The 56,599-nt window shown below is 65.0% G+C and carries 53 protein-coding genes, 1 tRNA gene and 1 pseudogene (2 of these 55 only partly in view); 26 read left to right on the top strand and 29 right to left on the bottom strand.

Annotated elements, in window-relative coordinates; all coding sequences use genetic code 11:
* On the top strand, window positions 1–788 hold the 3' portion of the coding sequence (locus BB934_RS11075) for a DMT family transporter (protein ID WP_099509682.1). The gene continues 145 nt to the left of window position 1, outside the view; only the last 788 of its 933 coding nucleotides appear in the window; its start codon lies off the left edge, out of view; its stop codon occupies window positions 786–788.
* Window positions 789–821: 33 nt separating this feature from the next.
* On the opposite strand, the gene BB934_RS11070 is transcribed toward BB934_RS11075, so the two are convergent.
* Entirely contained in the window at window positions 822–1,106 is a 285-nt protein-coding gene (locus BB934_RS11070; RefSeq protein ID WP_099509681.1) for a hypothetical protein, read from the bottom strand.
* Window positions 1,107–1,341: 235 nt separating this feature from the next.
* Here BB934_RS11070 and BB934_RS11065 point away from each other — a divergent pair, with 235 nt between their 5' ends.
* From BB934_RS11065 to BB934_RS11045, 5 genes are all read left to right on the top strand, one after another.
* Complete coding sequence (locus tag BB934_RS11065) at window positions 1,342–1,680, top strand: hypothetical protein (RefSeq protein WP_099509680.1); 339 nt, start codon at window positions 1,342–1,344, stop codon at window positions 1,678–1,680.
* Between the two features lie 270 nt (window positions 1,681–1,950).
* Complete coding sequence (locus BB934_RS11060; protein ID WP_099509679.1) at window positions 1,951–2,160, top strand: cold-shock protein; 210 nt, start codon at window positions 1,951–1,953, stop codon at window positions 2,158–2,160.
* A gap of 90 nt (window positions 2,161–2,250) precedes the next feature.
* Window positions 2,251–2,469 (top strand): hypothetical protein, encoded by a 219-nt coding sequence (locus BB934_RS11055; RefSeq protein WP_099509678.1) that lies wholly within the window; start codon window positions 2,251–2,253, stop codon window positions 2,467–2,469.
* Window positions 2,470–2,530: 61 nt separating this feature from the next.
* Window positions 2,531–3,445, top strand: a complete 915-nt coding sequence (locus tag BB934_RS11050; RefSeq protein ID WP_099509677.1) for a class I SAM-dependent methyltransferase — start codon at window positions 2,531–2,533, stop codon at window positions 3,443–3,445.
* Window positions 3,442–4,191: a pseudouridine synthase gene (locus tag BB934_RS11045; RefSeq protein ID WP_099509676.1), complete on the top strand. Its 750-nt coding sequence runs from the start codon at window positions 3,442–3,444 to the stop codon at window positions 4,189–4,191. Before BB934_RS11050 ends, BB934_RS11045 begins: the two co-directional genes overlap by 4 nt.
* Window positions 4,192–4,203: 12 nt before the next feature.
* Here the strand turns inward: BB934_RS11045 and BB934_RS11040 are convergent, their stop codons facing one another.
* Window positions 4,204–4,620: a nuclear transport factor 2 family protein gene (locus tag BB934_RS11040; protein WP_157934131.1), complete on the bottom strand. Its 417-nt coding sequence runs from the start codon at window positions 4,618–4,620 to the stop codon at window positions 4,204–4,206.
* A 241-nt stretch (window positions 4,621–4,861) separates the two neighbouring features.
* Here BB934_RS11040 and BB934_RS11035 point away from each other — a divergent pair, with 241 nt between their 5' ends.
* The 3 genes from BB934_RS11035 (at window position 4,862) to BB934_RS11025 (ending at window position 6,212) form a co-directional block, all read left to right on the top strand.
* Entirely contained in the window at window positions 4,862–5,212 is a 351-nt protein-coding gene (locus BB934_RS11035; RefSeq protein WP_157934130.1) for a hypothetical protein, read from the top strand.
* 144 nt (window positions 5,213–5,356) lie between these two features.
* A complete protein-coding gene (locus tag BB934_RS11030) occupies window positions 5,357–6,037 on the top strand; it encodes a TerC family protein (protein WP_099509673.1) in 681 nt (226 codons plus the stop codon).
* 98 nt (window positions 6,038–6,135) lie between these two features.
* Window positions 6,136–6,212: transfer RNA gene (locus BB934_RS11025), tRNA-Arg, on the top strand.
* 364 nt (window positions 6,213–6,576) lie between these two features.
* Here the strand turns inward: BB934_RS11025 and BB934_RS11020 are convergent.
* Window positions 6,577–7,534, bottom strand: a pseudogene (locus BB934_RS11020) (IS630 family transposase).
* 265 nt (window positions 7,535–7,799) lie between these two features.
* Window positions 7,800–8,750, bottom strand: coding sequence for a calcium-binding protein (locus tag BB934_RS11015; RefSeq protein ID WP_099509672.1), 951 nt, complete (start codon window positions 8,748–8,750; stop codon window positions 7,800–7,802).
* 790 nt (window positions 8,751–9,540) lie between these two features.
* On the opposite strand from BB934_RS11015, the gene BB934_RS11010 reads away from it, so the two are divergent.
* On the top strand, window positions 9,541–10,707 hold the full coding sequence (locus BB934_RS11010) for a GNAT family N-acetyltransferase (protein WP_099509671.1): 1,167 nt from the start codon (window positions 9,541–9,543) through the stop codon (window positions 10,705–10,707).
* A gap of 108 nt (window positions 10,708–10,815) precedes the next feature.
* Here BB934_RS11010 and BB934_RS11005 read toward each other — a convergent pair whose 3' ends face one another.
* Window positions 10,816–11,118, bottom strand: coding sequence for a plasmid stabilization protein (locus BB934_RS11005; protein ID WP_099509670.1), 303 nt, complete (start codon window positions 11,116–11,118; stop codon window positions 10,816–10,818).
* A gap of 849 nt (window positions 11,119–11,967) precedes the next feature.
* On the opposite strand from BB934_RS11005, the gene BB934_RS10995 reads away from it, so the two are divergent.
* Window positions 11,968–12,309 carry a hypothetical protein gene (locus BB934_RS10995; protein ID WP_157934129.1) on the top strand — a complete coding sequence of 114 codons (342 nt, stop codon included), beginning with the start codon at window positions 11,968–11,970 and terminating at the stop codon, window positions 12,307–12,309.
* Window positions 12,310–12,351: 42 nt separating this feature from the next.
* Here the strand turns inward: BB934_RS10995 and BB934_RS10990 are convergent, their stop codons facing one another.
* The 8 genes from BB934_RS10990 to BB934_RS10950 form a co-directional block, all read right to left on the bottom strand.
* Window positions 12,352–13,311: a DMT family transporter gene (locus BB934_RS10990; protein WP_099509667.1), complete on the bottom strand. Its 960-nt coding sequence runs from the start codon at window positions 13,309–13,311 to the stop codon at window positions 12,352–12,354.
* A gap of 429 nt (window positions 13,312–13,740) precedes the next feature.
* Window positions 13,741–15,126 carry a hypothetical protein gene (locus BB934_RS48400; RefSeq protein ID WP_162299154.1) on the bottom strand — a complete coding sequence of 462 codons (1,386 nt, stop codon included), beginning with the start codon at window positions 15,124–15,126 and terminating at the stop codon, window positions 13,741–13,743.
* 117 nt (window positions 15,127–15,243) lie between these two features.
* Window positions 15,244–15,447, bottom strand: a complete 204-nt coding sequence (locus BB934_RS10975; RefSeq protein WP_099509664.1) for a hypothetical protein — start codon at window positions 15,445–15,447, stop codon at window positions 15,244–15,246.
* Window positions 15,448–15,710: 263 nt separating this feature from the next.
* Window positions 15,711–15,908 carry a hypothetical protein gene (locus tag BB934_RS10970; protein WP_099509663.1) on the bottom strand — a complete coding sequence of 66 codons (198 nt, stop codon included), beginning with the start codon at window positions 15,906–15,908 and terminating at the stop codon, window positions 15,711–15,713.
* A 69-nt stretch (window positions 15,909–15,977) separates the two neighbouring features.
* The gene (gene iolB / locus BB934_RS10965; RefSeq protein WP_099509662.1) at window positions 15,978–16,781 is read right to left on the bottom strand and encodes a 5-deoxy-glucuronate isomerase; all 804 of its coding nucleotides are present in this window, start codon (window positions 16,779–16,781) and stop codon (window positions 15,978–15,980) included.
* An 11-nt stretch (window positions 16,782–16,792) separates the two neighbouring features.
* Window positions 16,793–17,677 (bottom strand): myo-inosose-2 dehydratase, encoded by an 885-nt coding sequence (gene iolE, locus BB934_RS10960; protein WP_099509661.1) that lies wholly within the window; start codon window positions 17,675–17,677, stop codon window positions 16,793–16,795.
* Window positions 17,678–17,829: 152 nt separating this feature from the next.
* On the bottom strand, window positions 17,830–19,677 hold the full coding sequence (iolD, locus tag BB934_RS10955) for a 3D-(3,5/4)-trihydroxycyclohexane-1,2-dione acylhydrolase (decyclizing) (protein WP_099509660.1): 1,848 nt from the start codon (window positions 19,675–19,677) through the stop codon (window positions 17,830–17,832).
* 92 nt (window positions 19,678–19,769) lie between these two features.
* Complete coding sequence (locus tag BB934_RS10950; protein WP_099509659.1) at window positions 19,770–21,683, bottom strand: bifunctional 5-dehydro-2-deoxygluconokinase/5-dehydro-2-deoxyphosphogluconate aldolase; 1,914 nt, start codon at window positions 21,681–21,683, stop codon at window positions 19,770–19,772.
* Between the two features lie 146 nt (window positions 21,684–21,829).
* Here BB934_RS10950 and iolG point away from each other — a divergent pair, with 146 nt between their 5' ends.
* A complete protein-coding gene (gene iolG / locus BB934_RS10945; protein WP_099509658.1) occupies window positions 21,830–22,819 on the top strand; it encodes an inositol 2-dehydrogenase in 990 nt (329 codons plus the stop codon).
* Window positions 22,820–23,104: 285 nt separating this feature from the next.
* Here the strand turns inward: iolG and BB934_RS10940 are convergent, their stop codons facing one another.
* Window positions 23,105–23,950, bottom strand: coding sequence for a MurR/RpiR family transcriptional regulator (locus BB934_RS10940; RefSeq protein ID WP_173909444.1), 846 nt, complete (start codon window positions 23,948–23,950; stop codon window positions 23,105–23,107).
* 279 nt (window positions 23,951–24,229) lie between these two features.
* On the opposite strand from BB934_RS10940, the gene BB934_RS10935 reads away from it, so the two are divergent.
* From BB934_RS10935 to BB934_RS10915, 5 genes are all read left to right on the top strand, one after another.
* The gene (locus BB934_RS10935; RefSeq protein WP_099509656.1) at window positions 24,230–25,168 is read left to right on the top strand and encodes a sugar ABC transporter substrate-binding protein; all 939 of its coding nucleotides are present in this window, start codon (window positions 24,230–24,232) and stop codon (window positions 25,166–25,168) included.
* 73 nt (window positions 25,169–25,241) lie between these two features.
* Window positions 25,242–26,384, top strand: a complete 1,143-nt coding sequence (locus BB934_RS10930; RefSeq protein ID WP_237050247.1) for an ABC transporter permease — start codon at window positions 25,242–25,244, stop codon at window positions 26,382–26,384.
* A complete protein-coding gene (locus tag BB934_RS10925) occupies window positions 26,384–27,169 on the top strand; it encodes an ATP-binding cassette domain-containing protein (protein ID WP_099509655.1) in 786 nt (261 codons plus the stop codon). Before BB934_RS10930 ends, BB934_RS10925 begins: the two co-directional genes overlap by 1 nt.
* Before the next feature lie 252 nt (window positions 27,170–27,421).
* A complete protein-coding gene (locus BB934_RS10920; RefSeq protein ID WP_099509654.1) occupies window positions 27,422–28,546 on the top strand; it encodes a Gfo/Idh/MocA family protein in 1,125 nt (374 codons plus the stop codon).
* Window positions 28,547–28,573: 27 nt separating this feature from the next.
* Window positions 28,574–29,014, top strand: coding sequence for an SRPBCC family protein (locus tag BB934_RS10915; RefSeq protein WP_099509653.1), 441 nt, complete (start codon window positions 28,574–28,576; stop codon window positions 29,012–29,014).
* 221 nt (window positions 29,015–29,235) lie between these two features.
* Here BB934_RS10915 and recQ read toward each other — a convergent pair whose 3' ends face one another.
* Both recQ and BB934_RS10905 read right to left on the bottom strand, forming a co-directional pair.
* On the bottom strand, window positions 29,236–31,038 hold the full coding sequence (recQ, locus tag BB934_RS10910) for a DNA helicase RecQ (protein WP_099509652.1): 1,803 nt from the start codon (window positions 31,036–31,038) through the stop codon (window positions 29,236–29,238).
* On the bottom strand, window positions 31,035–32,303 hold the full coding sequence (locus tag BB934_RS10905) for a TIGR03862 family flavoprotein (protein ID WP_099509651.1): 1,269 nt from the start codon (window positions 32,301–32,303) through the stop codon (window positions 31,035–31,037). Before BB934_RS10905 ends, recQ begins: the two co-directional genes overlap by 4 nt.
* 151 nt (window positions 32,304–32,454) lie before the next feature.
* Here BB934_RS10905 and BB934_RS10900 point away from each other — a divergent pair, with 151 nt between their 5' ends.
* Window positions 32,455–32,919, top strand: a complete 465-nt coding sequence (locus BB934_RS10900) for a CAP domain-containing protein (protein ID WP_099509650.1) — start codon at window positions 32,455–32,457, stop codon at window positions 32,917–32,919.
* A 60-nt stretch (window positions 32,920–32,979) separates the two neighbouring features.
* Window positions 32,980–34,755 (top strand): SLC13 family permease, encoded by a 1,776-nt coding sequence (locus tag BB934_RS10895; RefSeq protein WP_099509649.1) that lies wholly within the window; start codon window positions 32,980–32,982, stop codon window positions 34,753–34,755.
* A gap of 9 nt (window positions 34,756–34,764) precedes the next feature.
* On the opposite strand, the gene BB934_RS10890 is transcribed toward BB934_RS10895, so the two are convergent.
* On the bottom strand, window positions 34,765–35,028 hold the full coding sequence (locus BB934_RS10890) for a hypothetical protein (protein WP_099509648.1): 264 nt from the start codon (window positions 35,026–35,028) through the stop codon (window positions 34,765–34,767).
* Between the two features lie 192 nt (window positions 35,029–35,220).
* Between BB934_RS10890 and BB934_RS10885 the strand changes: the two genes are divergently transcribed.
* Both BB934_RS10885 and BB934_RS10880 read left to right on the top strand, forming a co-directional pair.
* Window positions 35,221–35,862: a hypothetical protein gene (locus BB934_RS10885; protein ID WP_099509647.1), complete on the top strand. Its 642-nt coding sequence runs from the start codon at window positions 35,221–35,223 to the stop codon at window positions 35,860–35,862.
* Window positions 35,863–36,093: 231 nt separating this feature from the next.
* The gene (locus BB934_RS10880; RefSeq protein ID WP_099509646.1) at window positions 36,094–37,053 is read left to right on the top strand and encodes a DMT family transporter; all 960 of its coding nucleotides are present in this window, start codon (window positions 36,094–36,096) and stop codon (window positions 37,051–37,053) included.
* Here the strand turns inward: BB934_RS10880 and BB934_RS10875 are convergent.
* Window positions 37,016–37,969 (bottom strand): hypothetical protein, encoded by a 954-nt coding sequence (locus BB934_RS10875; protein WP_099509645.1) that lies wholly within the window; start codon window positions 37,967–37,969, stop codon window positions 37,016–37,018. The genes BB934_RS10880 and BB934_RS10875 overlap by 38 nt on opposite strands.
* A 254-nt stretch (window positions 37,970–38,223) precedes the next feature.
* Between BB934_RS10875 and ribA the strand changes: the two genes are divergently transcribed.
* Complete coding sequence (gene ribA, locus BB934_RS10870) at window positions 38,224–39,336, top strand: GTP cyclohydrolase II RibA (protein ID WP_099512743.1); 1,113 nt, start codon at window positions 38,224–38,226, stop codon at window positions 39,334–39,336.
* 125 nt (window positions 39,337–39,461) lie between these two features.
* Window positions 39,462–41,150 (top strand): L-lactate permease, encoded by a 1,689-nt coding sequence (locus BB934_RS10865; RefSeq protein WP_173909510.1) that lies wholly within the window; start codon window positions 39,462–39,464, stop codon window positions 41,148–41,150.
* 64 nt (window positions 41,151–41,214) lie between these two features.
* On the opposite strand, the gene BB934_RS10860 is transcribed toward BB934_RS10865, so the two are convergent.
* The 8 genes from BB934_RS10860 to BB934_RS10825 all read right to left on the bottom strand — a co-directional run bounded on the left by BB934_RS10860 (window position 41,215) and on the right by BB934_RS10825 (window position 48,994).
* Entirely contained in the window at window positions 41,215–42,384 is a 1,170-nt protein-coding gene (locus tag BB934_RS10860; RefSeq protein WP_099509643.1) for a M20 aminoacylase family protein, read from the bottom strand.
* A 197-nt stretch (window positions 42,385–42,581) separates the two neighbouring features.
* A complete protein-coding gene (locus BB934_RS10855; protein ID WP_099509642.1) occupies window positions 42,582–43,793 on the bottom strand; it encodes a peptide ABC transporter permease in 1,212 nt (403 codons plus the stop codon).
* 293 nt (window positions 43,794–44,086) lie between these two features.
* On the bottom strand, window positions 44,087–44,977 hold the full coding sequence (gene mmsB / locus BB934_RS10850) for a 3-hydroxyisobutyrate dehydrogenase (protein WP_099509641.1): 891 nt from the start codon (window positions 44,975–44,977) through the stop codon (window positions 44,087–44,089).
* A gap of 58 nt (window positions 44,978–45,035) precedes the next feature.
* Entirely contained in the window at window positions 45,036–45,407 is a 372-nt protein-coding gene (locus BB934_RS10845) for a DUF5367 family protein (RefSeq protein WP_099509640.1), read from the bottom strand.
* The gene (locus BB934_RS10840; RefSeq protein WP_099509639.1) at window positions 45,404–46,555 is read right to left on the bottom strand and encodes an isobutyryl-CoA dehydrogenase; all 1,152 of its coding nucleotides are present in this window, start codon (window positions 46,553–46,555) and stop codon (window positions 45,404–45,406) included. The genes BB934_RS10845 and BB934_RS10840 overlap by 4 nt, the downstream gene beginning before the upstream one ends.
* A 45-nt stretch (window positions 46,556–46,600) precedes the next feature.
* The gene (locus BB934_RS10835) at window positions 46,601–47,011 is read right to left on the bottom strand and encodes a type II toxin-antitoxin system VapC family toxin (RefSeq protein ID WP_099509638.1); all 411 of its coding nucleotides are present in this window, start codon (window positions 47,009–47,011) and stop codon (window positions 46,601–46,603) included.
* Entirely contained in the window at window positions 47,012–47,419 is a 408-nt protein-coding gene (locus tag BB934_RS10830; RefSeq protein ID WP_099509637.1) for a DUF7662 domain-containing protein, read from the bottom strand.
* Window positions 47,420–47,497: 78 nt separating this feature from the next.
* The gene (locus tag BB934_RS10825) at window positions 47,498–48,994 is read right to left on the bottom strand and encodes a CoA-acylating methylmalonate-semialdehyde dehydrogenase (protein WP_099509636.1); all 1,497 of its coding nucleotides are present in this window, start codon (window positions 48,992–48,994) and stop codon (window positions 47,498–47,500) included.
* Window positions 48,995–49,102: 108 nt separating this feature from the next.
* Between BB934_RS10825 and BB934_RS10820 the strand changes: the two genes are divergently transcribed.
* Window positions 49,103–49,993 (top strand): LysR family transcriptional regulator, encoded by an 891-nt coding sequence (locus BB934_RS10820; protein ID WP_099512742.1) that lies wholly within the window; start codon window positions 49,103–49,105, stop codon window positions 49,991–49,993.
* 317 nt (window positions 49,994–50,310) lie between these two features.
* The gene (gene tal / locus BB934_RS10815; protein WP_099509635.1) at window positions 50,311–51,282 is read left to right on the top strand and encodes a transaldolase; all 972 of its coding nucleotides are present in this window, start codon (window positions 50,311–50,313) and stop codon (window positions 51,280–51,282) included.
* Between the two features lie 250 nt (window positions 51,283–51,532).
* Here tal and BB934_RS10810 read toward each other — a convergent pair whose 3' ends face one another.
* The 3 genes from BB934_RS10810 to BB934_RS10800 form a co-directional block, all read right to left on the bottom strand.
* The gene (locus BB934_RS10810) at window positions 51,533–53,212 is read right to left on the bottom strand and encodes a thiamine pyrophosphate-binding protein (protein WP_099509634.1); all 1,680 of its coding nucleotides are present in this window, start codon (window positions 53,210–53,212) and stop codon (window positions 51,533–51,535) included.
* 75 nt (window positions 53,213–53,287) lie between these two features.
* Window positions 53,288–54,838 (bottom strand): L-piperidine-6-carboxylate dehydrogenase, encoded by a 1,551-nt coding sequence (gene amaB / locus BB934_RS10805; protein WP_173909442.1) that lies wholly within the window; start codon window positions 54,836–54,838, stop codon window positions 53,288–53,290.
* 324 nt (window positions 54,839–55,162) lie between these two features.
* On the bottom strand, window positions 55,163–56,296 hold the full coding sequence (locus BB934_RS10800; RefSeq protein ID WP_099509633.1) for a saccharopine dehydrogenase family protein: 1,134 nt from the start codon (window positions 56,294–56,296) through the stop codon (window positions 55,163–55,165).
* Window positions 56,297–56,410: 114 nt separating this feature from the next.
* Between BB934_RS10800 and BB934_RS10795 the strand changes: the two genes are divergently transcribed.
* Window positions 56,411–56,599, top strand: the beginning of a protein-coding gene (locus tag BB934_RS10795; RefSeq protein ID WP_099509632.1) for an Lrp/AsnC family transcriptional regulator. 240 nt of this gene lie beyond the right edge of the window; only the first 189 of its 429 coding nucleotides appear in the window; its start codon is at window positions 56,411–56,413; its stop codon lies off the right edge, out of view.

The following is a 56,599-nucleotide window of genomic DNA, read 5'->3' as shown; positions in this document are numbered from 1 at the left end:
CCACCCTGCCGCCGCCTGAGGTGGCCTGGATGCGCTACATCACCTTCGCGGCCTTCATCGTCCCCTTCGTGCTGATCAAGGGCGGTCCTGCGCTGCTCCGCTCCCAGCGGCCCGGACTTCAGGTGGTGAGAGGGCTCGGCATGGTCGGATCGTCGATCATGTTCATCCAGAGCCTGCCCCACCTGCCGGTTGCCGATGCCACGGCGATCTTCTTCGTCTCGCCGATCCTGATCATGGCGCTCTCCGTGCTCTTTCTCGGCGAGTCGGTCGGCTGGCGGCGCTGGACCGCTGCGGCGGTCGGCCTGATCGGGGTTCTGATCGTCGTCCGGCCCGGCACGGGCGCCTTTCAGCCGGCGGCCTTCCTGCCGATCCTCAGCGCGTCGAGCTGGGCCGTCGGCGCCGTCGTCACCCGCAAGATCAGCGGCGATCAGGCGCTGACGACGCTCGCCTATTCAGCCTCGGTCGGCAGCATCGTGCTGAGCGCGCTCATGCCCTTCAACTGGGTGACGCCGAACGGAACGGAGATCGCGCTCGGGCTTTGCATGGGCGTCCTGTTCGCCATCGGGCATTGGCTCGTCGTTCTGGCCTATCGCCACGGCAATGCCTCGATGATCGCGCCGTTCTCCTACGTCCAGCTGATCTGGGCCGGCACGCTGGGCTATCTGGTGTTCGGGACGCTGCCCGATTCCTGGACGATCGCGGGAGCCGTCATCATCGCCATGAGCGGTTTCTACACCGCCTATCGCGAGCGGGTCCGCATGCTGCAGAGGAAGTTTTCCGCCGCGTAGGATTGCGGGGCCCGTCCGCCGATGCCCGATCGTTCAGGAGCCCGAATGAACCACGCGCAGGCGCGGGCGTGCGGTGCGGCTGTAGAAGTTGAGCTCGACGAACTCCCCGTCCTCCGCACCTTCGACGAGGCGATAGCCGAACTGCTCCACGAGGGCGCGCACCTGCCCGAGATTGTCGTTCGAGATCTTGCGGGTGAACTCGGTCAGATCCTGGCTCATCAGCGCCGCGACGATGCCGATCTCGACTCCCTGATCGAAATCCGCGGTCCGCGCCGGAAAACGAAGCCGCATACCCTCAGCGAGATGGATGTGGTGCATGGGATCCTGACAATTCACGCCTCAACAGGCGGCGTTTATCGGGCCTAAGTTCCTACCTGTTGCTTAAAACGGAAGGGCGGGTTCGGAGCGTGGTTAACCTTTCGTGCAGGCGCCTGCCATGGATCCCGGAAGGCAGCTTTGCATTAATCCCTTGCAGACCCTCGGCCTCCTCGCAGGAAGGGGTGGGCGGTCTCATCACTCACATGAGGGCGAGGCCATGAGGGCTAGGCGGAGCATGAGGCAGCTTTCGATCGGGACTGCACTGGCAGTCGTTTTGCTGGGTTCGGCGGCCCAGGCGGCGGATGCAACGATGGTGACCCGGGCCGGTCTGTCGCCGCTCCAGCCCGGCCGCGCCATCGCGCGGCTCGCCGACCAGGGGCTCGGCTATTCCGTGCTACACGATGCTCCGGACGCTCGGCGGGGCCTCTACCGTGTGCATGTTACCTGCGCCATCGATGAGAGCTTCATGCAGACCTTTTGCTCGACACCGGCTTATGCATCCTACTGCCCGCGGGCCCGGATCGTCTGCGCGGACGGCGGGCAAAGCGTTCAGGCGCTGCGGTTGAAGTACTGAAGCGCGCCCTCCTGCGGGCTCTGTGCCGGGTTTCCAGGCGTGGCTCCCAGGGAGGGTTGTCGCTTTTCCGCGACGTCGCCTTGTATTCGCCGTAAGTTGGCACTAAATAATGCCCTATCGACATTTGGCCGGACAATCGGGCCGTTTCGCCTTGGCCTTCCAGGCGCACGTTCAGACACTCTTCCAAACATCGACGAACCCGAGTGTGAGGTCGTGCGGGCGCACGCTCTTGGCTCACGTGCATTTCTAGCCTAACCAAGGAATACCCCAATGATTACGGGCACCGTTAAGTTCTACAACGACCAAAAGGGCTTCGGCTTCATCCAGCCTGACGATGGCAGCAAGGACGTGTTCGTCCACGCCACCGCTCTCGAGCGCGCCGGCATCCGCGGCCTGCGCGAAGGCCAGAAGGTTTCCTTCGACACGGCCGAGGATCGCCGCAGCGGCAAGGTCGCCGTCAACAACATCCAAACGGCATAAATTCCGTTTAAGCAGGCGGCTCGGCATTCCTTGCCGCCTCGCGAAGCCGCTCCCCTGGAGCGGCTTTTTGCTTTCTGAAAGGAGGTTCCTGTGAGCCACAAATTTTCCGTTGGCCAGCTTGTGCATTCCGCTGCCACGCATTTCGCAGATCGCACGAGCGGCACCTACGAGATCGTTCGCCTGATGCCGGAGAACAGCAATGGCGAGCTTGGCTACAGGATCAGGGACACGGTGAGTGGCGCCCAGCGCGCGGTCGGCGAGTCGGAAATCCGCGCCGTCGATACGAAGCAGCCCGTCCAGAGCCATTGAGACTTACCTTCCAGGCCGCAGCATATTAAGAAACCTGGCGTTCAGCGTGGACTAAGTCACTTTGCACGACACCAAACCCAGCGGCGTCTACGGGACGCCACCGGCCGAGCTGGCCGAAGCACCTGAGGGTGCGATCCAATTCTCGGCCCTGATCCCGGGCTCCGCCAGATTGGAGAAGCAGCCGGAAGGCTCCTTCGGCGAGATGGTCGTGCTGGCCCCGCCCGGCACCGTCGAGCGGCGCTACGTCACCGCCCTGGCCCTGCAGGTGCTGGCGCCCGGAGGCTCCCTGACCATCCTGGCGCCGAAGGACAAGGGCGGCGCGCGCATCGCCAAGGAGCTCAAGGGCTTCGGCTGCGAGGTCAGCGAAAGCTCCCGCCGTCACCACCGCATCTGCACCGCCGTGCGGCCCTCGGGATTGATCGCGGCTGACGAAGCCATCGCCGAGGGCGGTCCCCGGCTCGATGCCACGCTCGGCCTGTGGACCTGGCCCGGCGCCTTCAGCTGGAACCGCATCGATCCCGGCAGCGCGTTGCTCGAGCAGACCCTGCCGCCGCTGTCCGGCCGCGGAGCGGATTTCGGCTGCGGGATCGGCATCCTCGCGCGCAGCATCCTGGCATCGCCCAAGGTCGAGCGCCTGGACATGATCGATATCGACCGCCGCGCCGTGGAGATGGCGGCGCGCAACCTGGACGATCCGCGCGCGCAGGTGCGCTGGGCGGATCTGCGCGGCGGAACGGACCTCAAGGGCCTCGATTTCGTGGTGACGAACCCGCCGTTCCACGATGGCGGCGCCGAGGACCAGAGCCTGGGCCAAGCCTTCATCCGCCGGGCCGCCGAGGCGCTCAGGCCGGGCGGCATCCTGTGGCTCGTCGCCAACCGCCATCTGCCGTATGAGGCCGTGCTGACAACCTTGTTCAGGCGCGTGACCCCCAAGGTCGAGGCCTCCGGCTACAAGATCTACGAGGCGCTCAAATGAGCAAGGCTCCGACGCTCCGCCTCGACCGGCTGCTCGCCAATATGGGCTACGGCTCGCGCCGCGAAGTCCAGTCTCTCGTCGATGCCGGACTGGTGACGCTCGACGGGGATGAGGTCGAGGAGCCCGACCGGCGCATCGCCGTGACCCGCGACCTCTCGGAGCGCATGAAAATCCAGGGCAAGCCGCTCGATCCGCCGCCGGGTCTGGCGCTGATGCTGCACAAGCCCCTCGGCGTGACCTGCTCGCACAAGGAGGCCGGACCGCTGGTCTATTCCCTGCTGCCAGAGCGCTGGCGCCGGCGCGACCCGGCGATCTCCACCGTGGGAAGGCTCGACAAGGATACGTCGGGGCTCCTGCTGATGACGGATGACGGTGCCCTGCTGCACAAGATCATTTCGCCCCGCGCCAAGATTTCGAAGCGCTACCGCGTCACCCTTGATCGTCCCCTGCGTGGCGACGAGGCGGAGATCTTCGCATCCGGGACCCTGATGCTCGACAACGAGGACAAGCCGCTCCTGCCGGCGCAGCTGGAGGTGACGTCCGACACCAGCGCCTTCCTGACCCTCACGGAAGGGCGCTACCATCAGGTCAGGCGCATGTTCGCGGCGCTCGGCAACCACGTCACCGATCTGCATCGCGACCGCATCGGCGCGCTTGCCCTGCCTGACGATCTCGAACCGGGGCAGTATCGCCTGCTCGGCGAGGCCGATCTCGCGCTCGTCCTGCCGCCGGCCAGGGGGGCTTGAGTCCTGCGCCCGTTACGGCGTCGCGGCCGCGATCAGCCCGGCGGTGTCGTAGTATTCCTCGAAATCGACCACCTTGCCGTCCCTGAAGCGCCAGATATCGACCTTCCTGGTATCCGCTACCTTGCCTGTGCCTTTATGGCGCCAGATCGCCCGTCCGATCACGGCGACGCGGTCGTCCTCGGCGATGAAGTCGTTCATGGCGTGAGAGATCATCTCCCAGTCGCGCATCAGCGCGTCGAGATAGGCACGCACACCTGACTTGCTGGTCCGGCGCGCCGTGAAGGGGACTTCCGGCGAACCCTCCGCCAGCGAGCCGAGGCTGACATCGTCGGCAATGATGTTCATCCAGCATTCGCAATCGCTGCCGCGGGATTCGACCCATTGAGCATAGGCGTCTTTGAGAATCGCAACATGATCGTGGGCTGCCATGGAGCTCTCCCGTGGAAAGCAAGCTTGAGCGGATCGCCCGGGCGAAATGGTGAGGCAGGAGGGGCCGTTTGCACAATGACTATTAGGGTCTAGCGCAAGGCTGCGCGAGGCAGGGAATCTTATCTGCGGCAACATTCGGCAAGAGCATCCGACCGGCCGCGGTTGCCCTGACCCCTTCGGCCGGGTTAGGGAGAAGTGTGTCCGCTGCCGTGGAGCACGTTTCGCTCGGATGGACAGAGCCTTGGCCCGATCCTGCCTTCATCGTTTCATCGCGCAGGCATTGCTCGGGCTGCTCCTTTTCGCATGGCTGCCGGTCGCGGAGGGAGCAAGCTCCCCGTTCCTGAACGATCCCGGACAGGTTCTCTCGCTGACCGAATTGCCCGATGGAGCGGAAGCGGACGGCGAGGCTTGCCGCGACGCTTTCGAAGATGGCGACGGAGGCCTCGACGATCTCGTCCTCGTCGGGGCGCCCTGCCGTTTCAGCGATGCCTTTGTCCGGCAGCGCCTGCCGTGGAGCATCCCAGGTGCGGTTCTCATCGCCGGCCTGTCGGGCGTTCCGCACGCGACGGGTCCGCCCAAGACTTTCCCGTAAAGCAGGCCTGCGGCTCGGTCCCAGGTCGTGACACGCCGCTGCGTGCCGGCAAGGTGCGCCCATTTTCCTGCCGAAGGGCCCTCGAACCGCTGCATCCGTGCTTTTCCGGTTCATGGCCTCGGACCTCAATTCAAGTTTTTCATCATGGAAGCTCTCCTCCCTCAAGCTCTGAAACTGCTCGGCATCATCTGGATCAACGTCATCCTGTCCGGGGACAATGCCGTGGTCATTGCGCTCGCCTGCCGCGGCCTGCCGGAAGACCAGCGCCGCATCGGCATGATCCTCGGCGCCGGCGTCGCCGTCGGCCTGCGGATCGTCTTCACCGTTCTCGTTGCAGCCCTTCTCTCCACGCCCTTCCTCAAGATCATCGGCGGCCTGCTTCTCCTCTGGATCGCCGTAAAACTCCTGAGCGGCGACGACGATGAGGGGAACGTGAAGGAGACGAGCCGGCTCTGGCACGCTGTCTGGACCGTCGTGGTCGCCGATGCCGTCATGAGCCTCGACAACGTCCTGGCGATTGCCGCCGTGGCACAGGATTCCACGTTCCTGCTCGCCATCGGGCTTGCCATCTCGATCCCGCTCATCATCGCCGGCGCCGCGCTCATCATGGCACTCCTCGACCGGTTGCCCCTTCTCGTCTGGGCCGGGGCCGCGCTTCTGGGCTGGGTGGCCGGCGAGATGCTGGTGTCCGATCCGTGGCTGATTCAGCAGCTCGGCCAGGAGTTGGGCCACAAGGCGGAGATCCCGACCGCCATCGTCGGCGCTCTTCTGGTCCTCGCCATCGGCTACGTCTCGCGCCAGCGCACGGCGACCGACGAGGCTTAAGGAGATCCGGCCTCCGGCCGCCGTCGCAAACCGCGGCTGCCGGAGGTTGCCCTCAAGGCCGTAATCGGGTAGGGAAGATTTAAGGCTCACCGCCTCAAGCACCCGTAGCTCAGCTGGATAGAGCGTTGCCCTCCGAAGGCAAAGGTCACACGTTCGAATCGTGTCGGGTGCGCCAATCTTTTCAATGGCTTCCCTATAGAGGCTGAGCAGGTTTGATGGCCCTGCGTAAGCAAGGGGCGCATTTCGATGCCTTTTTCCGGTGGCATCGCCTGTTGGACCTCTCATCTTGACCGCGCGACCGAGGAAGTGGTCATTAGCTCGCTCCCCTGTCATTGATTAATTGGCGCTGATCCTTGGCCCGCCTATCTGATTTTTGCGTGTAACTGCTGTCACCGGCTTGGCCGCGTCCTTATCGCATCGTGCGGAACAGTGGATCCGGTTTTCCGCGCCGAACGATGCACCAGCCAAGGGAGGGAGCATCGGAATTGACCCCAAAAGTGGGTCCACTTTTGGGTCCGATGCTCTAGAGCATCGGACGGTTAAACGGACGCATATCCGGCAGCCTTAAGGTAGTTCCAGCACTCTTGTGGTTCGAACAGGTTGCAGATCTCACCGAGCGCTCGCCAGAGCGCGTCGAACGTTCGGGCCTCGGCCTTGCGCAAGTGCGCTTTGATCTTGGCAAAGGCCTGTTCAATTGGATTAAGATCAGGCGAATAAGCAGGTAAAAACAGGAACCAGGCTCCGCGTTGCTTCAGACACTGAGCGGCCTTCTCGCTCTTGTGGACAGCCAGGTTGTCGAGAATCACCACATCGCCTTTGCGCAGCGTCGGCGCGAGCTGCGTCTCAATGTAAGCCTCGAACGCCAACCGGGTGATCGGGCCATCGATGATCCACGGCGCGCACAACTCGTTGCACCGTAGCCCAGCCAGAAAGGTATGGGTTTTCCAGTGTCCAAAGGGAGCTTTCATGCGTAGGCGCTGGCCCCTGCGGCTCCGCCCGCGCAGGCGCGTCATCTTGGTGTTGACATACGTCTCGTCCAGGAACACCAGCCGGTGCGTCTCCTGGCGCATGCGCGGCTGGCGCTGGGCATGCCAGACCCGGCGCTCATCCCGCACATCGGCGCGTGCGCACTCCGCCGCCATCAGGCATTTTTTTATATGAGAAGCCGTGCCGGCACAGGAAGCGCGAGAGCATCGCGGGAGCCGCAACGATCCCATGCTCAGTCAGCAGCCTTGCGGCCAGCTCGGGCATGGTGATGGCCGGCTCGGCCTCGACCGTCTGGATCAAGAAGCTCTCATAGGGCACCAGCTTGCCGCGTCCGGGCGGACGGCCTTGCCGGGCCGGTGCCGGCGAGCCGAACCGCCGCTTCCGCTGCACCAGCTTGATGGCGAAACTCTCGCTGACGTCAAAGTGCTGGGCTGCCGCCCGGCAGGAATGACCTGCATCGACAAAGTCGGCGACGCGCACCCGCAGATCCAGGGAATAGCAATGACCCATAATCCACCTCCCAGTCCAGGCAGTGAATCACAGCTCGGCCTCGCACAGAAGCCAGGAGTCTCATTTCCGGTCCGAGGCTCTAGTCCAGCCATTATCCGCAAGACACCTAATTGTTGATTGGGTTGTTACTGCCTAGACACAGCCCCTTCACGCGCCTCGGCGGGCGCGTGAAGGGGCTGTGTTCCTACCACAGTGAGATCACGCTTTGGGCGTCGCGCTGCTACTGTCTCTCTCGAATTACGCAGCTTCGTGATCGATCTCAGACCTATAACAGGAAGTCGTTGCGAGAGAGCGTATCTACGTTTCGCACCAAGATTTCGAAGTCGCTCCTTCCGTCACCGTTCACATCGCCCTGAACGATAATGTGGCTGCCACTATCACGTAAGCGAAGCTCTCCAGCCGAGTGGGAGAACGCATTAAAACCGATGAAATGGAAAGCGTTGTTTCCACTCCGCTCCGTATTCGCATCGATCGTACGAAGGTCGATGTCGTCCTGCCTGCGTTGGAAATCGAGTACCTGATCTCGCGAGGAGGACGATCTGCCAGTTTCGGTCGTTGCATTGAAATCGAATAGATCTGCACCTCCGCCGCCATCGTAGAGGTCACGTCCTAAGCCTCCGCTCAGGATGTCGCGATTTCCACCCCCATGCAGAGCATCTCGTCCTGCCCCTCCATCGAGATTGTCGTTGCCCTCGCTGCCATGCAGGACGTCATCCCCGCCGCCGCCGCTCAGAGTGTCTGCGTCAAGCCCACCGAAGATGAAATCGGCATCCAATCCGCCACTGAGCGAGTCCGCGCCTGCGCCGCCATCCAGGCTGTCATTGCCAGCGCCGCCCTCTGCCGTGTCGTTGCCTAATCCGCCGAAAAGTGAGTCGTTGCCGCTCCCACCGTCTAAGGAGTCATTTCCGTTCCCGCCGTCGATGAAATCGTTCCCATCGCCGCCGAAGAGACCTCCAACAAAGGTTTGCCCGGAAAAACTGGAGATGGTTCCTGACTCGTTCCCATCCCCACCATAGATAGTGTCGTCACCGTCGGCGCCATAGCCAACATCGTCGCCCGTGCCACCTTCAAGATAATCGTTCCCTGACAGTCCAAATGTAGGATCCCCGAATGGACCAGTTCCTCCTACCGGGGGAAAAGTCAGGTACGTTGTTCCGAGGAGCACATCATTGCCTTGGCCACCGTAGATCTCATTGGCCGTAGCAACTCCGACCAAGAAGTCATCCCGTTTCCGCCATAGATGGTATCGAACGCACTTCCTAAAGTACTGTTGTCGCTGTCATTGCCGTAAAAGTTCGCCATGGCGTTCTCCTTGCCGATGCAACGTTTTTAGGCTGAAACGCAGACTGTGATAGGGGAAGCGATCGCAAACGATAAGATAATCATCTCATTTGTTTTGCAACAATTGGAAAGATGGCTTCAACCGTTGTTCATGACGACTATTATGGATGAAGTATTTACCGCCCGGATTGCCTGAGAAAATAACCGCTCCTGCGTTCTCAGAAGTTATGGCAGATCAACACCAGAGCTTGCTGCTTTCGATGCGGCCGCTCTCTGGCGCTCGAGGTTCAGGATGCGGATCCGCTCGCTCGGACGTCGAAGGTGTCGCTGTCGTTGATGCTCCGGCCGTCGACAGTTTCGGCGGCACCGGGCAGGTTTGCCATACCTAGCGGCCGGGCAACAAGCATGCGTCGGAGAAACTGCAACTTATCCCACCTCCGGCTGGTTCGACTTTTGCCCGTCGGCCACGATCTCGATCCGTCAGGAAGCGGCAACAGCGATCACCGGTCTCCGTTCCACACACCAAGAGCTGGTGGCGGATCCTCGTTCCTATCTGTGGTTCCCGGAAATTATGGGTATAAGCCGTGCAAATCGAGGGGGCCGGCAGTCATACCTAAGCGGTATCGTTATCTCCGGAAGGGGAGTAGCCCTTCGTTCCATCGAACACAAGAATAAAATTCATCTGCGCAAGTTAACCGGTCCCTCTCGCATGAGATGGACTTGCTGTGGCTGAAGAACCGGAATGGATCGCTAAGTTGAACAGGCATCTTAAGATTGAAATCTTTCGATCACACGAGCAACTGCGCAGCGTGTGGACGGCATTTCAGGATGAGGCCTGCTGCACGGCCTTCCAAACCTATAACTGGATGGGCCCGCTTCTGGACAAGGTCGGGAGCGCGTTATCCGCTGCCCCGGCAATCGTTCTGGTCAGCAGCAAAAGCGGGACGCCGCTGATGCTGGTTCCCATGGCCGAGCGTCAGCATGGAGCGATGCGGATTCTGGAATTCATCGACTTCGGCCTCTGCGATTACAACGCGCCGATCATTCGTCGGGATTTCGCGGCGGAGCTTGCTGGACAGGACTTTTCCAATGTCTGGCGACGAATTCTCGCGCGCCTCGATCGCGTCGATGTCGTGCACCTGCAGAAGATGCCATCCGTCATTGGAGAAGCACCAAATCCTTTCACGCAATTGACTTGTCAGGACGACCTGGTCGCCTTCAACTGTCCTATCGGCTCCGACTTCGCGGATTACATGAAGACGCGGAGCAGCAACATGAATCGCGAATTGCGGCGCTCTCGCCGGAAACTGGAAGCAATCGCGCCGGTCGAACTGAGGGTGGCATCCGATCCGGAGACCGCCGACGCTTTGATGAGATCCATCCTCGCGCACAAATCTGCCTGGTGTCGTGCAAGCGGTGTCCCTGATCTGCTCGGTCAGCCTGCCTACACGGACTTCTATCGCACGATCGTTCAACAGGAGGTGAACGGCGTCGCCCACACAGGTGCGCTCATGGTCGGCGATCGCATGATTGCCGGCATCTTCGGGCTTGTCTGGCGCGGCCGGTTCTATGGACTCATTCAATGCAGCGATTTCGAGAATTATCGGGCGTACTCGCCGGGTAGTCTTCTGCTCGCTGAAGTGATCCGCTGGAGCTGCGAGAACGGGGTATCCCTTTTCGATTTCTCCATCGGCTCGGAATCCTACAAGGGCCGTTGGGCCGACGAGGAGCAGCAGCTCTATCAGCACGGACAAGCCTTCAGCGTCATGGGTAAGCTGGTCGATATGCGCCGCCGTGCGCTGGCCGGTTTCAAGAGCAGAGCACATCCGCAGCTTGTGGAGGCTCTTCGAACCCTGAGGAACAAGACGGGAGCGTCAGCCCAAAGTTGGTGATGCTTTTCGGATCGCAAGTTGATCAGCGCTATCGATCTCGAATGCGAACGCATCCTGTCGGGCTAGCACTATCGCCTTGGGCAGAGCATCGGCATCTCAACAGGCCGATCAGCTCGCATTCCGCTTTCGTGTGGCTGCTGCCTTCTTCGCGGACGCCGAGCGAGCCGCGGCGGGACGCTTAGCCGAGGCCGCTCCTCCAGCGGCGCCGCCCTTTTTCGCCGACGTCTTCGTATCCTTCTTGCCCCGTCCGGAACCGCTCTTGTTGCCACCCCCGCTTTCCTTGTTGACGGTGGCCCAGGCGCGCCGCTCGGCTTCCTTCTCGGAGACGCCACGGCTCTCGTAACCTTCCTCGATATGCTCGGCCTTGCGCTTCTGCTTGTCGGTATAGGCGGACTTGTCACCGCGGGGCATAGGCTGCCTCCTTGAAATCGACGCGAAATGCATGAGCCCTCGAGCCTGCTTCCCGTCGTCCGGAGGGAGCTCTCGGCTCGAAGCTCGTTCATTTGCGAAAAACGAGGAGTCGAAGAATCGGTTCCGGCCCAACGGTCCTTCCGCGGCTCGAAGCCACGAAGGCGCCATGACGGGCTGCACAGTCCGATCAGGTTGTCGTGGCGGGGCAGATAAGGAGGGCCGAGGATCCGTGTGGCTTAAGCGATCCGGCAGTCAGAAAGCCGCTCCTTCGGGAGGCTCTCTCCGCTTAGGATCTCGTGGCCGGCGCTGGTGTCCCTGAAGGAGGTCAGGCCTCACGCGACGGGCGCCTATTGTTGGCGTTCGGCGGATTGCAGCTTCCGGAACTCATCCAATTCGCCTGAGCGATCGGCGCTCGTCTTGGCCCTGCCTGAGGTTCGCATGTAAACCAGGCTTGCGGCCAAGATTGCAAACAGGCTCCCGCAAAGCGGCATGCTGACAAGGGCGATGGTTGCTCCATAAGGCCAGAGCAATACGCAACTGACGCCGCCCCCGACCAAAGCCGCAACCAAGTAAATGATTATCATCCCGCGTCCTCTCTAGGGGACTACCTCAATCGCACCTTAACGGAGTTTGCTGGCGTTTGAAAAGCACCGGTCGAAGTGTCGCAGACTTGGACATGCCGTAGGAAAAGATATGCCGTAACGGAAAGACGCGCTGGAGGTTTCACCCTTTATAGTCCGCCGGCTACGACTGGCGGGGCCTTTCTTGGTCCCGCCATGCCATATTACATACTGCCACGATACAACAGAGTCTGTTTTTCCATCTTCTAACGGGGTCATCGTTGGCAGCATGATGATGCGACTGAAATCACTTCCTCTGGCGATGGCCGGTCTCCTTCTCGCGAACGTCGCCGGCGCTCAGGCTCCCGAGGGCCAAGCTGGCTGGCGCGAGCGGCAGGAGAAGTTCAACAAGCGGATCGAGGCCAGCAACAGGCGGGCGACCCGGAGCATTTGTGCGGATCTCTGCAAGGAGCAACGACGACCGGCGCATGTCGAGCCCGATGAGCTGCTCGAGCCGGAGTTCACCTCCGCAACTGCTTACGAGCGCGCCCGCACGCCCTATGAGATGCAGCTCGAGAGCGAAGGCCTGCAGGCTGAGGGTGGCGGCGCCAGTCCCCTCACCGTTCCCTAGAGCATTTTTCGGCGAAGTGGATCCGGTTTTCGCTGACGCCGCCTACGCGGCCTGGGCCGGGCGCGGTTTCGGCTTGATCGCGTTGGCGAGCACGATGCCGGCGACGATGAAGGCCGCTCCGGCGAGGTCGTAGCCGTGCAGGCCTTCGCCGAGGAAGAGATAAGCCAGGATGGCGACGAAGACCGTCTGCAGGTAGAGCAGCATGCTGGCGCGTCCTGCACCGAGCGTCTCGACGCTGCGGTTGTAGAGGTAATACATCAATGCGCCGCCCGGGCCGGCCACATAGGCAAGCGCCAGAAGGCCGCTCGCATGCAGCGACGAGCGTTCGCCGGACACCAGCTCCCACAGGTAGAAGGGCAGGGCGGCCAGCGCGCCGGCGCCGAGCAGGAGAACGACCATCGGCAAAAGCTCGATGCCCAGTTTGGCGCGGCGCAGGAGCACGGTGTAGAGGCCCCAGCAGATGGCGCTGCCGACGATCCACAATTCGCCGGGGCTGAACTGGAGCCGCATCAGCGCGGCGAGGTCGCCGCGCGCGACGATTACCCCCATTCCAACGAGAGCGAACGCCGCGCCGAGCGCCTTCCAGGGACCGAGCGGCTCGCCGAGCACGAAGCGGGCGAGCACCATCGTCATGATCGGCGACAGGGCCATGATGATGCCGGCGGTGGTCGCGTCGGTGTGGTTGAGGCCGGTATAGATCATACCCTGGCAGAGCGTCAGGCCGATCGTGCCGATGGTCAGCACCTCCAGTGCCCGCGATCGGAGGAGCGCGATCATCGCCGCGTGGTGACGATGCACGATCGGCAGCAGGATCGCGCAGGCGAGCGACAGCCGCCAGAAGCACAGCGCCCAGGGCGGCATCTCCGGAGCGGCCCACTTTGCGGCGATGTAGACGCCGGCCGAGAGGAGCCAGCAGAAGGTGGCCGTGAGATACGCGGACAAAGGCACGGCGCCCGCGATCGCCTTGCCGTCGCTGGGATGAGCTATCGGCAGAGATTGAATGTCCGTTCCCTCCGATTTTGCGATGACCTTAGCATGATCGCGGCCTTCCGCGGAGCGGTAGCGGCAGGCCGAGATGACGGCTCCGGACCCGGCAAAGCGCGCATACGCGAATCATCCAACTAAAGTTGTCCCGTGCAATAACGATGGAATATCCATGCTTACTGCAGATTATCGGGTTCAATATTGAAGACTATATGAGACCTAAACCGAAGGAGTAATCCTTAAGATGCATTAATTACTGACAAAAGGATGATTTCTGTTCAAGGGGTACCGATGAAGGCCGATTATCGGAACCAATTCCTTTCACTATGCTTCTCTCATCAAGATTTCTTGTCCGGGTAACTCCGGAATTTCCCCATCTTGACTCGGGAGTTAAGTATGAAGCGTACCCACAAGCTTGCCTTGGCAGGCGCCGCTACCCTTTTGTCGTCAGTCGCGGTCTTCACCGGCGTCTCGAGCTCGTATGCCGCGCCAGCGAACAAGGCTCGCCCGGCCCGCGTGGCGCAAGTCTGCGTTCCGGCCGTGCCGAACCCGTCCGATTACACCAATTGCCGTCTGGTCCGTGTCCAGGGCGATACGACCTGCCGGTGCCGGATCGTTCCGCAGGAGCAGCGCCAGGTCCAGACGCCCTTGGATCGCGGGAATCTCGTCACCGGGGCAGTCCTGGGCTTGGGCGCATTCGGTCTGATCAACACCGATCGGCCCGGCGACCATGGCGGCACACGCGAGGGCTTCGCCTCGAACAACGCGCCCGGCGGCACGAGCCCTGGAACGCCCGGCGGCGGCTCGAATGCCGGTGGCGGTTCCGGAACGGGCAATTCCGGTGGCGGCGGACACTCGGACAATGCGCCGGGGAAGGGCAATAGCGGCGGAGGCGGATCCAAGGGCGGCAGCTCGGGAAGCGGCGGCTCGGGCGGCTCGAATCCCGGTGGAGGCACCAACCCCGGCGGCACGAGCCCCGGAGGTGGGACCTCTCCCGGAGGTGGGACCTCTCCCGGAGGCGGAACCTCTCCCGGTGGCGGAACCTCTCCCGGAGGCGGGACCAACCCAGGGGGCGGGACCAATCCTGGTGACGGCGGCAACCCCGGTGGCGGCACGAACCCGGGTAATGGCGGCAATCCCGGCGGTAACAACCCGGGCGGTGGTGGTCACCACGGTGGCGGCGGACACGGTGGTGGGCATCACGGCGGTGGCCACGGCGGCGGAGGTCATGGCGGGGGTGGCCACAATGGCGGAGGTCATGGCGGTGGTGGTCATGGCGGTGGAGGTCACGGCGGTGGTGGTCACAACGGCGGAGGCCATGGCGGCGGTGGTCACAACGGCGGTGGTCATGGCGGAGACAATGGCGGCCATCACGGCGGCGGAAAGGACCATGACGGCGGTGGCAAAGGTCACGGCGGCGGGAGAGGCGATCACGGCAACGATGGTCCCGGCCGCGGCGGCCATGATCATGACGGCGGCGGCAAGGGCGGCCGCGGAGACCACGGAGGACGTGGCGATCATGACGGTGGCAAGGGCGGCGGTCACGACGACGGCGGCAAAGGCGGTCGTGGGGATCGCGGCAATGACGACTCGGGTCGTGGCGGCGGAAAAGGCTCCGGCGGCGATCACGGGGGCGGCAAGAGCGATGGCGGCCGCGGCGGAGACAACGACGGTGGCGGTAAAGGTGGCGGCCGTGGAGGCGACAGCGACGGCGGCGGCAAGGGTGGCGGCCGTGGAGGCGACAGCGACGGCGGCGGCAAGGGCGGTGGCCGTGGAGGCGACTCGAAGCGCTGACGCCTGATCGCCTGCAAAACACGAGCCCCGCCGGTCCATCGGCGGGGCTCAATCATTTTCGGAGCAGCGGATCCGATCCTGACCAAAGAAGCGGCATCGTCGGGCCTGTCATAAATCGACACGAATACCCGCCGGGACGGCTGCGCCGTCGATCGATCAACCGGCAGGATTCTCGCCGACGGTCCGGCAACCGGCGCGGTTTCGCGCAAGGCTTAGCTCGCGCCGACCTTCTTTCGTTTGCGCTACGCTCGGCAAGATGGCGTGACGGACCTCGAGGCCGCTCTCGGTGGATCGGCCGCGCGGCTTCACCGATGCGCTGATGGTGACGCGGTTTCCGGAAATGGGGTCGAGGATGGTCATCGGTCGTCTTCTTTCGGTCGGCATGCAGACGATGCCGCACATGGAAAGAAACTGTTTGGCGTGAGATCCGTTCGAGGTGCCATGCGCGCGGTGTGCGCTCGAACACCAAGAACCGGCGGGGCCTCGGTTCCGAGCAAAGGCCGAGCCCCAGAGGATGGCAGAATCAGGTGCAGGACAATGCGGCCGGCATCGCTACGCTCCTCGTCGTGCGTGTCCGAGGGCCTATGCTCCAAGCCGCGCCGAGAGCCGTCACGCGCGATGCGTCAGCGATCCCATTTGATGTTCAGTGCGCTCGTCACGAGCCGGTCGATGAGCACCGGCGCATCCGCTGCCATCCGCTCGATTCCCGTCACGGCTTGCCGCGTCATGCGGCCGTTCAGGAACGCGTAGTCCATCACGATCGCGCTGATGAGCGCTAGCGCGGTCTTGAAGGCACGCGAGGCGAGATCGGACCAGGACATGAGGCCTCTCAGGGAAACTCTGTTCGCCTCATGCCCGAAAGGCTCGGGCGGATCAAGGGACAGGCGGCCTCAGGCCTGTTTCAGCATCCATTCGTGGTCCGGGTCGTTGTGGAATTTCCAGATCCGCTTCGGGCCGGCCATCACGTTGAGATAATAGAGCTCGTAGCCATGCGGCGCGCCGACCGGATGATAGCCCTTCGGCACCAGCACCACGTCGCCATTGCTCGCGGCCAGCGTCTCGTCGAGCGAGCGGTCGTCCGTATAGACCCGCTGCAGAGCAAAGCCGGAGGGCGGGTTGAGGCGGTGGTAATAGGTCTCTTCCAGCAGCGATTCGTTGGGCAGCATGTCCCGGTCGTGCTTGTGCGGCGGATAGCTCGACCAATGGCCGGACGGCGTGATGACCTCGACCACGAGCAGGCTTTCCGCCAACTCGGTCTCCGGCAGGATGTTGCGCACGTGGCGCGTGTTCGTGCCCTTGCCGCGGGTTTCCTGCCCCACTTGATCGGGCGCGATCACGCGCGCGGGCAGCTTGCCCTCGGCCGGCGCGGTGCACACGGCGATCTCGCAATCGGTCTCGGCCTTGAGCGACCATTCGGAGCGTGCGGGCGCATAGAGCGACCACGGGTCCGGCTCGAACGGCGAGCTGCGCCCGCCGATCGTGCCGAAATCCTGGCCTGAGGCCGCCACACGCGCCTTGCCGGAGAGCAGGACGATGCAGGCCTCCCGGTCGCCCGTCGCCTGTTTCAGGCTCTGCCCGCTTTCGAGCCGGTAGACCTCGAAACCCACATAGGTCCATCCGGCGGATTCCGGCGTGATGGCATGGATGCGCCCGTGCTCATCGGGCTTCGACGGTTTGAAGAGGAGGTTCGACATCGCAATCTTCCTTATCGCAGGCCGGCGTCCTTGAGATACCGGGTGAGATTGGCATAACCCATCTTGGCACAGGTGAGCGGGTGCGCCTTCTTCGGATCCTGCTCCGCCTCGATCACCACCCAGCCGCTATAGCCCGGCAGTTCCTTGAACACGGAGACGAAATCCACCATGCCGTCGCCCGGCACCGTGTAGACGCCTTCGATGACGGAATCGAGGAAGCTCCAGCCCTCGGCCTTCGACTTTTCCATCACGCTCTTCCGCACGTCCTTGGTGTGCACATGGCTGATGCGGCTGCGGTAGCGGCGGGCGAGCGCTGCGGGATCGGCACCGCCCCAGGTCGCATGTCCTGTGTCGAGAAGAAGATGCACAGCCTCGCCCGTGGAGCGCATGAAGGCGTCGATATCGGCCTCCGATTCCACGATGGTGCCCATGTGGTGGTGATAGACCACGCGCACGCCTTCCTGCAGGGTCCGCTCGGCCACTTCGGTGATGCGGCGGCCGAACTCGGCCCAGTCGCCGTCCTTCATCACGGGGCGCTGCGACAGCGGCTTCGAGCGGTCGCCGTGGATGGCGTTCGAGGTCTCGGCGAAGACCAGCACGTTAGAGCCCATGCTTTTCAGAAGATCGAGATGCGGGCGCAGAGCCTTCATCTCCGCATCGGCGTCTCGCTTCAGAAGTTCGGCGGAATACCAGCCGGAGACGCAAGCCAAGCCGAAGGGTGCCAGCGCCTTCTTCAACGCCTCCGGCTCGCGCGGAAACTTGTTGCCGAGTTCCATGCCCTCGAAGCCGGCTTCCTTGGCCTCGGCCAGGCAAACCTCCAGCGGCGTCTCACCGCCAAGCTCCAGCATGTCGTCGTTGGACCAGCCGATGGGATTGGCCCCGATGCGGATCGTCATGATTGTTATCCTTTCTCGATCATATTCCTCAACCTCATCCTGAGGAGGGCCTTCAGGCCCGTCTCGAAGGAGGATCCAGTGCTTTCTGAAGTCTCCTTCGAGACGCCGCTTCGCGGCTCCTCAGGATGAGGGCAGTGTTTGTATTCGCAGTCTCAATCGCCCACCCGCTGCGCGGCAAGGGCCGTTTCGTAATTCTTGCGTGCCGTCTTCACCGGCTCGCGCACCGAGACTTCCGGCACCGCCACGTCCCACCAATGACCGCCAGCATCGGTGGAAGCGAGCGGGTCGGTGTCGATGACGATCACGGTGCTGCGCTCGGCGCTGCGCGCCTTCTTCAGGGCATCCTCAAGTTCGCCGATGCCCTTCACCTTGATCGCCTGTGCGCCGAGGCTTGCCGCATGCGCCGCGAAGTCGATCTCGGGAAGGGTCACGTGGTTCGTGTGCTGCAGCAGGTTGTTGAAGCTTTCGCCGCCGGTGGCGCGCTGCAGGCGGTTGATGCAGCCATAGCCGCGGTTGTCGAGCAGCACGATTATCAGCTTCTTGTCGAGCATCACGGAAGAGGCAAGCTCCGAATTCATCATGAGATAGGAGCCGTCGCCCACCATCACGATCACTTCGCGCGAGGGATCCGCCATCTTCACGCCGAGCCCGCCGGCGATCTCGTAGCCCATGCAGGAATAGCCGTATTCCATGTGGTAGCCGAGGGCGGTGCTCGCTTTCCAATGCTTGTGCAGCTCGCCCGGCAGGCCGCCGGCGGCACAGACCACCACGTCGGTCGGCTGCGACGTGCGCTGCACCGCGCCGATCACCTGCGCATCGGAGGGCAGTTCCGCGTTGGTCGGATCCGTGTAGCGGGCGGCTTTGTCGAACCAGCGGGTTTTCTCCTGGCGCGCCTTTGCCGTCCAAGCGTCGGGGGCCTTCCAGGCGCCGAGCGCGCGGCTCAGTTCCTCCAGGCCGACGCGCGCGTCGGCGACCAGCGGCAGCGCGTTGTGCTTGGCCGCATCGAAGGTCTGCACATTGAGGCCGACGATGCGCCGGTCCGGGTTCTTGAACAGGGCCCAGGATCCGGTGGTGAAGTCCTGCAGGCGCGTGCCGACCGCGATCACCACATCGGCCTCTTCGGCGAGCGCGTTGGCGGCGCCCGTGCCGGTCACGCCGATGGCGCCGAGATTGGCTTGATTGTCGTGCGGCAGGCTCGACTTGCCGGCCTGCGTCTCGCCGACGGAAAGGCCGTGCTTCTGCGCGAAGTCAGCCAGCACTTTTTCCGCGCCGGAGTAAAGCACGCCGCCGCCGGCGACGACGAAGGGCTTCTTCGCGTTGCGGATGAGGTCGGCGGCGTCCGCGAGTTCTGCCTCGTCGGGGCGGATGCGGCGCGGCGTCCAGATCCTGTCCGCAAAGAAACTTTCCGGATAATCGTAGGCCTCGGCCTGCGTGTCCTGGCACAATGCCAGCGTCACCGGCCCGCATTCGGCGGGGTCGGTGAGCACGGTCATGGCGCGTTGCAGCGCGGGGATGATCTGCTCGGGTCTGGTGATGCGGTCGAAATAGCGCGAGACGGGCCGGAAGCAGTCGTTGGCCGACACCGTGCCGTCGGAAAAGCTTTCGATCTGCTGCAGCACCGGATCGGGCCTGCGGTTGGCGAAGACGTCGCCGGGAAGAAGCAGCACCGGCAGGCGGTTCACATGGGCGACAGCGGCGGCCGTCACCATGTTGGTGGCGCCGGGGCCGATGGAGGTGGTGCAGGCCATCATGCGCCGGCGGCGCGAGGCCTTGGCGAAGGCAATGGCCGCATGAGCCATCCCCTGCTCGTTATGGGCGCGGAAGGTGGGAAGGGTCTCGCGCACCCCGTGCAGCGCCTCGCCCATGCCCGCCACGTTGCCGTGGCCGAAAATGGCCCAAACGCCGCCGAAGAGCGGCAGGATTTTTCCATCGATCTCCGTCTTCTGCGCCGTCAGGAATCGGGCGACGGCTTGCGCCATGGTCAGGCGGATCGTGCTCATGCGTGTTCCCCTTAGAAATCGCGTCGCAGGGTTTTCAGGTTTTCCCGTTCATGGAAAGAGGGCAGGGCCTTCTGCCGGCTCCGCCCTTGGTATTAGGCCGCCCTCGAGCGGGCCGAGACCCGCTGCCAGGCATCGACGAGACGCTGGAAACGGGCGGCCATGTCGGCGATTGCGGCCTCATTGGCGATCTCGCCCTTGAGCCAGCGCCGCGCGGCGTCGTTGAAGATCGTGCGGCCGACCGCAAAGCCCTTCACCTGCGGCTCCTTGGCGGCTGCAGCGAAGGCTGCCTCCAGTTCATCCTCCGGCGCCTCGAGCCCGAGCAGCACGATGCCGCGGCAATAGGGGTCATTCCGGGTGATTACGTCTCCGATGGCATGCCAGGCGGCTTCGTCCCGCTGCGGCTCGAGCTTCCACCAGTCCGGCTTGATGCCGAGATCGTAAAGGCGCTGCAGGATGCCGGCGACGGTATCGGTCTTGAGCGGCCCGTGCTTGCCGGCGATGATTTCGACCAGAAGCTCGCGGCCGATGCGCCGCGCGGCGTCGTGGAGGCGAAGCAGGTCGCGCTCCTGTTGCTGCTTCAGCTCCGGTGGATCGTCGGGATGGTAGAAGCACAGGCATTTGATGGTGTGCCCGACCGGCCATTCCACGAGCTTGGCGCCGAGCGAGCCGCCGCCCTCGAAATCGAGCGGTCGCGAGCCCGGCAGCTCGACGGGGCGGCCGATCCAGAACGGATGATCGGCGGCGCGGAACAACGCTTCGCGGCCATAGGTGCCGTCGATCAGCATGCCGAAGCCGGGGCGGCCGTCCGCCACCTTCGCCGCGGCCTCGACGGCGAGCACCTTGAAGTCGGGAATGCGCTCGACCGGCGCGCCGATCTCCTTCGCCATTGCTTCGAGCTGCATGCGGTGGTCGATGGCGAGCGCCATGAGGGCCGGGCTCTCAGGCCGGCGCGTCGTCGCCCAATGAATGTGGTTGATGTCCTCGTCGAAGCGCAGGGCCTTGTGGCGGCTGCCCACCTTCAGGAAATGCTGCAGCTCGGGGAAGGTCGGAATCTCGGGCGAGCAGAGCAGGCGCGAGACCGCAAACGCCCCGCTCGCATTGGCATAGGCGCAGCAGGTCTCGAGCTTTTCGTCTTTCAGCCATCCGCGCAGGAAGCCGGAGAGAAAGGCATCGCCCGCGCCGAGCACGTTGTAGACCTCGACCGGGAAGCCGGGACCCTTCACGCCGTCGTCCAGCGAGGCGGGAATCTCGGCCGGAAACACCACGCAGCCCATGGGGCCGCGCTTGCACACGATGGTCGCCTTCGAGATCGCGCGGATGGCGCGGATGGCGGTGAGCGTATCTTCCGAGCCGCCCGCGATGTGCAGCTCTTCCTCCGTGCCGACGACGAGATCGCAATCGGCGAGGATCGGCTTCAGGTGTTCCGTGACCGCATCGGAGCGCACGTAACGCGATTCGCCGGCGCCGTGGCCGAGAAGGCCCCAGAGGTTGGGGCGGTAATCCACGTCGAACACCACCTTGCGGCCATTCGCCTTGGCGATGCGGATCGCCTTCTTCTGCGCGGCGGCCGTTTTCTCGCGCGAAAAATGCGTGCCGGTGACGACGATGGCTGCGGCCGAGGCGATGAAGCCCTCGTTGATATCGTCCTCCGTCAGCGCCATGTCGGCGCAGTTGTCGCGATAAAAGATCAGCGGAAAGGAATCCTCGTCGCGCACGCCGAGAAGCACGAGGGCGGTCAGGCGCTCCCCGTCGGTGACGATGCCTTTCGTCGAGACGCCCTCGCGCTCCATCTGCTCGCGGATGAACCGGCCCATGGCCTCGTCGCCGACGCGGGTGACGAGGCCCGATTTCAGGCCGAGTCGCGCGGTGCCGATGGCGATATTCGCCGGGCAGCCGCCGACCGCCTTGGAGAAGGAGGCCATGTCCTCAAGCCGCCCGCCCACCTGCTGGCCGTAGAGATCGACCGAGGAGCGTCCGATGGTGATGACATCCAAGGCTGGCTTCATGCTATTCCTCCCGCTCCCGGCCTTGTAGAACCGTGTGAGAGCCGCTTTCGGCTCTTGCAGTTATAGAACGTTTATTCTATTAGCAAATAATCTTGGAATATCAATTCCAAATTTCGCTGTAGCCGGCAAAGAATCAGAGGGGAAACATGATCAGGATCGCCGTTCTGGGCGCGGGCCGAATCGGCCGCATTCACGGGCGCAACGCCGCCAGCCATCCGGACGCTCGCCTCGTGGCGGTGGCCGACCCGCACGCTCCCTCCGCGCAGGAGCTGGCGGTGGCAACGGGCGCCGAGGTTGCCTCCTTGGAGGAGATCGTCGAGCGCTCGGATGTGGACGCCATCCTCGTCTGCACGCCGACCACCACCCATGCCGATCTGATCGAGCGCGGCGCGCGCGCCGGCAAGGCGGTGTTCTGCGAGAAGCCGGTCGATCTCTCGAGCGCGCGCATCGAGGCCTGCCTCGCTACCGTCGAGAAGGCCGGCACGCCGCTGATGATCGGCTTCAACCGCCGCTTCGATCCCAACTTCGCATCCCTGCGCCGGCGCCTCGCCGACGGCGAGGTCGGCGAGGTGGAAATCGTCACCATCCTGTCGCGCGATCCCGGCCCGCCGCCGGTGAGCTACATCGCCACCTCGGGCGGCCTCTTCCGCGACATGATGATCCACGATCTCGACATGGCCCGCTTCCTGCTGCTCGGCGACGAGCCGGTGGAGGTGCATGCGGTCGGCTCGTCCCTCGTCGATCCCGCCATCGGCCAGGCCGGCGACGTGGACACGGCGGCAGTGATGCTGAAGACCGCCAAGGGCCGCATCGTGCAGATCTCCAATTCCCGCCGCGCCACTTACGGCTACGACCAGCGCATCGAGGTGCACGGCTCCAAGGGCATGATCCGCGCCGGCAACATCCACCGCACCACGGTGGAGGTGGCCAACGCCTCAGGCATCGCCGCCGACCCGGTGCAGGATTTCTTCCTGGAGCGCTATGCGGAGGCTTATCGCGAGGAGCTGGCCACGTTCCTCAACGCGGTTCGCGACGGCAAGCCGTGCAATCCCACCGGCCGTGACGGCCTGATGGCCCAGCGCCTCGCGGATGCGGCGACGGAGTCGGCGCAGAGCGGAAAGCCGGTGCGGGTGTAAGCAACACGCGTCATCCCGGACGGCGTAAGCCGATCCGGGATCGCGAGCAGTAAAGGATGCGGGAAACTCAACGCTGTCATTCCCGCGCAGGCGGACCCGAAGGGCCGCGCCGCAGGCGTGGAAATCCATATCCGCTGACGGTGCAGAGAGCGGTGCAACGCATTTCGCTCGGTCCGCAGATGTCGTGTTTATGGATTCCGGGCTCGGCTTTGCCGCCCCGGAATGACAGCGCTCTTCTAGCCCAACGGTCCCGGATCGGCTGTGCCGTCCGGGATGACGCCCTAACTATCCCTCCGCCCGCTTCTCCGCAGTGCCCACCGCCAGCGCCATCGCCAATGCAAACGATGCGGAGAGCGAGCGGAAGGCGCCGAAATCAGCCTCGGCGACCTCGATCCAGACATCGGCGCTCGTCACCAGCGGGCTGAAGGCCGAGTCGGTGATCGCCACCACCGGCACGTCGCGCTGCGCGGCGGCGGCGGCAAGATCGGCGGTAACCGGCGCATAGGGCGTGAAGCTGATGGCGAGCACCGCATCGCGCTTCGTGGCGATGGCGAGCTGCTCCGGGCCGAGCTGTCCGACATGATCGATGAGGATCGCCCGCACCCCGAGCTTGCCGAAGGCGTAGGCGCAATAGGCGATAACCGGAAACACCCGGCGCGCGCCGAGCAGATAGACCGTGTCGGCCTTGGCGAGCGTCTCGATGGCGCGGGACAGTTCTTCCGGGCTCACGGAGGCGCTCATCCGTTCCAGCGACACGGCGGCGGCATTGGTGAAGCCTTCGAGCAGGGACGCCGCATGGACGTGATGTCCCTCCGCATCGCGCAGGCCCTTCAGCCGTTCGCGATAATCGGGAAAGCGTTCGCGCAGGCGGTCGCGAAAGATCTGCTGCAGATGAGAGAAGCCGTCATAGCCGAGGCTCTTGGCGAAGCGCACCAGGGTGGAGGGCTGCACGCCTGCGTGCTCGGCGATGCCGGCCACCGTGCCGAAGGCCACGTCCTCGGGATGCGCGAGGGCGAAGGCGGCGAGCTGCTTGAGACGCTTGGGCATCGCATCGCGGCGGTTGAGCAGAAGCGTGCGCAGCCCGTCATAATCCTCGGGCACTCCGACCGCGACTGTCTCTGCGCTGCCCATGCTGTCCTCTGCTCCCATCCAACCGGCCCCGAGACGTCGGAACGGGCCTTGACCCGATCCTACAAAAATGGAATAAAAATTCCAATAGTGAAACAAAAAAGGTTCTGACGTTCCGTTTTGACGGACGATCGGATCGGCAGAGGGAACGCTGTTCGGACGGTGATTCGCCCTTCGGCTCATTTGTTTTCTCTCTGCCCGGTGAGGCAAGCGGCAATGCCGCTTAAGTCCATCGCTGCCAACAGGCTGCGGTGCACGACTGAGATCAATGGGAGGAAGAGCATGAAATCTTTCATTACCGGTCTGGCTGCCGCAGCAGCCCTGACCCTTGCCGCCGTCGTTCCGGCCGCGGCGCAGAATACCCGTATCATTGTCGTCAGCCACGGCCAGGCCAACGATCCGTTCTGGTCGGTGGTGAAGAACGGCGTCGCCGCGGGCGGCCAGGACATGAAGGTCCAGGTCGATTACCGGGCGCCGGAAACCTTCGACATGGTCGCCATGTCCCAGCTCATCGACGCCGCCGTGAACCAGAAGCCGGCCGGCCTCATTGTCTCGATCCCGGATTCCTCGGCGCTCGGCCCGGCGATCCAGAAGGCCGTGGCCGCCGGCATTCCGGTGATCTCCATGAACTCCGGTTCCGACGTGTCGAAGAAGCTCGGCGCGCTGCTTCATGTGGGCCAGGATGAGATCGAAGCCGGACGCATCGCCGGCGCGAAGCTGAAAGAATTGGGCGGCAAGGTCGGCCTGTGCGTGAACCAGGAGGTCGGCAACGTGTCGCTCGACCTGCGCTGCAAGGGCTTCGCGGAAGGCTTCGGCGGCAAGGTGACGGTGCTCCCCGTCACCAACGATCCCGCGGATATACGCGCCAAGGTGAAGGCGGCGGTTGCGGCCGATGCCTCGGTCGATACCATCCTTGCGCTCGGCGCCGGCACGGCGGGCGAGCCGTCGGTTGCGGCCGTGAAGGAGGCCGGCAAGACGGGCGCCATCCGCGTCGCCACCTTCGACATGTCGGCCGGGTTCCTCAAGTCGGTGGCGAGCGGCGAGGCGGTCTTCGCCATCGACCAGCAGCAATACCTGCAGGGCTATCTGCCGGTCGTGTTTCTGGCGAATTACGCCAAGTACGGCCTGATGCCCGGCGGCAACGTGCCCTCCGGCCCGAACCTGATCACCAAGGAAAAGGCCAGCCAGGTGATCGATCTGTCCGCCAAGGGCATTCGCTAAAGCGCTTATCGGAGCCCGCAGCCGGCATGGCTGCGGGCTCCCGTTTTTCACGGATCCATTCGGGGAGGCGCTCATGGTCAACACCACCCAGCCGACCGCCAATCTCGCACCGGCCACCGCCGTCAAGAAAATTCAGGACGAGCGCCTTCGGGAGGTCTCCCTTCTTACAAAGATCATGCGGCGCCCGGAACTCGGCGCCCTGGCCGGCCTCGTCCTGGTCACGATCTTCTTTCTCTCCACCGCCGATTCGTCGATGTTCACGCTCGCGGGCATCATGAACATCCTCTCGCCTGCGTCTCAGCTCGGCATCCTCGCCATCGCAGCGGCGCTCCTGATGATCGGCGGCGAGTTCGATCTCTCCATCGGCTCCATGGTGGCCTTCACCGGCCTCGTCTTCGGCGCCTTCATCACGCTGAGCGGCTGGCCCCTGCTCGTCGCCATCGCAGCGACCTTCGTCGTGGCGGCCGTGCTCGGTGCCCTGAACGGGCAGATGGTCATTCGTACGCGGCTGCCCTCCTTCATCGTCACCCTCGCCTTCCTGTTCATCCTGCGCGGGCTCTCGCTCGTCGGGCTGAAATGGGCGACCGGCGGCTCGACGCAGATGCGCGGCATCGGCGATCAGGCGGGCGAGGGCATCATCCGCGAACTCTTCTCCGGCGTTGCCTTCGAAGGCGTCTTCTCCTGGTTCGCGGCGCATGACATCATCGCCAAGTTCCCGAACGGCACGCCGACGGTGACCGGAATGCCGGTCTCCATCGTCTGGTTCATTCTCTTCGCGCTGGCGGCCACTTGGCTTCTTCTGCGCACGCGCGCCGGCAACTGGATCTTCGCGGCCGGCGGCGATGCCAATGCAGCGCGCAATTCCGGTGTGCCGGTCGACCGGGTGAAGACGGCGCTCTTCATGTTCACCGCCGCTGCGGCCGCTCTCGTCGCCATCCTCACCGTTCTCGATGCCGGCTCGACCGATGCGCGGCGCGGCTTCCAGAAGGAATTCGAGGCGATCATCGCCGCAGTGATCGGCGGCTGCCTGCTCACCGGCGGCTACGGCTCGGCCATCGGCGCCTTCTTCGGCGCCATCATCTTCGGCATGGTCTCCATCGGTCTCACCTACACGCGCTTCGATTCCGACTGGTTCCAGGTTTTTCTCGGCGCCATGCTGCTGCTCGCCGTTCTGTTCAACAACTTCATCCGCCGCAAGGTGACGGGAGAACGGTGATGGACACGGAAGCCCCTCTCATCGACATCCGCAACCTCGTCAAGCATTTCGGCTCCGTGATCGCGCTCTCGGGCGTGTCGCTCACCGTCAATCGCAGCGAGGTCATGTGCCTTCTGGGCGACAACGGCGCCGGCAAGTCGACCCTGATCAAGACGCTCGCCGGCGTGCACAAACCGACCTCGGGCGACTTCCTGGTCGAAGGCCGGTCCGTGGCCTTCGCCAGCCCGCGCGACGCGCTCGATGCCGGCATCGCGACGGTCTATCAGGATCTCGCGATGATCCCGCTCATGTCGGTCACGCGAAACTTCTTCATGGGCCGCGAGCCGGTGAAGGGGATCTGGCCGTTCCGCAATGTGGATTTCGATCATTGCGACGAGGTCACCCGCGAGGAGATGCACAAGATCGGCATCGACGTGCGCGATCCGCATCAGGCGGTCGGCACTCTTTCCGGCGGCGAGCGCCAATGCGTGGCGATCGCGCGCGCCGTGTATTTCGGCGCCAAGGTGCTGATCCTCGACGAGCCGACCTCGGCGCTCGGCGTAGCGCAGACCTCCATGGTGCTCAAATACATCCATCAAGTCCGGCAAAAGGGCCTCGGCGTGATCTTCATCACGCACAACGTGCGCCACGCCTATGCGGTGGGCGACCGCTTCACCGTGCTCAATCGCGGCAAGACCCTCGGCACCTACAGAAAATCCGAGATCCAGATCGAGGAGCTGCAGAACCTCATGGCCGGCGGCAAGGAATTGCAGGCGGTGTCGGAGGAGCTCGGCGGGATGGTGTAAAAGCGTGATTGCTGCGCTACTTCCCTCCCCCTTGCGGGGAGGGATTGAGGGTGGGGGTCGCAAAGTCAGAGCAATGAGATTGATGGGGAGGCGCTGCGCTTTTCAGCATCGGGATGGCTGGCACAAGGCCGGCCATGACGTGGCGGATGTGACGGGAAGATCTCACCCGGCCACACCACCCCCACCCCTCCCCGCAAGGGGGAGGGAATTCCGCGCAGCCTCTTATTGTCCAAACCCTCAGGAGCGTAACGCATGACGTCACTCGGCATCGGTCTCATCGGCACGGGCTACATGGGCAAGTGCCATGCGCTCGCCTGGAATGCGGTCGCGGCCGTCTTCGGCGATGTGGAGCGGCCGCATCTCGCTGTGCTGGCCGAAGCCTCGCAGGATCTTGCCGAGCGGAAAGCGCATGAGCTCGGCTTCGCGCGCGCCACCGGCGACTGGCGCTCCCTCGTCGCCGATCCTGCCGTCGATGTGGTGTCGATCACCACGCCCAACGCCTTCCATCCCGAGATGACGATCGCAGCGCTGGAGGCGGGTAAGCATGTCTGGTGCGAGAAGCCGATGGCGACGAAGCTCGAAGATGCCGAGCGCATGCTCGCGGCGGCCCGCGCTTCGGCCAAGGTCGCGGCGCTCGGCTACAATTACATCCAGAATCCGATCGTCCGCCTCATCAGACGCCTGCTCGACGAAGGCCGGATCGGCGAGGTCAACCATGTGCGCATCGAGATGGACGAGGATTTCATGGCGGATCCGGAGCAGCTCTTCTACTGGAAGAGCGAGGCGAGTTCCGGCCACGGCGCGCTCGACGATTTCGGCGTCCATGGCTTAAGCCTGATCTGGGTCCTGTTCGGCGGCGTGCGGCGCGTCTGCGGGCATATGGCCAAGCCCTATGTGGATCGCCCGGTCAAGGACGGCGGCCGCCGCGCGGTCGAGACCTACGACATCGCCACCACCCTGATCGAGCTCGACAACGGCGCCTCGGGTGTGATTGCCCTCAACCGCTCCGCCTGGGGCCGCAAGGGCCGCATCTTCGTGCAGCTCTTCGGCGCGAAGGGCTCCATCGTCTACGACCAGGAGCGCATGAACGAGGTGCAGCTCTACACCGCGGACGGGCCGAAGGAGAGCCAGGGCTTTTGCACCATTCTCGCCTCCCCGCATCATCCGCCTTATGATAAATTCATTCCGGCGCCAGGCCATGGGCTCGGCTTCAACGATCTGAAGATCGTCGAATGCCGCGAGTTGATCCGCCGCATCGAGGGCGAGCGCGCGCATCTGATCGCATTCGAAGACGGCATCCGCATCGAGCGAACAGTGGATGCGATTGCCAGGAGCGCCCGTGAAGGCGCCTGGGTGGACGTGACAGCAGGCGGGTGACGACAGACGGCCTGAGGAGGAACGACCATGAAAGTCGGGACGACAGCGGATCGGATTGTCATCGAGTACGATTTCAGGAGGAACTCCAGGGATGTCTGGGCGGCGCTGACGTCGCCCGAGGCCATCGGCACCTGGTGGGGCGGCACTGTGCGCCTGGAGCCGAAGGCTGGCGGCGCCTTCCGCGAGGAATGGATCGACGGGACCGGACGCAAGGTCGTCACCATCGGCACCGTCAGCCGCTTCGAGCCGCCCGAGCTTCTCGAGCTCAGCTGGGCCGACGAGGACTGGCCGCAGGCCACGCAGGTGTCCATGAATGTCGAGCCCGTAGCGGATGCCAAGACGGTGCTCCGGCTCGATCACCGCGGCTGGTCGGTCCTGCCGGCCGACAGGCGCCAGCAGCTGATCGAGCAGCACGCGGCGGGCTGGCATCACCATCTGCGGAATCTCGAGGCTTATCTGGGGCGTTAGAGAGCCAGCTTGGAACCGCCGCTGTCATTCCGGGGCGCGTAGCGGAGCCCGGAATCCATAATCACGACGTCAGAAGGAAGAACGAGTCACGTTTCGCCTCTTTCTGCACTGTCAGCGGTTATGGATTCCGGATCGCCTGCCGCGCCCCGGAATGACGGTGGGCCTTTGTCCTACGTCATAACCGGTGCAAGCCCAGCCGTTACGCGGATGATAACCAGAACCTATGCCGCGTGCGCCTTCACCACGTCCAGAAACGCATCCGCATAACGATCGAGCTTGGCCTGTCCGACGCCGTGGATCTCGCCGAAGGCGCGCGCGGTCACCGGACGCTTGGCGGCCATGTCGATGAGGCTGCGGTCGGAGAAGATGACATAGGCCGGCACGCCCTCTTCCTTGGCGAGCCGCGTGCGCAGGGCTTTCAGGTCGAGAAGCAGCGGATCGTCGCTCGGCACCACGGATTCCGCTTCCATCCGCCCGCGCCGGCGGCGGCGCTCGGCGGGCTTCATGAGCACGTCGGAGCGCAGCTCGATCCGCTCCTGGCCCTTGAGCACGGCAACGCCCTTGTCGGTCAGGGTCCAGCGTCCGTATTCGGCAAGTTCCAGGCCGATCAGGCCCGCCGCATAGATCTGCCGCATCAGCGAGCGCCATTCCGTCTTCGAACGGTCGCCGCCGACCCCAAACGTTTTCAGCTTGCTGTGGCCGAAACGGCGGATCGAATCCGTCTCCTCGCCGACGAGGATGCTGATGAGATGCTCCGTGCCGAAGCGCTCGCCGGTGCGCACGATGGCGGAGAGAATTTTTTGCGCCTCGATGGTGCCGTCGAAAGACATCACGCCGTCGATGCACAGATCGCAATTGCCGCATGGCTCGGTGCTCTCGCCGAAATAGGCGAGCAAGGTCTGGCGGCGGCAGCGCGGCGCTTCGCAAAGCGCCACCAGTGCATTGAGGCGCTGGCGTTCGACGCGCTTCTGATCGTCGGAGGCGTCGCTCTCCTCGATCTGCAGGCGGCGCAGGCGCATGTCGTCGAGGCCGTAGAGGGTCAGCGTATCGGCGGGCGCGCCGTCGCGGCCCGCGCGGCCGATCTCCTGGTAATAGGCCTCGATGGATTTCGGCAGCGCCGCATGGGCGACGAAGCGCACGTCGGGCTTGTCGATGCCCATGCCGAAGGCGACGGTCGCGACCATCACCACGCCGTCCTCCTGCAGGAAGATGTCCTGGTTCTTGGCGCGGTCCTGCTGGTGCATGCCGGCATGGTAGGGCATGGCGCGATAGCCCGCCTGGCTCAGGGAATCGGCGAGCCTTTCCGTCGCATCGCGTGAGGAGCAATAGACGATGCCGCTCTCGTGCCGGTGCTTGTCGAGGAACGAGAAGAGCTGGCGCTTGGAATGCTCCTTCGCCTGCATGGCGAGGCGCAGGTTCGGCCGGTCGAAGCCGTGGATGAAGAGGCGCGGCTCCTCCTCGAACAGCCGGTGCATGATGTCGCCGCGCGTCGCAACATCCGCGGTGGCGGTGAGCGCGATGGTCTGCACATTGCCGAGCCGCTGGCGCACCTCGCCGAGCATGGCGTATTCGGGCCGGAAATCGTGGCCCCATTGCGAGACGCAATGCGCCTCGTCGATAGCGAGCATGTTCACGCCGGCCCGTCCCAGCCATTCCGTCGTGCCGGTATTGGCGAGGCGCTCCGGCGAGGCATACAGAAGGCGCATGCGCCCATCGCGCACCGCATCGACCACGCGGCGGTTCTCGTCCGGATCGTTGGCGGAGTTGAGGCTGCCGGCCTCGACCCCGAAATGGCGCAGGGCCGCCACCTGGTCGCGCATGAGGGCGATGAGCGGCGAGACCACGAGGGTCAGGCCCTGGCGGGCGAGCGTCGGCAGCTGGTAGCAGAGCGACTTGCCTGCACCGGTGGGCATGACGGCGAGAATGTCCTCGCCGGCGAGCACGGCGCGCACGATCTCCTCCTGACCTTCGCGGAAGGAGGGGAAGCCGAACACGTCGTGGAGAATCTTGGCGGGATCGATCACGTCTGCCGTGTGGCCGAGGACAGGCTTTCCGTCAATGCGGCATCGGGAATCCCCAGCCGGCTCAAGACGCCTTTCGCTGCGGCAATGCCGGTGGCGAAGCTGGCCTGCAGCAGGTAGCCGCCGGTGGGCGCCTCCCAGTCCAGCATCTCGCCGGCGACGAAGATTCCGGGCAGCCGCCGCAGCATCAGGTGTTCGTCCAGCTCCGTGAACGGCACGCCGCCGGCGCTGGAAATGGCCCGCTCCAGGGATTTCGTGCCGGTCAGCCTCAAGGGCACGGCCTTGATGAGACGGGCGAGCGAATCGGGCTCTACCGGCAGGGCAGGGGAAGCCTCCCGCAGCAGGGCAATTCCGACCGGGCTCAGTCCGGCGCTCTTGCGCAGGAATGTCGAGGCGGATTGGCCTTTTCTCGGTGCGCTCAGGCGCTTCGCCAGAGCATCTTTGGGCAGATCGGGCCTGAGATCGATGTGGAGAAGGGCGGACCCACGCTCCCCGATGGCGTCGCGGAGCCGTGCCGAGAGCGCGTAGACGGCGCCGCCCTCGATCCCGTCCGCCGTGACGATGGCCTCGCCCTTCACAATCCTGCCCTCGAAGGCGAGTGCGATCCGCTTCAGGGGCTCGCCCTCGAAGCGGCTGCGCATGACCTCCGACCACGGATAGGTGAAGCCCATATTGGCCGGCCGGAGGGGCGAGACGGCGACGCCGCGCCGGGCCAGCAGGTCGACCCAGGTCCCGTCCGAGCCGAGCCGCGGCCAGCTTCCGCCGCCGAGCGCCAGGATTGTGGCGTCGGGCTTCACCCGCACCGGCTCGCCGGCCGCATCGGTGAAGGCGAGGGAGCCGTCGTCAAAACCCTGCCAGCGATGGCGCAGGGCGAAGCGGACACCGAGGCCCTCCAGCCGCGACAGCCAGGCGCGCAGGAGCGGAGAGGCCTTGAAGGCCTTGGGGAACACGCGCCCGCTCGATCCCACGAAGGTCTCCTGCCCCAGGCCCTCGCACCAGACGCGCAGGTCCTCCGGACGGAAGGCCTCGATCGGGGGCCGCAGCTGCGGCGCGGCCTCGGCATAGCGGGTGATAAAGCGCTCAAACTCTTCCGAATGCGTGAGGTTCAACCCGCCCCGGCCCGCCATGAGCAGCTTGCGGCCGACCGAGGGCATCTGGTCGTAGACGGTGACGGAGACGCCCGCGCGTCCCAAAACCTCCGCGGCGATCAGGCCGGCAGGGCCGGCGCCGACGATGGCGACTTCAGGGGAGGAGGGGTACGAGGGCATGCGGTCAGCTGACGCGGGAGGGCAAGGAAACTGGACCCTTAGGCAGCGGCATGGCATGCAGCGGCATCGGGTTCATGGCTTTTGCACATGAACGCCACGGGTTGTTTTTTCAAGGGGAGCGGCGCCTGAACGCCGCCCGAAGGGGATTGCGATGCGCGCTCTTTTCATCTCGGCCTTCCTTGCGCTCGGTCTCGCCGGCTGCGCCGGTGATTGGGCCCTGACTCCCAAGGATGCTGTCCTGGCGAGTTCCACGAACGATGCCGCCGCGGCCGCCCGATTGATTTCGGCCTACCGCGTCTCGAAGGGTCTGAGCCCCGTGACGGTCGACACGAATCTCAACAAGGCGGCCGAGCATCAGGCTCGGGCGGTCGCTGCTGCCGGCCGGCTCAGCCACGGCCGCTTCGCCAGCCGCATGGATGATTACGGCGTCATCGGCTATTCGGCCGAGAACCTGTCGGCCGGATCGGATTCCGTCGACGGCGCCATCGGGCGCTGGAAGGCCTCTCCCGGTCACAACAGCAATCTCCTGATGCCCCAGGCGCGCAAGATCGGCCTCGCCCGCGCCGATGCCAACAACCGCTACGGCCGCTACTGGGCGCTCGTCCTCGGGCAATAGCGAAGGCACCAACGGGGCCGCGCCGCGTTAGGATTGAAGTTCCTCTCGCTCGCGTTCCCCATGACCCATCAGCAAATGCTTTCCTTCGCCATCGTCGCCGGGATGATGGCGCTCTTCGTCTGGGGCCGTCTGCGCTACGATCTCGTCGCGGTTCTCTCCCTTCTGGCGGCGGTGCTGGTGGGCATCGTGCCTGCCGACAAGGCGTTCGAGGGCTTCAGCGACGACATCGTCATCATCGTCGCGAGCGCCCTTCTCGTCAGCGCTGCGGTGGCGAAATCCGGGATTCTCGAGGCGGGCCTGAACCGGGTCGGACCCTATCTGCGCACAACGCAGATCCAGATCGTCGTGCTCGTGACCGTCGTGACGGTGCTGTCCGCCTTCGTGAAGAACATCGGCGCGCTCGCGATGATGATTCCTGTCGCGTTCCAGATCGCCCGGCGCACCAACACGCCGCCTTCGAGCTTTCTCATGCCGATGGCCTTCGGCTCGCTCCTCGGCGGCATCGTCACCCTGGTCGGCACCTCGCCCAACATCATCGTCTCGCGGGTCAGGGAAGAGCTTCTGGGCGAGCCTTTCGGCATGTTCGACTTCACGCCCGTCGGCATCGGCATCGCGCTCGCAGGCGTCGTCTTCCTCGCCTTCGGCTATCGCCTGCTGCCGCAGGGGCGCAAGGGTGCTGCCTCCCTCGACGCCGCGCTCGACATCAAGGACTACGTCACCGAGGCCCGCGTCACGGCGGAATCGGATGTGGTCGGGCAGACGGTGGCGGATCTGCACCGGCTCGCCAACGGCGAGGTCAAGGTCTCCGCCATCATCCGCAACGAGACCCGCAGTTCCAGCCCGCTCCCGGACGTGACGCTTCGGGAAAACGACCTGCTCATGCTGGAGGGCGAATCCGACGCGCTCGAGAGCGCCGTCGCCCGGGCGGGCCTGCGGCTCAGCCGCGAGCATCGCCTGCCCGAGACCGAGGAGGCCACGGACGAGATCGGCGTCATCGAGGCCATCGTCGGGCCGAACTCCGCCCTGACCGGCGTCTCGGCCGGGGATATCGGCCTCTATGAGCGCCACGGCGTCAACCTCATCGCGGTCAGCCGCAGCGGGGAGCGCTTCAAGGAAAGGCTGCGCACCATCCCCCTGCGCTCCGGGGACGTCATCGTGCTCCAGGGCAATTTCAGGCGACTGCCGGATACCCTGCGCGATCTCGGCTGCCTGCCCCTGGCCACGCGCGAGATCCGCCTCGGCAGCGCGCGCCGGAGCCTCCTGCCCGCCGCGATCCTGGCTGTTACGATGGGGCTCGTCGCCTTCAACATCCTGCCTGTCGCCATCGCCTTCTTCGGGGCTGGGGTCCTGCTGGTGCTGTTCGGCTCGCTGACCTTGCGCGAGGCCTACGAGACCATCGAGTGGCCAATCATCGTGATGCTCGGGGCGCTCATCCCGGTCAGCGAATCGATCCGCACCACCGGCGGCACGGACCTGATCGCCGGCTGGCTCTCCTCGGCCGCCAACATGCTGCCGCCGACCGGCGCCCTCGTGCTGATCATGGTGGCGGCGATGGCGGTGACGCCGTTCCTCAACAACGCCGCGACGGTGCTCGTCATGGCGCCCATCGCGGCGAGCTTCGCCAGCCAGCTCGGCTTCAGGCCCGATGCCTTCCTCATGGCCGTGGCGATCGGCGCGGCCTGCGATTTCCTCACGCCCATCGGCCACCAGTGCAACACCCTGGTGATGGGGCCGGGAGGCTACCGCTTCGGCGATTACTGGCGACTCGGTCTGCCGCTTTCGATTCTCGTGGTGGTGATCGGGGTGCCGCTGATCATGCTGGTCTGGCCGCTGTGAACGGCCGCGTCAGCCCAGAATGGCCATGAGGAGAAGAGTCGTGCCGACGATGGACGAGGACAGCGCGACGATCATGGCCCAGATGTGAAGCCGGTCCCGCTCCTCCTGGTTCAGAAGGGGGCGATAGCGCGAATCCGAGCGGCCGAAGATGAAACTGGTGTTCCGCGCCGGCCGCGGATCGTGGGGCATCACGCAAAAGCTCGACCGCACCACGGAGCGCATGGGCTCATGGCGGATGCCGTAGGAAGGCTCGCGGGAGATCGGCGGGTTCATGGCGTGACGCTACAGGGGACGAGATCGTGAGCGAGAGGCTCGCCCGGAACCTGTGAAGGAGAGGTAAAGGCCTAAGACTTCTCCCCATCGTCGTGAACGAAGTCTTGACGCGGCCCCCTGTCGCCCTTGCTGACGCTTCCCGCGGTGTACTTGTCATGATATGCCGTTACGGGAAACGAGGGAGTTGTCGCGATGAGGAGCTTTTGCCGGGCAGGCCTTGCGGCCGCAGCCGTGATTCTCGGGACATGGCAGGCTCATGCCCAGGGCGCTTCGAAAATCAACTTCGCCGCCTTCGCGCCGCGCCTTTCCGATATCGCGGCCGGCAATGTTGCAGGGCCGGATCATGCTGCCGCCTATCAGAGCCAGATGAACCAGGTTGCGGCCTCCCAGGCGGCCACCATAGGCATGACGGCCACGCAATCCACCATCGACGCCATTTTCTCGGGCGGCAGAAGCCTCATGACGTCGGTTCCCTACATGGCGATGCAGGCCGGCATGGCCGCCCAAGTGCAGGCCTCGCAAAACATCGTGAACTCGGCCAGGGCACGGGGCCAAGCCGAGCGTGCCGCCAGCCAGCCCGTGCCCGATCCCGACCGCCCCGCCGAGGCGCAGGCCATCCTGTCGGTCATTGAGAAAGGCTATGGCAGCGGCGCCCCCTGGCAGAATCCGCAGACGGGCGCCTCCGGACGGGTCACGATCCGACCGGTCGTGAAGGGCAGCTTCAAGGGTCAGGATTGCCGCCTGGTGCAGCGCGAATGGCGCGGCGGCGGCAAAGCGCGGAAAGGCGACATGGTCGCCTGCCGGTCCAACGGCGAGTGGTACGCTCTGTCGTGAGAGTCCCGGCCCGACAGGCAGTCCCCTAAGCCCTCATCCTGAGGGCCGCCGCAGGCGGCGTCTCGAAGGACGAGGGCGCCTCCAGTGCTCTCTGGAACCTCCTTCGAGACGCAGCTTCGCTGCTCCTCAGGATGAGGAAGAAGATTGACGGGGACTTCCTTTCCCCACAGGAAACGGGTCGTTCGGCGTCTCATTTCGTGGCATTCAGGCTCGAAACCTGGATTCGTTGAGATGACACAAGCGCCCATTCAGAAGACCATGGCGGTGTCCGATTGGGCGCTGCTGGCCGTGCTTTCCATTGTCTGGGGAGGGTCTTTTCTTTTCATCGGCGTCGCCGTGCGTGAATTGCCGCCGCTGACCATCGTGGCGGTTCGGGTGGTGACGGCTGCCCTGGCTCTTCTCGTGACCTTGAGGCTGGTGGGGGTGGCGCTTCCGCGCACCCGTCAGGCCTGGGCGGCCTTCTTGGGCATGTCGATCCTCAACAACGTGATCCCCTTCACGCTCATCGTCTGGGGACAGAGCCATATCGCCAGCGGGTTGGCCTCGATTCTCAATGCCACGACGCCGCTCTTCACGGTGATCGTGGCGCATTACCTGACGGTCGACGAGCGCCTCACGGGGCAGAAATTCGCCGGCGTCATCGTGGGCTTCGTCGGCGTTGCAGTGATGATTGGCGCCGCCGCTTTCGTTTCTCTGGACACGAGCATCCTGGCACAGCTGGCCATTCTCGGCGCGGCCCTGTCCTACGGCTTTTCCGGCGTGTTCGGGCGGCGCTTCAAGACCATGGGCATTCCGCCGCTCGCGACGGCCGCCGGGCAGGTGACGGTCTCGAGCGCGCTTCTGCTGCCGGCAGCCCTCCTCATCGATCGGCCCTGGACATTGGCGATGCCTGGTACCGCGACCATCGTGTCGCTCGTGGCCCTCGGCCTCGTCTCGACGGCCTTCGCCTATCTGATCTTCTTCCGCCTGCTGGCGCGGGCCGGGGCCACGAATGTCGGTCTCGTGACCTTCCTCATCCCGGTCAGCGCCATCCTGCTCGGCGTGTTCATTCTGGGCGAGACATTGGCGATCCGGCATGTGGCCGGCATGGCCCTGATCGGAGCAGGGCTCATCCTGATCGACGGCCGCATCGTGTCCGCGCTGAATGCCCGGCTCAGCGCGAAGGGGCTGGCGACGCGCGGAAACGGTTGAACATCATGTCCGGCGCGCTGGTGTTGTGGCGCGAGGGCACGAGGCGCCCCATCCAGGCATCGGTCGCCTTGGCGCCGGGGAAGTTCATGATCGGCTCCTCGCGCCAGGAGCGGGCGCCTTCCTCGCGCACGGCGATGCGCGCCACATCCGCATTGAACTCGGTCACGTACATGGAGCGCAGCCCCGCGAAGGGCAGGCCAGAGACGCCCCGGTCGAAGGCGACGTCGAGGGTCATGCGCTCCTCGTTGAGCGCCTTGACCGCGACGCTGGCCTTGCCGCCCTTCGCCAGGGTGAGCGTGAAGGTCATGGTCTTGGGGTCGAAGGCCACGTCCTTCAGGTTCACCACCGGCCGCTGGTCGAATTCCACTGGACCGACGAGGAAGGACGAGCCGTAGGAGGTCCAGTCCAGATGCTCAGGCGGCAGCGGCTTGATGCGCCAGTAGCCGTCGCCGGGATAGATCACGAGCACCTCCACCGCCTTGTCGCCCCGCTTCTTGAGGAGCTGGAGGAGATGGATCCTGGGCGTGACCTTGTCGCCGATCGTCACCGTGACATCGCTCGGGCGCCAGAACTCGGTGAAGGACAGGCCCATGATGCGCAGGCTGTCATCCTCGTAGAGGGTCGCCATGGTCGGATGCGGCTTGGCCGAGGTTTCCTCCGAAATGTCCTCGCAGGCGGTCCAGTCCGGCTCCCAGCGGTCCTGGCGCAGGGAGCCCATATAGGCCGGATGCACGGCCTCGATCTGGAAGTGCCGCACCTCGGGCGAGGCGAAATTGACCGCCACGTTGTCCTTTTCGGCGCAGAGCACCGGCTCGCTGGTGTTGGTCATCTCCACGGCAAGGCCGTCGAGGGACGCGGCATGGGCCGTCGTGGCAAGACCGAGGAAACCGAAGCCAATGAGCCGGGAAAGGAGCATGGAGAATCGTCCGGATTGTCGTCGTGGAAGCGTGGCGGCACAGATAGCGTGCTGGATCTATGCCGTCGAGCCAAGAGACCTTTGCAGGCAAACCCATTGATCCGGCATGGCTGCCATCGCATCTATGGAATTGGGGATCGGGAGTGCCCTGTGATAGGGTGAAAACAATCCTGAAGCGTGGCTTTGGGGGCGTTTCGCCCCAAATGACCTCCTTCTCCCTCCGGATTTGAAGCGGTTTGCCTGAGTTATTGATGATGCGCCTGAGTTTGAGCCTGTCCGACAATCCCGCCACGACCCTGGTCGAGCGGGCGATCATGGAGTTCCGCAGCGCCCGCCCCGTGGTGATCGACGGCGCGGAAGGCCGCGCGCTCGTGATCGGCGTCGAGGATTTGGACGATGCAGCGGCGGCCGAGATCGACGCCGCGGCCGAGGGTCATGCTCATCTCGTCCTGCCGGCGGCGCGGCTGCGCCGCCTCGGCCTCGAGCGCGAAGGACCCGGCCGGCTCGCCCTGCCCGTGATCGACCGGGTACGCGTGGAAAACCTAGCCCTCAAGGTCGACGGGCGCATCGATGCGCCGGTCCGGCCCGCCGATGCCCTGGACGAAGAGGCGCTGGAACTCGCCCGCCTGTCCCTCGTCCTGCCGGCGGTCATCGTCGTGCCCCTGGCGGAGGGCGTCGAGATCGCGCCGTCCCTGTTGCGGGTGCCTGGCGAAGCGGTTCGCGATTACCGGCATGCCCAGGCTCTGGGCCTGAAGATCGTCAGCCGGGCGCCGGTGCCGCTGGAGGGCGCACCGACCAGCGAGTTCGTGGTGTTCCGCGGCGGCGAGGGCCTGCGCGATCAGGTGGCGATCGTCGTCGGAAAGCCCGATCTCTCCAGGCCCGTGACCGTGCGGCTGCATTCCGCCTGCCTCACCGGCGATCTCTTCGGCAGCCTGAAATGCGATTGCGGCGACCAGCTGCGCGAGACCGTGCGCTTCATGGCGCAGAACGAGGGCGGCATCCTGCTCTATCTCGATCAGGAAGGACGCGGGAACGGCATCGCCAACAAGATCCGCGCCTACAAGCTCCAGTCGCAAGGGTATGACACCTACGACGCCGACGAGGTTCTGGGCTTCGAGGCGGATCAGCGCCGCTTCGATTTCGCCGCCGCGATGCTGAAAGAACTCGGCATCGGCACGGTGCGCCTCATGACCAACAATCCGGAAAAGATCGCCGCGCTCGCCAGGGCCGGTCTCGAGGTGATCTCGGACCATCGCGTGCTCGGCCGCCCGACCGCGGAGAATGTCAGCTACCTCGCCGCCAAGCGCGACCGGGCCGGGCATTACATCGATATCGAGGGCATGCTGGCCTCGTGTAGCAAGGATTGAGACGCGTCTCTTCTCACATCCGGTATTGCCACATTTCATCATCCCCTTAGCTTCCCCTAAGGCGGCCGTCTTTCGCCCGACCGCCCGAGTTCTCATCGCCGGCGCATGCCGGCGGGATCAGGGGAATCATCATGTGGAGTCAGGTCTATAATCCCTTCGGCAGCGCAGCTTTGTCCACCGTCGCTGCCGCCATTCCCGTCGTCCTTCTTCTGGCGATGATCGCATCCGGCAAGGTGAAGGCCCATATTGCCGCCGTCGTCGCCCTGGTGGCGGCGATCGCGGTCTCCGTCTTCCTGTTCACCATGCCTGCTGGGCTTGCCATCCGCGCGGCGCTCTTCGGCGTCGTCACAGGCATGTTTCCCATCGGCTGGATCATCCTGAACGTGATTTTCCTCTACCGGCTGACGGTGGAGAAAGGATGGTTCGCCACGCTTCAGCAATCCGTCGGCGACCTCACGACGGATCGTCGCCTCCAGCTGCTCCTCGTCGCCTTCTCCTTCGGAGCCTTCTTCGAAGGGGCGGGCGGATTCGGTACGCCCGTTGCCGTGACCGGCGCCATCCTCATCGGGCTCGGATTCTCGCCGCTCGCGGCGTCCGGTCTCTCGCTCATCGCCAATACGGCACCGGTGGCCTATGGCGCGCTCGGTGCCCCGATCCAGGGCCTGGCCTCTGTCACGGGCTTCGATCCTTACGTCCTCGGCGCGATGGTCGGGCGCCAGCTGCCCTTCTTCTCGGTCATCGTGCCCTTCTGGCTGATCTGGGTCTTCGCGGGCTTTCGCGGCATGCTCCAAGTCTGGCCGGCCATTCTCGTCTGCGCCGTGTCCTTCGCGATCCCGCAATTCCTGATTTCCAACTACATCAATCCCTGGATCGTCGATATCGGGGCGTCCCTGATCTCGATGGCCTGCCTCGTCGGCTTCATGCGGATCTGGCGCCCGAAGGAGGTCTGGACCTCTCCCGCCCTGCGCACGCACGACATTTCCGCTGGCACCCTGACACGGCCCGCGCCGCTGGGCGCCGGCACGGCCAATGTTTCGCCCCGGGCGAGCCGTGAGGACGTCATGTGGGCGTGGGTGCCGTGGATCATCCTGTCCATCATCGTCGCGATCTGGGGCACCGGCTGGTTCAAGGCTCTCGTGAACCCGATCTTCACCTGGAGCTATCCGATTCCCGGCCTGCACAACATGGTGCAGAAGGTTGCGCCCATCGTCGCCACTCCGACGGCGGAGCCTGCCGTCTTCGCCTTCACCTACATGTCCTATACCGGCACGGGCGTGCTGATCGCGGCCATCATCGCGGGCTTCGTCATGGGATTTTCGCCCTTGCGGCTCATCACAGCCTGGTTCGAAACCATCTGGGTGCTGCGCTACTCGCTCATCACCATCGCCGCGATGCTGGCGATCGGCACGCTGACGCGCTTCTCAGGCGTCGATGCGACTCTGGGTCTTGCCTTCGCAGGGACGGGAATCCTCTACCCGTTCTTCGGCACGCTGCTCGGCTGGCTCGGCGTGGCGCTGACGGGCTCGGACACCGCATCCAACGTCCTGTTCGGCGGTTTGCAGAAGATCACGTCCGAACAGCTTGGGCTGTCCCCCATCCTCATGGCGGCGGCGAATTCCTCCGGCGGCGTGATGGGCAAGATGATCGATGCCCAATCCATCGTCGTGGCATCGACGGCGACGAACTGGTTCGGCCACGAGGGAAGCATCCTGCGCTTCGTGTTCTGGCATTCCATCGCGTTGGCCTGCCTCGTCGGCGGCCTCGTGATGCTGCAGGCCTATGTCCATCCCTTCACGCAGATGGTCCTGCATTGATGGACATACGACAAAAGAAAACGCCGCCGGAGACGATCCGACGGCGTTGGCTTGATGAGGGGATTTATCGAGCCGGCATGCCCGTCTCCACGATCTTCGCCCAGAGAGAGACGCCATAGGGGCTGGCCTCGTCGTTGAAGTCGTAGGCCGGGTGATGGACGCCGGCGGTGTCGCCGTTCCCGAGGAAGATGTAGGCGCCGGGACGCTGCTCCAGCATGTAGGAGAAATCTTCAGCGCCCATGAGCGGCAGGATGGCGGTGTCGACGGCGTTCTCGCCGCCGACGGCCCGGGCAATGCTGGCCATGAACTCGGTCTTGTCGGGATCGTTGATGGTCACCGGATAGCCGCGGTCGTAGTCGATCGTGGCCTTGGCGTCGAACGCGGCGCAGACATTCTCGACGATGGCACGGATACGGTTCTCGGCGAGATCGCGGACTTCGGGCGCAAGGGTGCGCACGGTGCCGAGCAGCATCGCGGTCTGCGGAATGACGTTGTAGGCGTCGCCCGCCTTCACGGTGCAGACGGACACCACTACGGAATCGAGCGGATCGGCACTGCGCGAGGCGATGGTCTGCAGAGCCGTGATCACATGCGCCGACACGACGACGGGATCGATGCAGTCATGCGGGCGCGCCGCATGGCCGCCCTTGCCTTCGATGGTGATGGTGAAGCGGTCGGCAGCGGCCATCATCGCGCCGGGACGGATGGCGAACTGGCCCACGGGAATGCCCGGCATGTTGTGCATGCCATAAACCTCGTGCACGCCGAAACGCTCCATGAGGCCGTCCTTCAGCATCTCGTTGCCGCCGCCGCCGCCTTCCTCCGCCGGCTGGAAGATCACCACCGCTGTGCCGTCGAAATTGCGCGTCTCGGCCAGATATTTCGCAGCACCCAGCAGCATGGCGGTGTGCCCGTCATGGCCGCAGGCATGCATCTTGCCGGGGACCTTGGACTTGTGGGCAACGTCCGTCGCCTCCTCGATGGGCAGCGCGTCCATGTCGGCGCGCAGGCCGATCACCTTTCCGGAATTGTTCGTGCGGCCCTTGATGACGCCCACCACGCCCGTCCGCCCGAGACCGGTCACGACCTCGTCGCAGCCGAAGCTCTTGAGCTTGTCCGCTACGATTCCCGCCGTGCGGTGAACGTCGAACAGAAGTTCGGGGTTTTCGTGGAAGTCGCGGCGCCACGCGGTGATTTCATCGGCGAGATCGGCGACGCGGTTGATGATCGGCATGGGAAGTCCTCGGGTTGGGAGAATCCGGAAAGCACCAGCCAAGCAGAGGCGGTGCCACCGCGTCAACCGTTACAGGATATCCGGCTAGAGCATCGGACCCAAAAGTGGGTCCAGTTTTGGGTCCGATGCTCCTTCTCTTGGCTGGCGCATCGTTCTTGGCAGCCCTCTGGGTCCACACGATGCGCTCGTGGGAGGTCTCAAACTTTTCTGCGCAACACGGCCTTGGGGCGCTTGGTGCGGAACTGGCCGCGCTCGATGGCGACGAAGATCAGCACCAGGACCACGAGGGTGGTGAACCACCAGACCTGCGCGGTGCCGATGCCGAGACAGCCCAGGGTGAAGGTGCAGGCGAAGGCGGCCATGATGCCGGGCTCCACCGTGGCGCGCTGGATTCTCGCCCGGGTGGCGGCCTGATAGAGAATGATGCTGCCCGCCGCGGCGCCTACCAGCCCGAGCTCGTACCAGATCTCGAACAGGAGCGTGGACGGCGCGGTCGGCGGAATCAGGCCGAAGAAGCGGCCGCGCAGGGCGGTTTCCAGGCCGTGCCCGGTCACGAGGCGCAGGGGCTCGCTGAGGACGATCTGGCGCCAGGCGTCCAGGCTCACCACCACCGGTGCCTTGGGGCCGAAGAGGCCGATCGCCAGAGGCTTCAGCACGAAAGGCAGGAGCGGCGCAAACAGCAGCAGGCCTGCCATGACGAGGCCCGTCAGCCGCGATCCGAGGGCGGGACTCCAGGCGGTGACGACGAAGGCGAGGGTACCGGCGATCAGCCCGTAGAGAGGCAGGCCCTCACGGGTGAGAAGAGAGCAGACGGCCACGGCCAGGGCGAGGCCGATGGCCTCCAGATTGCGTCCGCGGGAATGGAGCCAGGCCAGCGCCGGCCAGAGCAGCACGACGAGCATCAGCATGCCGCGCTCGAGGCTCAGGCCCTCCGGGTCGAGCGCGCTGCCGCCTGTGATCGACAGGCCGATCGCGATCAGGGCGGCCAGGCCGACGCCGATGGGCAGGAGATAGAGATTGGCCGAGCGCATCCGCTCGGGCACCGCGAGATAGCCGCCAAGCGCCATGAGGGCCATGCCGGTGATGTTCAGAAGCCTCTCCGAAGCCTGGGGCAGGAACGGCGTCCAGACCAGCGACAGGCCGGCCCAGAGCAGCAGGACCATGCCGGCGACGCCGCCCGGCGACACCATCAGGGCGGTCAGCTTTTCCCGGGCGTTCCTGGCGCTGCCGTCGAGCACCGAGGCAAGGACGAGGAGAATGACCGCCAGCGGCGCCATGGCCACCAGGGCCCGCCGCGTGAACAGCGCCGCCAGGGGCACGGCGAAGAACAGGATCGCGAAACCGAGACGCCGCAAGATGGCGGCGGCATCGGCGGATGGATTTGCCGTTTGGGAAATCGAGCGGATCATGCAGGCGGGCAACCGGGAATTGAGCGGTCAGGGAGGGCAAGCGTAACGGAGCCGTGCACCAAAAGCTGTAGGTGCAATGCAACACATCTCGGTCCTGTGCAGCACTCTCGGCATAACGCTGCTCTCCTAGCGTCATCACCGGCCTTGTGCCTTGGTGTCATTCCCGGCCGGAGCGTCAGCGGAGGGGAAGGGAATCCATAGTGCTGAGCGTGTGGGTGGATCCCCTTCCCGGCCTGCGGCCGCCGGGGATGACAGCGGCGTTCACAGGTTCGGGGTAGCGGCAGGAATGCGGATCAGCCCTTCTGCCCCCGGATGAAATTGACGATGCCGGAGAAATCGTCGCCCTCGTGGCCGGCATTGGCAAAGAGCGAATACAGCTGCGCGGCCTCGGCACCCAGCGGCGTCGCGGCGCCGGAGGCGAGCGCAGCCTCCTGCGCCAGCTTCAGGTCCTTGAGCATCAAAGCCGCCGCGAAGCCCGGCTTGTAGCCGTTATTGGCGGGGGAGGCCGGGACCGGGCCCGGCACCGGGCAATAGGTGGTGAGCGACCAGCACTGGCCCGAGGAGGTGGACGCGACATCGAACAGCGCCTGATGCGAAAGCCCGAGCTTTTCACCCAGGACGAAGGCCTCCGCCACGCCGATCATCGAGATGCCGAGGATCATGTTGTTGCAGATCTTCGCCGCCTGGCCGGCACCGGCCTCGCCGCAATGGACGACCTTCTTGCCCATCTTGGACAGGATCGGCTCGGCCCGGTCGAAAGCTTGCCTCGCGCCGCCCGCCATGAAGGTCAGCGTGGCGCCCTTCGCGCCGCCGACGCCGCCGGAGACCGGCGCATCGAGGCTTGCCAGGCTGCCGCCCCGCTCGCGCGCCAGCCCATGCGCCTTGCGGGCGCTCTCCACATCGATGGTGGAGCAGTCGATCAGCAGCGCGCCGTCCTTCACCGAGGGCAGGATGTCGGTCCAGACCGAGAGCACATGCTTGCCGGCGGGCAGCATGGTGATCACCACCTCCGCGTCCCGAACGGCCTCGGCGGTCGAGGCGGCGATGCTCGCGCCTTCCGAGCGCGCCTGATCGCAGGAGGCCGGCGACAGGTCGAAGCCGATGACGTTGTGCCCCGCCTTGACGAGATTGGCGGCCATGGGCCCGCCCATGTTGCCGAGGCCGATGAAGGCGATTTGGGTCATGAGAATCCTCCCTTTTGTCGTGCGATTCTTTAAGCCAACGTGTCGATGAGGGCCGCAATCATGCGTTGCGCGCCTTCCAGAGAGCTCCGGTGAGCGCGAAGCCGTAGAACCACAGCATCAGCGATCCGAACACCTTGTCGAGGGCGGGGTCGAGCCGCGGAAAGAACACGGCGAAATGCGAGCCTATGGCGGCCAGGATCAGCATGCCCGGAACGGCGACGAAGCCCATCGCCCGGGCCGTGTCCTGTCCGGGCGCGCGCAGGATGCGGCCGACCGACAGGCCGAGCATCAGGCCGAGCACGGCGCCGGCCGCGAAGTTGAGCTGGAACGGCCGCCGCCCATCCAGGAAGAACCACGGGCCGGCCCACAGGAACAGCGCGAAGATCGCTGCGGTCAGGGCCAGGCCGAGGCCGAGCGACCTGAGCATCATCGATTGCCGCGCCCCACCAGATCGCGCGCCACGATCAGGCGCATGATCTCGTTGGTGCCCTCGAGAATCTGGTGCACGCGCAGGTCGCGCACGATCTTCTCGACCCCGTAATCGGCGAGATAGCCGTAGCCGCCGTGGATCTGCAGCGCGTCGTTCGCCACCTGGAAGCCCACATCGGTCGCCATGCGCTTGGCCATGGCGCAGAGCCTCGTCGCATCGAGCGCCTTGGCGTCGAGGGCGGCGGCCGCGCGCCATAGGAAGGTGCGTGCGCATTCGAGCTCGGTCGCCATGTCGGCGAGCTTGAACTGCAGCGCCTGGAAATCCGAGATGCGCTTGCCGAAGGCCTTGCGGTCGTTCGCGTAAGACAGCGCCTTGTCGAGGGCGGATTGCGCGCCGCCGAGCGAGCAGGCGCCGATATTGATGCGCCCGCCATCGAGGCCGGACATGGCGATCTTGAAGCCCATGCCCTCGTCGGAGAGAAGATTGGCGACGGGCACGCGCGCATCCTCGAAGATCACCGCGGCGGTGGGCTGCGCGTTCCAGCCCATCTTCTTCTCCTGCGCGCCGAAGGACACGCCGGGCATGTCCTTCTCGATCACCAGCGTCGAGATGCCGGAGGGACCGTCCCCACCGGTGCGCACCATCGTCACGTAGACGTCGGACGTGCCGGCGCCGGAGATGAACTGCTTGACGCCGTTGACGATGTAATGATCGCCGTCGCGCACGGCCTTGGTCTTGAGCGCCGCCGCATCCGAGCCGGAGCCCGGCTCGGTCAGGCAATAGCTCGCGATCAGCTCCATGGTGACGAGGCGCGGGATGTAGCGTTGGCGCTGCTCGTCGGAGCCGTAGCGGTCGATCATCCATGTGGCCATGTTGTGGATCGACAGATAGGCCGAGACGGCGGGGCAGCCGGTGGCCAGCGCCTCGAAGATCAGCGCCGCGTCGAGCCGCGTCATGCCCGATCCGCCCACATCGTCGCGGGTGTAGATCGCGGCCATGCCAAGCGCGGCCGCCTCGCGCATCACATCCACGGGAAAATGCTTCTTCTCGTCCCATTCGAGGGCGTGAGGAGCGAGGTTCTCCGCCGCGAAGGCGAGCGCCATGTCGCGGACGGCGATTTGATCGTCTGTGAGGGAAAACTGGGTCATGGAATCCAGCGCAGTTGGAGTGGCAGCCGCGTATGCATCGTTCGGTCAGCACGCAAGGACGCGAACATGTCCTTCGTTACCATAAGATAGAAGCTTCCGGTCGCGGGTCACTAGGACGAAACCCTCTGTTCGAGCCGTTGCGGCGATAATCCGGTCTGCGGGGTCTGCCGGAGGCATGCCTGGTAGAAATGCCGACGCGATCAGAGTCCGCGGAGGCATGGGAGCCAACCTCACGCCGGGCAGGGCTAAGGCCGCATCGAACCATGCTTCAGGCGGCATACTCAAGGCGATTCTCCCTTTTCGGACAAGCGTTCCGATTTCCCACGCCGTGATCGGGGAGATCAGGATCCGATCTGACGGAGCGGCTTCATCGACGGCCCGGCGGCAATCCTCCGATATCTCTTCGCCGTTGGCGATCCAGAGAACGGCGCAGGTGTCGAGAAGAAGGGGAGCCACCTAGAGGGCTCCTCGCTCGGCGGCCCAGTCTTCCCCGGTCGGAGAGGTGATGTCGAATTCGATGTTGATGCGCACTGTTCCCTTGAGCCCGGCAAAGGGAGATTTGACGGAGGGAGACTTGGCATGCGGAGGCGATTTCGCCGGTGAGCCCTCGTCGTCGCCGGGACCGATCTTGCGAAAGACCAGTTCCTCCTTTTCGAGATCGACCTGCTCCGTCCGCCAGCCCGCGCTCAGCCAAGCTTGGGTCATGACATGGTTTTGCGCATTGTTCGACCACAGGGCCCGGTGCCGGCGCGAGGACGGGGGCAACCCGAAACCGAGGATACGCTCGATCTCCTTGAAGCTGGCTCGCCACGTCGGAACATGCAGCGTGGCGAGGTGATGCTTCAACGGCTCGTACTTGGACAAGACGGCCTCCTGACGGGTTAGCAACAATAGTTACACATAGTTACTAACCCGTCAAGAATAGTTACTTCCAGGAAGAAGTTACTTCATGGTCGGAATGGAGAATTCCGCGCCTTCCTTGATTCCGGACGGCCAGCGGGAGGTGACGGTCTTGGTCTTCGTATAGAAGCGCACCGCGTCCGGGCCGTGCTGGTTCAGGTCGCCGAAGCCGGAGGCCTTCCAGCCGCCGAAGGTGTAATAGGCGAGCGGCACCGGGATCGGCACGTTGATGCCGACCATGCCCACGTTGACGCGCGAGGCGAAATCGCGGGCGGCGTCGCCGTCGCGGGTGTAGATCGCGACGCCGTTGCCGTATTCGTGATCCGAGGGAAGACGCAGCGCATCCTCGTAATCCTTGGCGCGGACCACGGAGAGCACGGGCCCGAAGATCTCTTCCTTGTAGATGCGCATGTCGGTCTTCACCTCGTCGAAGAGGCAGCCGCCCATGTAGAAGCCGTTCTCGTAGCCCTGCATCCTGAAGTCGCGGCCGTCGACCACGAGCTTGGCGCCTTCCTGGACGCCGATATCGACGTAGGAGCGCACCTTCTCCATATGCGCCCTGGTGATCATCGGGCCGAAATCGGCGGAAGGATCGGTGGAGGGGCCGACCTTCAGGGTCTCGACCCGCGGGATCAGCTTGTCCATGAGCGCGTCGGCGGTGGCCTTGCCGACCGGCACCGCGACCGAGATCGCCATGCAGCGCTCGCCTGCCGAGCCGTAGCCGGCGCCGATGAGCGCGTCCGCCGCCTGATCGAGATCGGCATCGGGCATGATGATCATGTGGTTCTTCGCGCCGCCGAAGCACTGGGCGCGCTTTCCGTGCGCGGTGGCGCGGGAATAGACGTATTGCGCGATCGGCGAGGAGCCGACGAAGCCGACCGCCTTGACGTCCGGATCGTCGAGGATCGCGTCCACCACTTCCTTGTCGCCGTTGACCACGTTGAGGATGCCGGCGGGAAGGCCCGCTTCCATCATCAGCTCGGCAAGCCGCATCGGCACGCCCGGATCGCGCTCGGAGGGCTTGAGGATGAAGGCGTTGCCGCAGGCAATCGCCGGCGAGAGCTTCCACAGCGGGATCATGGCCGGGAAATTGAACGGCGTGATGCCGGCGACGACGCCCAGCGGCTGGCGGATCGAGTACATGTCGATGCCCGGGCCGGCGCCTTCCGTGAACTCGCCTTTGAGCAGGTGCGGGATGCCGGTGCAGAACTCCGCCACCTCGACGCCGCGCTGGATGTCGCCCTTGGCGTCGACGATGGTCTTGCCGTGCTCGCGGGCGAGGATGTCGGCCAGCGAATCCATCTCCTTGGCGATGAGTTCGAGGAACTTCATCATCACGCGGGCGCGGCGCTGCGGGTTGGTGGCGGCCCAGGCGGGCTGGGCGGCTTTGGCGTTCTCCACCGCCTGGTGCAGCTCGTCCTTGGAGGCGAGCGCGACGCGGCCGAGAACCTCGCCGGTCATGGGCTGGAAGAATTCGGTGGTGCGGCCCGATTTGCCCGGAACCTGCTTGCCGCCGATGAAATGTCCGACCTCGCGCATGGCGTCTGTCTCCTCCTGAGGGTGTTTTTAGTGTCCCCGTTCTATCATTGTTGAAATCGCACGACTATGGGTGAAACCGAGGCACCGTTGTGCGAAAATACCAATACCATGAGTGCATTCGACTGGGACGATCTCCGCTTTTTCCTCGCCGTCGCCCGCGCCGGGCGCTTGACGGCGGCCGCTCGCCAGCTCGAGGCCGATCATACCACCGTTTCGCGCCGCATCTCAGCGCTTGAGGCCGCCCTCAAGGCCAAGCTGTTCGAGAGGAGCCCTCAGGGCTACACCCTGACCGAGCAGGGCGAGCGGCTGCTGGCCAAGGCGGAGGCGATGGAGACCCAGGCGCTTGCCGTGGCAAGCGAGCTCGGCGGCGCGGACCTCGCGCTCTCCGGCACCGTGCGCATCGGCGCGCCGGACGGGATCGGCACCTATTTCCTCGCGCCTGAGCTCGGGGCGCTCGCCGAACGGCACCCTGGCCTCACGCTGCAGCTCGTGGCCTTGCCGCGCACCTTCTCGCTCTCCAAGCGCGAGGCCGACATCGCGGTCACCCTGGAGCAGCCGACGGAAGGGCGCCTCGTCTCGCGCAAGCTCACCGATTACCGCCTCCGGCTCTACGCCTCGCAGGATTATCTCAACCGCCACGGGCCGGTGGCGGACCTCTCGGATCTCGCGGGCAAAACTCTCGTCACCTATGTGGCCGACCTTCTCTACAGCCCGGTGCTCGACTATTTCTCGGCCCTCGAGAAACACACCGCGCGCCGCTTTGAATGCGCCAGCGTGGTGGCCCAGGCCGAGGCGGTGCGGGCCGGAATCGGCATCGGCATCCTGCACGACTACGCGGTGCGGCAGTTCCCGGAGCTTCAGGTCGTGCTGCCGGACATCTCGTATCTTCGCACCTACTGGCTCGTCACCCACGCGGATGTGCGCTCCTTGCGCCGTGTGGAGGAGGTCTATTCCTTCATCCTGAGCCGGGTCCGGGCCAACCGGGGATTGTTTGTGTGAAGGCGCCTCTTCCCTCCCCCTTGCGGGGAGGGGCCGAGGGTGGGGGTCGAAACGTCAGAGCGCTACACTCGATGAATTCGGGCGCCGCTGTCCCTACCACGTCATCACCGGCCTCGTGCCGGTGATCCCGATGCGAAAGGCGCAACGTTCTTCCGATCGGGATGGCCGGGACGAGCCCGGCCATGACGTGGCGAGTGTGATGGGAAGCGTGCACCCGATCGCCAGGAATGACAACAAAGCCGCATTCGTCGCTTTGCCCTTCACGCGGCCGCCTTATGGGACTAAGTCAGGCGTCAAGAAAACCCACGGAGATCCTCATGCCCTCCAAGCTCGACCAATTGCGCGCCATGACGGTCGTCGTGGCCGATACCGGCGACCTCGACGCGGTCCGCCGCCTGAAGCCCCAGGACTGCACCACCAACCCGACCCTGCTCCTGAAAGCTGTCGAGATCCCGGCCTACGGACACCTCCTCGAAGAGGCGCTCACCTGGGGCCGCAAGCAGGGCGGCTCCCGCGAGGGCGTGGTGGCAGCGATCTGCGACCGGCTCGCGGTCGCCTTCGGCGCCGAGCTTGCCGGCATCGTGCCGGGCCGTGTCTCGACGGAGGTGGATGCCGATCTCTCCTTCGACACGGAAGCGACCGTGAAGACGGCGCGGAGCATCGTCAAAGATTATGAGGAGCGCGGCGTCGGGCGCGAGCAGATCCTGATCAAGACCGCATCGACCTGGGAGGGCATCCGCGCGGCGGAGATCCTTCAGAAGGAGGGCATTGACTGCAACCTCACGCTCCTGTTCAGCCAGGTTCAGGCCCAGGCCTGTGCGGAGGCGGGCGTGTTCCTGATCTCGCCCTTCGTCGGCCGCATCCTTGACTGGCACGTGAAAGCCGGCGGCGGACCCTATACGGGCGAGACCGATCCGGGCGTGCTCTCCGTGCGCAAGATCTACGCCTCCTACAAGGCGCAAGGGATCAAGACCGTGGTGATGGGCGCCTCCTTCCGCAACATCGGAGAGATTGAGGCGCTCGCCGGCTGCGACCGCCTCACCATCTCGCCCGCGCTCCTCGACGAACTGGCGAAGGCCGAAGGCGACCTGCCGCGCAAGCTCTCGCCCGACAATGTCGAGACGATCCAGCCCCTGCCGCGCATGGACGAGAAGAGCTTCCGCTTCGCATTGAACGAAGACGCGATGGCGACCGAAAAGCTCGCCGAGGGCATCCGCTCCTTCGTGAAGGACTTGCGCAGCTTGCGTACGCTTGTGGCGCAGCGGCTCGACGAGGCGAAGGCGGCTTAAAAGCGAAGAAACGTCATCCCGGACGCCGCAGGCGATCCGGGATCGCCATCAGAATAAAGCACGGTCATCCCGGGGCCGCGCAGCGGAACCCGGGATCCATAACCACGACCTTAAACCAGTCTTGCACCGTTAGCGGTTATGGATCCCCGCCTGCGCGGGGATGACAGTGGTGGTTCAAGTGCCATCCTCGCCAAACGATCCCGGATCTTCGCTGCGCTTCGTCCGGGATGACGTTCGCGTCAGCGCGTCTTCACTTCTTCCCCGCCAGCGCCTTCTCGCGGATCGCCGAGAGCGACATGCTTGGCGTGATCGCTTCCGGGTCGATCATGCAATGCAGGATCGCCGGCTTGCTGGAGGTGAGCGCCCGCTGCAGGGCCGGCGCGAATTCTTCCGTTGTCGTCACGCGCTCGCCATAGCCGCCGAAGGCCTTGGCGTAGGCGGCGAAATCCGGGTTCTTCAGCATCGTCGCCGAGACGCGGCCGGGATATTCGCGCTCCTGGTGCATGCGGATCGTGCCGTACATGCCGTTGTCGAGCAGGATCACCAGGATCGGCAGGTCGTATTGCACGGCGGTGGCGAATTCCTGTCCGTTCATGAGGAAGTCGCCGTCGCCGGCGAACACCACCACGGGGCTGTCTGGCTGGATGCGCTTGGCGCCGACGCCTGCCGGCACGCCGTAGCCCATGGAGCCGGAGGTCGGAGCCAATTGCGTGCCGTAGTCGCGGAACGGCCAGAACCGGTGGACCCAGGTGGCGAAGTTGCCCGCGCCGTTGCAGAAGATCGTGTCGGACGGCAGCGTCTTGCGAAGATAGGCCATCACCTCGCCCATCTGCAGCGCGCCGGCGTGACGGACGGCGGTCGGATCGCTCCAGGCCAGATAATCAGCATGCGCCGTCTTCGTGCCCTCGCTCCAGGGCAGCGAGACCGGCGGATGCACGGCCTCCAACGCCGCCGTGAAGGCGATGGGCGAGGCGTTGATGGAAAGATGCGGGGCATAGACCCGGCCGATCTCGCTCGGATCGGGATAGACATGCACCAGTTTCTGCTGCGGCGCCGGAATGTCGAGCAGCGTATAAGCCTGGCTCGGAACCTCGGAGAGGCGCCCGCCGACGAGCAGGACGAGGTCCGCGTCCTTGATGCGCGCAAGCAGCTTCGGATTCACGCCAAGCCCGAGATCGCCGATATAGGACGCGTGATCGGCGGGAAACAGCATCTGACGGCGGAAGGTGCAGGCGACCGGCAATTCGAAGCGTTCCGCGAAGCGTTTGATGCGCTGCACCGCGACCTCGGACCAGCGGCTGCCGCCGAGAAGCGCAATCGGATTCTTGGCATTGTGCAGCAGCTTCTGCAGCTCCGCCATCTGCGTCAGGCCCGGATGCGTCTCGACGATCTGGTAGCGCGGCGCGTCGGCGACCGCGGCCATCTCGGTGAGCACATCTTCCGGCAGCGCGATCACGACGGGACCGGGACGGCCGGACGTCGCGACGTAGAAGGCGCGCGACACGATCTCCGGAAAGCGCGCCGGATCGTCCACCTCCGTCGCCCATTTGGCGAGCGGGCCGAACGCGGCGCGGTAATCGAGCTCCTGGAACGCCTCGCGCTCGCGCATGCCGCGTTCGATCTGGCCGACGAACAGGATCATCGGTGTCGAATCCTGCTTGGCGATGTGGATTCCGGGTGAGGCGTTGGTCGCGCCGGGGCCGCGCGTGACGAAGCAGATGCCGGGGCGGCCAGTGAGCTTGCCGTAGGCCTCCGCCATCATCGCCGCGCCGCCTTCCTGGCGGCAGATCGTGACCTCGATGCTCGCATCATGCAGCGCATCGAGGGCCGCGAGATAACTCTCGCCCGGAACGCAGAAGATGTGATCGACTCCGTGGATGAGAAGCTGATCGACAAGGATCTGGCCGCCGGTGCGGGAGGGCGCTGTCATGAAAGGCTCGCATTGTTAAGAGTGTCGATAACAAAACGGAGGGCGTTGGCCCTCCGTTTGACTAACGTGCAACGATCAGGCGTCGACGTCGAACTTCACGCCCTGGGCGAGCGGAAGCGTCGCGCCGTAATTGATCGTGTTGGTGGCACGGCGCATATAGGCCTTCCAGGCGTCCGAGCCCGATTCACGGCCGCCGCCCGTCTCCTTCTCGCCGCCGAAGGCACCGCCGATCTCGGCGCCCGAGGGGCCGATATTGACATTGGCGATGCCGCAATCGGAGCCCACGACCGAGACGAAGGCCTCGGCCTCGCGCAGGTTGAGCGTGAAGATCGAGGAGGAAAGGCCGGCGCCGACCGCGTTGTGCAGCGCGATCGCCTCGTCGAAGTCGGAGTAGCGCATCACGTAGAGGATCGGCGCGAAGGTCTCGCGGGTCACCGGGCCGGTCTGGCTCGGCATCTCGACGAGCGCCGGGCGCGCATAGACGCCGTCATTGGCCACGTCCGTATAGCGTCCGCCGCCATGCACCTTGCCGCCGGCCGCGCGGGCCTCGTCGAGGGCGCGCTCCATGCCGTCGAAAGCGGCCTTGTCGATCAGCGGGCCGACGAGCGTCCCTTCCGCGCGCGGGTCGCCGATCTTGACGCTCGAATAGACCTTGGCGAGACGCGGCACGAGCTGGTCGTAGACGCTCTCGTGCACGAAGAGACGGCGAAGCGTCGTGCAGCGCTGGCCCGCCGTGCCCATGGCGGCAAAGGCGATGCCGCGGAGCGCCAGATCGAGATCGGCGGAAGGCGCGACGATGGCGGCGTTGTTGCCGCCGAGCTCGAGGATCGCGCGGGCGAAGCGCTCCGCGAGCTTCGGGCCGACCTGACGGCCCATGGCGGTGGAGCCGGTGGCGGAGAGAATCGGCACACGGGTGTCCTCGACGAGGATCTCGCCGACCTCGCGGCCGCCGAGCAGCACCTCGCAGAGACCTTCCGGCACGCCGCCGAAGCGCTTGGCCGCGCGCTCGACGATGGCGTGGGTGGCGAGCGCGGTCAGCAGGGTCTTCTCGGAGGGCTTCCACACCACGCTGTCGCCGCAGACGAGCGCGAGCGCCGCATTCCACGACCACACGGCGACGGGGAAGTTGAAGGCGGAGATGACACCGCAGACGCCCAGCGGATGCCAGGTCTCCATCATGCGGTGGTCGGCGCGCTCGGTGGCGATGGTCAGGCCGTAGAGCTGGCGCGACAGACCGACCGCGAAGTCGCAGATGTCGATCATCTCCTGCACCTCGCCGAGGCCTTCCGAGACGATCTTACCGGCTTCGAGCGTCACGAGGCGGCCGAGATCGTCCTTGGCGGCGCGCAGCTCCTCGCCCAGCAGCCGGATGAACTCGCCGCGCCGGGGCGCCGGGATCTTGCGCCAGGCCTTGAAGGCGGCGTCGGCCCGGCCGATGGCGGCCTTGGCCTCGTCGGGCGTCGTCTCGCGCACATGGGCGATCACCTCGCCGGTGATCGGGGACCGGGCCGGACGGCCGCCGGCGGCGAAGGCGCTCTCCGGCACGCCGAGGCGCGCGAGAATGGCGCGGGCCTCGTCCGCAACGGAGGCGGGTGCGGCGGATACGGGTTTCAGGCTCGCGGTCATGTTGGTCTCCCTGAATGCGGGCGTGAGGCTCATGGAGCCTGCCACCCTCGCTTGTCCTTGGAACGAAACGACGGCGGCTTTCATGCCACCGTCTTAATGCATGACCGGGAAGCCTGGGAACTGCTTTTCCCGAATAGGGTCATGCCATTTTGTAAAGAACCCAAAAGCTTGGCTCGACCGGCCCTCCTCCCCCTTGTGGGGAGGAGTTGGAGGTGGGGGTGTGAGCGATAGCCTATGAAGGTCTGGCGCCGGCACCCCCACCCTGGGCCCTCCCCACAAGGGGGAGGGAAAGAGCTTTGCACCCGGCCTAACTGGAGACCTTCCTCACGCCACCGCGTCGAGGCGGATGTTCTTGACCGCCGGCTCGTGGCCCTTGTCCAGGCGCTCGCCGGCATAGACCCGGCCGAAGCGGTTGGCGAGAAAGGTGTCGAGGTCGATCTCCTCCTGGCGCACGAAGCCCTGTTTCGGCAGTTGGCCAGCGACCAGCAGGTCGAGCATGGCGCAGATGCCGGCGGCGGTGGTCACCTGGATCGCGGTGCGCTGGGTGCCTGCCACGTTCTGGCCGTAGATGCTGCGGGCATAGGTTTCCTGCACGAAGCGGCCGGCGCGCTCGCCGGTCACGGTGACGAAGACGATGACCATGTCCTGCATGGTGGCCGGAACCGCGTTCTCCAGGATGTCCTTGAGAACCTCGCGGCGGTTGCGCAGCTGCAGGTCGTTGAGCAGCACCCGCATGAGGGCGCAATGGCCGGGATAGCGGATCGTCTTGTAGTTCAGGTTGCGCACCTTGCCTTGAAGCGTCTCGCACAGCGTGCCGAGGCCGCCGGAGGTGTTGAAGGCCTCGTAGCGGGTGCCGTCGAGGGAAAATTCCTCCAGCTCTTCCATGGCCGGGACTTCGCGTAGGGTACCGTCGACCACGGCCTCGCAGCGCTCGATATACTCGTTGATGACGCCGTCCGTGCTCCAGGTGAGGTTGTAGGACAGGGCGTTCGACGGGTATTGCGGCAGCGCGCCGACGCGCAGGCGCACCGTGTCGAGCTTGTCGAAGCGGCTCGCGATGTCGTGGGCGACGATGGAGATGAAGCCGGGAGCGAGGCCGCATTGGGGAATGAACGCCGTCTCGGCGCCATCGGCCAGCTCCTTCACCATGCGGGTGGTGGCGACGTCCTCGGTCAGGTCGAAATAGTTGACGCCCGTCAGCCGCGCCGCCTTCGCCACATGGCCGGTCAGGTGGTAGGGCGCGGCGCTGAGCACGGCGTAATGACCCTTCAGGGCATTCTGCAGGGCGACCGCGTCGCTGAAGTCGAGTTGGACCGTCTTGACGCCGTCCTTGGCGACCGCTTCGAGCGCCTCGGCAGAGGAATCCGCGACGGTGACCCGGTAATCGCCGGTCTCGTGGAGCATGTCGGCGATGGTGGAGCCGATCTTGCCGGCGCCGATGACGAGGATCGAGTGCATGAAAACCTCCCTGTGTTGCCTCTAGAAAAAGGCAAATCCGTGCAAAGCGCCATGGACAAACCGACGGAAAGCCGAGTAGTTTTCGGCAGATTGCCGAGTTGATTGGTCATATCGATGCTGGATGCCACGGACCGTGCCCTGATCGCCCTGCTGCGGGAGAATGCCCGCATCGGCCATGCGGAGGCGGCGCGGCGCCTGAAGCTGTCGCGCACCACGGTGCAGGCGCGGGTGGAAAGCCTTGAGCGCCGCGGGGTCATCGCCGGCTATACCTTGCGCCTCGCCGAGGAGGTCGCGAGCCGGATG

This window comes from Microvirga ossetica (assembly GCF_002741015.1).
Classification (GTDB): Bacteria; Pseudomonadota; Alphaproteobacteria; order Rhizobiales; family Beijerinckiaceae; genus Microvirga; species Microvirga ossetica.
Note: the sequence above shows the minus strand (reverse complement) of the source record. Positions and strands in the feature narration are given on the sequence as shown.

Bases quoted from the DNA above. Each gene is read 5' to 3' on its own strand.
- BB934_RS11070 (WP_099509681.1), bottom strand. From the start codon at position 1,106: ATGCACCACATCCATCTCGCTGAGGGTATGCGGCTTCGTTTTCCGGCG.
- BB934_RS11065 (WP_099509680.1), top strand. From the start codon at position 1,342: ATGAGGCAGCTTTCGATCGGGACTGCACTGGCAGTCGTTTTGCTGGGT.
- BB934_RS11060 (WP_099509679.1), top strand. From the start codon at position 1,951: ATGATTACGGGCACCGTTAAGTTCTACAACGACCAAAAGGGCTTCGGC.
- BB934_RS11045 (WP_099509676.1), top strand. From the start codon at position 3,442: ATGAGCAAGGCTCCGACGCTCCGCCTCGACCGGCTGCTCGCCAATATG.
- BB934_RS11040 (WP_157934131.1), bottom strand. From the start codon at position 4,620: ATGGCAGCCCACGATCATGTTGCGATTCTCAAAGACGCCTATGCTCAA.
- BB934_RS11030 (WP_099509673.1), top strand. From the start codon at position 5,357: ATGGAAGCTCTCCTCCCTCAAGCTCTGAAACTGCTCGGCATCATCTGG.
- BB934_RS11005 (WP_099509670.1), bottom strand. From the start codon at position 11,118: ATGCCCCGCGGTGACAAGTCCGCCTATACCGACAAGCAGAAGCGCAAG.
- BB934_RS10995 (WP_157934129.1), top strand. From the start codon at position 11,968: ATGATGATGCGACTGAAATCACTTCCTCTGGCGATGGCCGGTCTCCTT.
- BB934_RS48400 (WP_162299154.1), bottom strand. From the start codon at position 15,126: ATGGACCGGCGGGGCTCGTGTTTTGCAGGCGATCAGGCGTCAGCGCTT.
- BB934_RS10975 (WP_099509664.1), bottom strand. From the start codon at position 15,447: ATGACCATCCTCGACCCCATTTCCGGAAACCGCGTCACCATCAGCGCA.
- BB934_RS10970 (WP_099509663.1), bottom strand. From the start codon at position 15,908: ATGTCCTGGTCCGATCTCGCCTCGCGTGCCTTCAAGACCGCGCTAGCG.
- iolB (WP_099509662.1), bottom strand. From the start codon at position 16,781: ATGTCGAACCTCCTCTTCAAACCGTCGAAGCCCGATGAGCACGGGCGC.
- iolE (WP_099509661.1), bottom strand. From the start codon at position 17,677: ATGACGATCCGCATCGGGGCCAATCCCATCGGCTGGTCCAACGACGAC.
- iolD (WP_099509660.1), bottom strand. From the start codon at position 19,677: ATGAGCACGATCCGCCTGACCATGGCGCAAGCCGTCGCCCGATTCCTG.
- BB934_RS10950 (WP_099509659.1), bottom strand. From the start codon at position 21,683: ATGAAGCCAGCCTTGGATGTCATCACCATCGGACGCTCCTCGGTCGAT.
- iolG (WP_099509658.1), top strand. From the start codon at position 21,830: ATGATCAGGATCGCCGTTCTGGGCGCGGGCCGAATCGGCCGCATTCAC.
- BB934_RS10940 (WP_173909444.1), bottom strand. From the start codon at position 23,950: ATGGGCAGCGCAGAGACAGTCGCGGTCGGAGTGCCCGAGGATTATGAC.
- BB934_RS10935 (WP_099509656.1), top strand. From the start codon at position 24,230: ATGAAATCTTTCATTACCGGTCTGGCTGCCGCAGCAGCCCTGACCCTT.
- BB934_RS10930 (WP_237050247.1), top strand. From the start codon at position 25,242: ATGGTCAACACCACCCAGCCGACCGCCAATCTCGCACCGGCCACCGCC.
- BB934_RS10925 (WP_099509655.1), top strand. From the start codon at position 26,384: ATGGACACGGAAGCCCCTCTCATCGACATCCGCAACCTCGTCAAGCAT.
- BB934_RS10920 (WP_099509654.1), top strand. From the start codon at position 27,422: ATGACGTCACTCGGCATCGGTCTCATCGGCACGGGCTACATGGGCAAG.
- BB934_RS10915 (WP_099509653.1), top strand. From the start codon at position 28,574: ATGAAAGTCGGGACGACAGCGGATCGGATTGTCATCGAGTACGATTTC.
- BB934_RS10905 (WP_099509651.1), bottom strand. From the start codon at position 32,303: ATGCCCTCGTACCCCTCCTCCCCTGAAGTCGCCATCGTCGGCGCCGGC.
- BB934_RS10900 (WP_099509650.1), top strand. From the start codon at position 32,455: ATGCGCGCTCTTTTCATCTCGGCCTTCCTTGCGCTCGGTCTCGCCGGC.
- BB934_RS10895 (WP_099509649.1), top strand. From the start codon at position 32,980: ATGACCCATCAGCAAATGCTTTCCTTCGCCATCGTCGCCGGGATGATG.
- BB934_RS10890 (WP_099509648.1), bottom strand. From the start codon at position 35,028: ATGAACCCGCCGATCTCCCGCGAGCCTTCCTACGGCATCCGCCATGAG.
- BB934_RS10885 (WP_099509647.1), top strand. From the start codon at position 35,221: ATGAGGAGCTTTTGCCGGGCAGGCCTTGCGGCCGCAGCCGTGATTCTC.
- BB934_RS10880 (WP_099509646.1), top strand. From the start codon at position 36,094: ATGACACAAGCGCCCATTCAGAAGACCATGGCGGTGTCCGATTGGGCG.
- BB934_RS10875 (WP_099509645.1), bottom strand. From the start codon at position 37,969: ATGCTCCTTTCCCGGCTCATTGGCTTCGGTTTCCTCGGTCTTGCCACG.
- ribA (WP_099512743.1), top strand. From the start codon at position 38,224: ATGCGCCTGAGTTTGAGCCTGTCCGACAATCCCGCCACGACCCTGGTC.
- BB934_RS10860 (WP_099509643.1), bottom strand. From the start codon at position 42,384: ATGCCGATCATCAACCGCGTCGCCGATCTCGCCGATGAAATCACCGCG.
- BB934_RS10855 (WP_099509642.1), bottom strand. From the start codon at position 43,793: ATGATCCGCTCGATTTCCCAAACGGCAAATCCATCCGCCGATGCCGCC.
- mmsB (WP_099509641.1), bottom strand. From the start codon at position 44,977: ATGACCCAAATCGCCTTCATCGGCCTCGGCAACATGGGCGGGCCCATG.
- BB934_RS10845 (WP_099509640.1), bottom strand. From the start codon at position 45,407: ATGATGCTCAGGTCGCTCGGCCTCGGCCTGGCCCTGACCGCAGCGATC.
- BB934_RS10840 (WP_099509639.1), bottom strand. From the start codon at position 46,555: ATGACCCAGTTTTCCCTCACAGACGATCAAATCGCCGTCCGCGACATG.
- BB934_RS10825 (WP_099509636.1), bottom strand. From the start codon at position 48,994: ATGCGCGAGGTCGGACATTTCATCGGCGGCAAGCAGGTTCCGGGCAAA.
- BB934_RS10820 (WP_099512742.1), top strand. From the start codon at position 49,103: ATGAGTGCATTCGACTGGGACGATCTCCGCTTTTTCCTCGCCGTCGCC.
- tal (WP_099509635.1), top strand. From the start codon at position 50,311: ATGCCCTCCAAGCTCGACCAATTGCGCGCCATGACGGTCGTCGTGGCC.
- BB934_RS10810 (WP_099509634.1), bottom strand. From the start codon at position 53,212: ATGACAGCGCCCTCCCGCACCGGCGGCCAGATCCTTGTCGATCAGCTT.
- amaB (WP_173909442.1), bottom strand. From the start codon at position 54,838: ATGACCGCGAGCCTGAAACCCGTATCCGCCGCACCCGCCTCCGTTGCG.
- BB934_RS10800 (WP_099509633.1), bottom strand. From the start codon at position 56,296: ATGCACTCGATCCTCGTCATCGGCGCCGGCAAGATCGGCTCCACCATC.